General features: G+C 40.1%; 53 protein-coding genes (2 of these 53 only partly in view). 35 read left to right on the top strand and 18 right to left on the bottom strand.

What is annotated here, in order from left to right; genetic code table 11:
• Together BFP71_RS14600 and BFP71_RS14595 are read left to right on the top strand one after the other, a co-directional pair.
• On the top strand, positions 1 to 37 hold the final stretch of the coding sequence (locus BFP71_RS14600; RefSeq protein WP_069836184.1) for a hypothetical protein. 596 nt of this gene lie to the left of the window's left edge; only the last 37 of its 633 coding nucleotides appear in the window; the start codon falls outside the window, past its left edge; its stop codon occupies positions 35 to 37.
• 62 nt (positions 38 to 99) lie between these two features.
• Complete coding sequence (locus BFP71_RS14595) at positions 100 to 3,117, top strand: DNA polymerase III subunit alpha (protein WP_069836183.1); 3,018 nt, start codon at positions 100 to 102, stop codon at positions 3,115 to 3,117.
• Here BFP71_RS14595 and BFP71_RS14590 read toward each other — a convergent pair.
• From BFP71_RS14590 to BFP71_RS14580, 3 genes are all read right to left on the bottom strand, one after another.
• The gene (locus tag BFP71_RS14590; RefSeq protein WP_069836182.1) at positions 3,110 to 4,960 is read right to left on the bottom strand and encodes a glycoside hydrolase family 13 protein; all 1,851 of its coding nucleotides are present in this window, start codon (positions 4,958 to 4,960) and stop codon (positions 3,110 to 3,112) included. The genes BFP71_RS14595 and BFP71_RS14590 overlap by 8 nt on opposite strands.
• Before the next feature lie 89 nt (positions 4,961 to 5,049).
• Positions 5,050 to 6,042: a hypothetical protein gene (locus BFP71_RS14585; RefSeq protein ID WP_141719774.1), complete on the bottom strand. Its 993-nt coding sequence runs from the start codon at positions 6,040 to 6,042 to the stop codon at positions 5,050 to 5,052.
• Between the two features lie 57 nt (positions 6,043 to 6,099).
• Entirely contained in the window at positions 6,100 to 6,999 is a 900-nt protein-coding gene (locus BFP71_RS14580) for a TolB-like translocation protein (protein ID WP_069836180.1), read from the bottom strand.
• Between the two features lie 189 nt (positions 7,000 to 7,188).
• Here BFP71_RS14580 and BFP71_RS14575 point away from each other — a divergent pair, with 189 nt between their 5' ends.
• The 5 genes from BFP71_RS14575 (at position 7,189) to BFP71_RS14555 (ending at position 12,109) form a co-directional block, all read left to right on the top strand.
• Complete coding sequence (locus tag BFP71_RS14575; protein ID WP_069836179.1) at positions 7,189 to 8,541, top strand: M24 family metallopeptidase; 1,353 nt, start codon at positions 7,189 to 7,191, stop codon at positions 8,539 to 8,541.
• A gap of 73 nt (positions 8,542 to 8,614) precedes the next feature.
• Positions 8,615 to 10,495 carry a sensor histidine kinase gene (locus tag BFP71_RS14570; protein WP_069836178.1) on the top strand — a complete coding sequence of 627 codons (1,881 nt, stop codon included), beginning with the start codon at positions 8,615 to 8,617 and terminating at the stop codon, positions 10,493 to 10,495.
• Complete coding sequence (locus BFP71_RS14565; RefSeq protein WP_069836177.1) at positions 10,492 to 10,869, top strand: response regulator; 378 nt, start codon at positions 10,492 to 10,494, stop codon at positions 10,867 to 10,869. Before BFP71_RS14570 ends, BFP71_RS14565 begins: the two co-directional genes overlap by 4 nt.
• A gap of 59 nt (positions 10,870 to 10,928) precedes the next feature.
• The gene (locus BFP71_RS14560) at positions 10,929 to 11,513 is read left to right on the top strand and encodes a VTT domain-containing protein (protein WP_069836176.1); all 585 of its coding nucleotides are present in this window, start codon (positions 10,929 to 10,931) and stop codon (positions 11,511 to 11,513) included.
• Positions 11,514 to 11,557: 44 nt separating this feature from the next.
• A complete protein-coding gene (locus BFP71_RS14555; protein ID WP_069836175.1) occupies positions 11,558 to 12,109 on the top strand; it encodes a hypothetical protein in 552 nt (183 codons plus the stop codon).
• A 32-nt stretch (positions 12,110 to 12,141) separates the two neighbouring features.
• On the opposite strand, the gene BFP71_RS14550 is transcribed toward BFP71_RS14555, so the two are convergent.
• A complete protein-coding gene (locus BFP71_RS14550; RefSeq protein ID WP_069836174.1) occupies positions 12,142 to 13,203 on the bottom strand; it encodes a bestrophin family protein in 1,062 nt (353 codons plus the stop codon).
• Between the two features lie 70 nt (positions 13,204 to 13,273).
• Between BFP71_RS14550 and BFP71_RS14545 the strand changes: the two genes are divergently transcribed.
• Positions 13,274 to 14,185, top strand: a complete 912-nt coding sequence (locus tag BFP71_RS14545; protein WP_069836173.1) for a hydroxypyruvate isomerase family protein — start codon at positions 13,274 to 13,276, stop codon at positions 14,183 to 14,185.
• 70 nt (positions 14,186 to 14,255) lie between these two features.
• Complete coding sequence (locus BFP71_RS14540) at positions 14,256 to 14,807, top strand: CIA30 family protein (RefSeq protein ID WP_088125056.1); 552 nt, start codon at positions 14,256 to 14,258, stop codon at positions 14,805 to 14,807.
• 26 nt (positions 14,808 to 14,833) lie between these two features.
• Here the strand turns inward: BFP71_RS14540 and BFP71_RS14535 are convergent, their stop codons facing one another.
• Positions 14,834 to 15,841 (bottom strand): dienelactone hydrolase family protein, encoded by a 1,008-nt coding sequence (locus BFP71_RS14535; RefSeq protein WP_069836171.1) that lies wholly within the window; start codon positions 15,839 to 15,841, stop codon positions 14,834 to 14,836.
• A gap of 182 nt (positions 15,842 to 16,023) precedes the next feature.
• Between BFP71_RS14535 and BFP71_RS14530 the strand changes: the two genes are divergently transcribed.
• Positions 16,024 to 18,231 (top strand): DUF5916 domain-containing protein, encoded by a 2,208-nt coding sequence (locus tag BFP71_RS14530; RefSeq protein WP_069836170.1) that lies wholly within the window; start codon positions 16,024 to 16,026, stop codon positions 18,229 to 18,231.
• Between the two features lie 27 nt (positions 18,232 to 18,258).
• Here the strand turns inward: BFP71_RS14530 and BFP71_RS14525 are convergent, their stop codons facing one another.
• The 3 genes from BFP71_RS14525 to BFP71_RS14515 form a co-directional block, all read right to left on the bottom strand.
• A complete protein-coding gene (locus tag BFP71_RS14525; RefSeq protein ID WP_069836169.1) occupies positions 18,259 to 19,356 on the bottom strand; it encodes a carboxylate-amine ligase in 1,098 nt (365 codons plus the stop codon).
• Between the two features lie 83 nt (positions 19,357 to 19,439).
• The gene (locus BFP71_RS14520; RefSeq protein ID WP_245701851.1) at positions 19,440 to 20,396 is read right to left on the bottom strand and encodes a GNAT family N-acetyltransferase; all 957 of its coding nucleotides are present in this window, start codon (positions 20,394 to 20,396) and stop codon (positions 19,440 to 19,442) included.
• A 9-nt stretch (positions 20,397 to 20,405) separates the two neighbouring features.
• Positions 20,406 to 21,221, bottom strand: a complete 816-nt coding sequence (locus BFP71_RS14515) for a 1-acyl-sn-glycerol-3-phosphate acyltransferase (RefSeq protein ID WP_069836168.1) — start codon at positions 21,219 to 21,221, stop codon at positions 20,406 to 20,408.
• Between the two features lie 163 nt (positions 21,222 to 21,384).
• On the opposite strand from BFP71_RS14515, the gene BFP71_RS14510 reads away from it, so the two are divergent.
• Positions 21,385 to 22,698: a dipeptidase gene (locus tag BFP71_RS14510; protein ID WP_069836167.1), complete on the top strand. Its 1,314-nt coding sequence runs from the start codon at positions 21,385 to 21,387 to the stop codon at positions 22,696 to 22,698.
• A 336-nt stretch (positions 22,699 to 23,034) separates the two neighbouring features.
• Here the strand turns inward: BFP71_RS14510 and BFP71_RS14505 are convergent, their stop codons facing one another.
• Together BFP71_RS14505 and BFP71_RS14500 are read right to left on the bottom strand one after the other, a co-directional pair.
• Complete coding sequence (locus BFP71_RS14505; RefSeq protein ID WP_069837097.1) at positions 23,035 to 23,880, bottom strand: DUF2911 domain-containing protein; 846 nt, start codon at positions 23,878 to 23,880, stop codon at positions 23,035 to 23,037.
• A gap of 83 nt (positions 23,881 to 23,963) precedes the next feature.
• A complete protein-coding gene (locus BFP71_RS14500) occupies positions 23,964 to 24,512 on the bottom strand; it encodes a DUF2911 domain-containing protein (protein ID WP_069836166.1) in 549 nt (182 codons plus the stop codon).
• 67 nt (positions 24,513 to 24,579) lie between these two features.
• Here BFP71_RS14500 and BFP71_RS14495 point away from each other — a divergent pair, with 67 nt between their 5' ends.
• From BFP71_RS14495 to BFP71_RS14470, 6 genes are all read left to right on the top strand, one after another.
• Positions 24,580 to 25,176 carry a DNA-3-methyladenine glycosylase gene (locus BFP71_RS14495; RefSeq protein ID WP_069836165.1) on the top strand — a complete coding sequence of 199 codons (597 nt, stop codon included), beginning with the start codon at positions 24,580 to 24,582 and terminating at the stop codon, positions 25,174 to 25,176.
• An 88-nt stretch (positions 25,177 to 25,264) separates the two neighbouring features.
• Positions 25,265 to 26,584, top strand: coding sequence for an ATP-binding protein (locus tag BFP71_RS14490; protein WP_069836164.1), 1,320 nt, complete (start codon positions 25,265 to 25,267; stop codon positions 26,582 to 26,584).
• Positions 26,584 to 27,834: a tetratricopeptide repeat protein gene (locus BFP71_RS14485; protein ID WP_069836163.1), complete on the top strand. Its 1,251-nt coding sequence runs from the start codon at positions 26,584 to 26,586 to the stop codon at positions 27,832 to 27,834. The genes BFP71_RS14490 and BFP71_RS14485 overlap by 1 nt, the downstream gene beginning before the upstream one ends.
• 7 nt (positions 27,835 to 27,841) lie before the next feature.
• The gene (locus BFP71_RS14480) at positions 27,842 to 28,762 is read left to right on the top strand and encodes a 2-hydroxyacid dehydrogenase (protein WP_069836162.1); all 921 of its coding nucleotides are present in this window, start codon (positions 27,842 to 27,844) and stop codon (positions 28,760 to 28,762) included.
• A gap of 138 nt (positions 28,763 to 28,900) precedes the next feature.
• Positions 28,901 to 29,239 carry a PadR family transcriptional regulator gene (locus tag BFP71_RS14475; protein ID WP_069836161.1) on the top strand — a complete coding sequence of 113 codons (339 nt, stop codon included), beginning with the start codon at positions 28,901 to 28,903 and terminating at the stop codon, positions 29,237 to 29,239.
• The gene (locus tag BFP71_RS14470; protein ID WP_069836160.1) at positions 29,226 to 31,853 is read left to right on the top strand and encodes an ABC transporter permease; all 2,628 of its coding nucleotides are present in this window, start codon (positions 29,226 to 29,228) and stop codon (positions 31,851 to 31,853) included. The genes BFP71_RS14475 and BFP71_RS14470 overlap by 14 nt, the downstream gene beginning before the upstream one ends.
• A gap of 62 nt (positions 31,854 to 31,915) precedes the next feature.
• Here the strand turns inward: BFP71_RS14470 and BFP71_RS14465 are convergent, their stop codons facing one another.
• Together BFP71_RS14465 and BFP71_RS14460 are read right to left on the bottom strand one after the other, a co-directional pair.
• Complete coding sequence (locus BFP71_RS14465) at positions 31,916 to 32,503, bottom strand: hypothetical protein (protein WP_069836159.1); 588 nt, start codon at positions 32,501 to 32,503, stop codon at positions 31,916 to 31,918.
• A gap of 61 nt (positions 32,504 to 32,564) precedes the next feature.
• Positions 32,565 to 33,230: a tetratricopeptide repeat protein gene (locus BFP71_RS14460; RefSeq protein WP_069836158.1), complete on the bottom strand. Its 666-nt coding sequence runs from the start codon at positions 33,228 to 33,230 to the stop codon at positions 32,565 to 32,567.
• A 96-nt stretch (positions 33,231 to 33,326) separates the two neighbouring features.
• Here BFP71_RS14460 and holA point away from each other — a divergent pair, with 96 nt between their 5' ends.
• The 7 genes from holA to BFP71_RS14425 all read left to right on the top strand — a co-directional run bounded on the left by holA (position 33,327) and on the right by BFP71_RS14425 (position 42,287).
• A complete protein-coding gene (gene holA, locus BFP71_RS14455) occupies positions 33,327 to 34,349 on the top strand; it encodes a DNA polymerase III subunit delta (protein ID WP_069836157.1) in 1,023 nt (340 codons plus the stop codon).
• 73 nt (positions 34,350 to 34,422) lie between these two features.
• Positions 34,423 to 37,488 (top strand): tetratricopeptide repeat protein, encoded by a 3,066-nt coding sequence (locus BFP71_RS14450; protein WP_088125053.1) that lies wholly within the window; start codon positions 34,423 to 34,425, stop codon positions 37,486 to 37,488.
• On the top strand, positions 37,488 to 39,137 hold the full coding sequence (locus tag BFP71_RS14445; protein ID WP_141719773.1) for a TonB-dependent receptor: 1,650 nt from the start codon (positions 37,488 to 37,490) through the stop codon (positions 39,135 to 39,137). Before BFP71_RS14450 ends, BFP71_RS14445 begins: the two co-directional genes overlap by 1 nt.
• A 68-nt stretch (positions 39,138 to 39,205) precedes the next feature.
• A complete protein-coding gene (locus BFP71_RS14440; RefSeq protein ID WP_069836155.1) occupies positions 39,206 to 40,228 on the top strand; it encodes a hypothetical protein in 1,023 nt (340 codons plus the stop codon).
• A 1-nt stretch (position 40,229) separates the two neighbouring features.
• Positions 40,230 to 40,910 (top strand): MotA/TolQ/ExbB proton channel family protein, encoded by a 681-nt coding sequence (locus BFP71_RS14435; protein WP_069836154.1) that lies wholly within the window; start codon positions 40,230 to 40,232, stop codon positions 40,908 to 40,910.
• Positions 40,910 to 41,299, top strand: a complete 390-nt coding sequence (locus tag BFP71_RS14430) for an ExbD/TolR family protein (RefSeq protein WP_069836153.1) — start codon at positions 40,910 to 40,912, stop codon at positions 41,297 to 41,299. The genes BFP71_RS14435 and BFP71_RS14430 overlap by 1 nt, the downstream gene beginning before the upstream one ends.
• A 1-nt stretch (position 41,300) precedes the next feature.
• Positions 41,301 to 42,287, top strand: a complete 987-nt coding sequence (locus BFP71_RS14425) for a hypothetical protein (RefSeq protein WP_069836152.1) — start codon at positions 41,301 to 41,303, stop codon at positions 42,285 to 42,287.
• 5 nt (positions 42,288 to 42,292) lie between these two features.
• On the opposite strand, the gene BFP71_RS14420 is transcribed toward BFP71_RS14425, so the two are convergent.
• Positions 42,293 to 42,943, bottom strand: coding sequence for a head GIN domain-containing protein (locus BFP71_RS14420; protein WP_069836151.1), 651 nt, complete (start codon positions 42,941 to 42,943; stop codon positions 42,293 to 42,295).
• Between the two features lie 145 nt (positions 42,944 to 43,088).
• Between BFP71_RS14420 and BFP71_RS14415 the strand changes: the two genes are divergently transcribed.
• From BFP71_RS14415 to BFP71_RS14400, 4 genes are read left to right on the top strand one after another with little or no spacing between them, the layout of a single operon-like run.
• Positions 43,089 to 44,354, top strand: a complete 1,266-nt coding sequence (locus BFP71_RS14415) for a DUF2130 domain-containing protein (RefSeq protein ID WP_069836150.1) — start codon at positions 43,089 to 43,091, stop codon at positions 44,352 to 44,354.
• Positions 44,355 to 44,403: 49 nt separating this feature from the next.
• Positions 44,404 to 45,624 carry a bifunctional folylpolyglutamate synthase/dihydrofolate synthase gene (locus BFP71_RS14410; RefSeq protein ID WP_069836149.1) on the top strand — a complete coding sequence of 407 codons (1,221 nt, stop codon included), beginning with the start codon at positions 44,404 to 44,406 and terminating at the stop codon, positions 45,622 to 45,624.
• Between the two features lie 3 nt (positions 45,625 to 45,627).
• The gene (gene trmB / locus BFP71_RS14405) at positions 45,628 to 46,290 is read left to right on the top strand and encodes a tRNA (guanosine(46)-N7)-methyltransferase TrmB (RefSeq protein WP_069836148.1); all 663 of its coding nucleotides are present in this window, start codon (positions 45,628 to 45,630) and stop codon (positions 46,288 to 46,290) included.
• The gene (locus tag BFP71_RS14400) at positions 46,287 to 46,931 is read left to right on the top strand and encodes a phosphatase PAP2 family protein (protein ID WP_069836147.1); all 645 of its coding nucleotides are present in this window, start codon (positions 46,287 to 46,289) and stop codon (positions 46,929 to 46,931) included. Before trmB ends, BFP71_RS14400 begins: the two co-directional genes overlap by 4 nt.
• Before the next feature lie 2 nt (positions 46,932 to 46,933).
• Here BFP71_RS14400 and BFP71_RS14395 read toward each other — a convergent pair whose 3' ends face one another.
• Entirely contained in the window at positions 46,934 to 48,514 is a 1,581-nt protein-coding gene (locus BFP71_RS14395; protein ID WP_069836146.1) for an ArnT family glycosyltransferase, read from the bottom strand.
• A gap of 118 nt (positions 48,515 to 48,632) precedes the next feature.
• Here BFP71_RS14395 and BFP71_RS14390 point away from each other — a divergent pair, with 118 nt between their 5' ends.
• Both BFP71_RS14390 and BFP71_RS14385 read left to right on the top strand, forming a co-directional pair.
• The gene (locus tag BFP71_RS14390) at positions 48,633 to 49,574 is read left to right on the top strand and encodes a glycosyltransferase family 2 protein (RefSeq protein WP_069836145.1); all 942 of its coding nucleotides are present in this window, start codon (positions 48,633 to 48,635) and stop codon (positions 49,572 to 49,574) included.
• Positions 49,558 to 50,460 (top strand): lysylphosphatidylglycerol synthase transmembrane domain-containing protein, encoded by a 903-nt coding sequence (locus tag BFP71_RS14385; RefSeq protein ID WP_069836144.1) that lies wholly within the window; start codon positions 49,558 to 49,560, stop codon positions 50,458 to 50,460. The genes BFP71_RS14390 and BFP71_RS14385 overlap by 17 nt, the downstream gene beginning before the upstream one ends.
• Here the strand turns inward: BFP71_RS14385 and BFP71_RS14380 are convergent.
• From BFP71_RS14380 to BFP71_RS14370, 3 genes are all read right to left on the bottom strand, one after another.
• The gene (locus BFP71_RS14380; protein ID WP_069836143.1) at positions 50,423 to 50,812 is read right to left on the bottom strand and encodes a DoxX family protein; all 390 of its coding nucleotides are present in this window, start codon (positions 50,810 to 50,812) and stop codon (positions 50,423 to 50,425) included. The genes BFP71_RS14385 and BFP71_RS14380 overlap by 38 nt on opposite strands.
• Positions 50,813 to 50,825: 13 nt before the next feature.
• Positions 50,826 to 51,320, bottom strand: a complete 495-nt coding sequence (locus BFP71_RS14375; protein WP_069836142.1) for a phosphoglycerate mutase family protein — start codon at positions 51,318 to 51,320, stop codon at positions 50,826 to 50,828.
• A gap of 84 nt (positions 51,321 to 51,404) precedes the next feature.
• The gene (locus BFP71_RS14370; RefSeq protein ID WP_069836141.1) at positions 51,405 to 51,998 is read right to left on the bottom strand and encodes a beta/alpha barrel domain-containing protein; all 594 of its coding nucleotides are present in this window, start codon (positions 51,996 to 51,998) and stop codon (positions 51,405 to 51,407) included.
• Between the two features lie 229 nt (positions 51,999 to 52,227).
• On the opposite strand from BFP71_RS14370, the gene BFP71_RS14365 reads away from it, so the two are divergent.
• From BFP71_RS14365 to rpe, 3 genes are read left to right on the top strand one after another with little or no spacing between them, the layout of a single operon-like run.
• The gene (locus BFP71_RS14365; protein WP_069836140.1) at positions 52,228 to 52,968 is read left to right on the top strand and encodes a hypothetical protein; all 741 of its coding nucleotides are present in this window, start codon (positions 52,228 to 52,230) and stop codon (positions 52,966 to 52,968) included.
• On the top strand, positions 52,952 to 54,562 hold the full coding sequence (locus BFP71_RS14360; protein ID WP_088125052.1) for a S8 family serine peptidase: 1,611 nt from the start codon (positions 52,952 to 52,954) through the stop codon (positions 54,560 to 54,562). Before BFP71_RS14365 ends, BFP71_RS14360 begins: the two co-directional genes overlap by 17 nt.
• Before the next feature lie 32 nt (positions 54,563 to 54,594).
• A complete protein-coding gene (rpe, locus tag BFP71_RS14355; protein ID WP_069836138.1) occupies positions 54,595 to 55,248 on the top strand; it encodes a ribulose-phosphate 3-epimerase in 654 nt (217 codons plus the stop codon).
• Between the two features lie 470 nt (positions 55,249 to 55,718).
• Here rpe and BFP71_RS14350 read toward each other — a convergent pair whose 3' ends face one another.
• Positions 55,719 to 56,066 carry an arsenate reductase family protein gene (locus BFP71_RS14350; RefSeq protein WP_069836137.1) on the bottom strand — a complete coding sequence of 116 codons (348 nt, stop codon included), beginning with the start codon at positions 56,064 to 56,066 and terminating at the stop codon, positions 55,719 to 55,721.
• 191 nt (positions 56,067 to 56,257) lie between these two features.
• Between BFP71_RS14350 and BFP71_RS14345 the strand changes: the two genes are divergently transcribed.
• Positions 56,258 to 56,719 (top strand): DUF4168 domain-containing protein, encoded by a 462-nt coding sequence (locus BFP71_RS14345; RefSeq protein WP_069836136.1) that lies wholly within the window; start codon positions 56,258 to 56,260, stop codon positions 56,717 to 56,719.
• 107 nt (positions 56,720 to 56,826) lie between these two features.
• On the top strand, positions 56,827 to 57,671 hold the 5' portion of the coding sequence (locus tag BFP71_RS14340) for a hypothetical protein (RefSeq protein WP_069836135.1). 319 nt of this gene lie beyond the right edge of the window; only the first 845 of its 1,164 coding nucleotides appear in the window; the start codon lies at positions 56,827 to 56,829; its stop codon lies beyond the right edge, outside the window.

Raw genomic sequence — 57,671 nt, 5'->3', positions numbered from 1 at the left:
TCTTTTTGCTTGCTCTGAATCTGTCGAATCTAAGTAGAATATTATTTAACTAATAATATTAGTATTTTTGCTTCTGACTCTTGATGAGTTGGGAGCAAAATGTATCTAAATACTCACACATATTATAGCTTTAGGTATGGTACCTTCAATACCAAAGACTTATTGGGTGAACTCCAAAAAGCAGGGGTAGACCGTTTTGCTCTAACCGATATTAATGGTACACCTGCAGCCATTAACTTTGTCCGATTAGCACCAAAATATGGTATTAAACCGATTTTAGGTGTGGATTTCAGAAACGGAGCTGACCAACTGTTCGTTGGTATAGCCCAAAATAATGAAGGTTTTAAAGAGCTAAACGATTACCTGTCTCACTATCTGCATAGTGGTGAAAAGATACCTGAACGAGCTCCAGTTTTCAAAAACGCGTATGTAGTTTATCCTCTTAGTAAATATACTGGCTGGAAACTAAAAAAATTAGAATATATAGGGGTTCGGCCTAGAGATTTACCTCGTCTTATCTATCCGCCACATCAGATGGATAAGAAGAAACTAGTGATATTACAGACGGCTACTTTTAGGAGTAAAATAGACGAAAAATCTGGCGAACGCATTGTTCGGAAAAAGGATTTTAATGCCCATCGGCTTTTAAGAGCCTTCGATAATAACACACTCCTGAGTATGCTTCCAAAGTCTGAAGAGGGAAGCGCAAGTGATTTCATTTATCCACTAACTGAATTGCTTGATCTATATAAGGAACACTCTTACATGATCGATAATACTCGAAATCTGCTGTTGGACTGTAATATCCATTTCGATTTTGAAGGAGAGCACTTAAATAAAAACTTATCATCTTTTGGTAAAGACGCTGCAGCTGACCTAGCATTACTAGAAGAGCTTTGCGAGGAAGGCTTACCATATAGGTATAAAAATCCGACAGCGGATATCTTGAAGCGTATCAAAATGGAACTTGAAGTGATCAAGCAGCAAGGCTTTATGTCCTATTTTTTAATCAATTGGGATATTTGCCGTTATGCTCGAAACAAGGGTTACTTCTATGTTGGGCGTGGGAGTGGCGCAAACTCAGTCGTCGCTTATTTACTTAGAATTACCGATGTCGATCCAATTGAATTGGACCTTTATTTCGAACGCTTTATCAATTTATATCGACAGAATCCACCAGATTTCGATATTGATTTTTCTTGGCGAGACAGAGAGGATATTACCGATTATATTTTTAATCGGTACCCTAATGTGGCGCTCTTGGCTACTTACAGCACTTTTCAGTTTAAAGCTGTAGTCCGTGAATTAGGGAAGGTGCTGGGAATTCCTCCTCACGAGATAGACCATATCCAGCGGGCACCTTATAAAGAGCTAGACGACTTACATAAACTGGTTTTACGCTATGGAAAGTACATTGAGGGTTTTCCTAATCACCTGAGTATTCATGCCGGGGGGATTTTGATTTCAGAAAAGCCGATACATTACTACACGGCAACTGATCTTCCGCCTAAGGGTTTTCCAACCACGCATTTTGATATGATCATTGCTGAAGATGTAGGACTCTACAAGTTTGATATTCTAAGCCAGAGGGGATTGGGTAAGATTAAGGACAGTTTGATTGAAATTGAAAGAAATCATTCAAATGACCCTAAAATCGATATTCATGATATCGCAAGCTTAAAAAAAGACAAAAAGATTAAAGCAATGCTTCGTGAAGGAAAAGCGATCGGTTGTTTTTATGTAGAGTCGCCAGCCATGCGCATGTTGCTCAAAAAGCTTAGGGTGGAAGAATATTTAGGGCTAGTAGCAGCAAGTTCAGTGATTCGGCCAGGTGTAGCTAAATCAGGAATGATGCGGCAGTACATTCTTCGTTTTCGAGAACCCGATCGTAGAAACGAGGCACATCCCATCCTCCGAGACATTATGCCCGAAACTTATGGGGTAATGGTTTATCAGGAGGATGTGATCAAAGTAGCACACTACTTTGCTGGCCTCACTTTGGGTGAGGCAGATGTGCTTAGGCGTGGAATGTCTGGCAAATACCGATCGAGAGAAGAATTTCAAAAAGTACGGGACAAGTATTTTAAAAACTGTATCAAAAAGGGGCATAGCTTTGAACTTGCAGCTGAAGTTTGGCGTCAAATTGAAAGCTTTGCTGGTTATGCTTTTGCTAAGGGGCATTCCGCCTCTTATGCTGTGGAAAGCTATCAGAGTTTATACTTAAAAGCCTACTATCCATTAGAGTATATGGTGGCAACTATCAACAATGGTGGTGGTTTTTATCGAATGGAATTGTATGCTCATGAGGCTTTCATGCATGGGGCAGACATTCAAGCACCCTGTGTGAACCAAAGCGAATATCTCTGCACTATTTATGGCAGAACCATCTACCTAGGGCTAGCTTTTATAAGTGAATTAGAGAAAACGACTGCGGAAGAAATATTGAGAGAGCGTTGTGAAAATGGCGTTTTTATGAGTTTTGATAACTTTTTGAAACGAGTCAACATCTCCTTAGATCAATTGAGTTTGCTTATTAAAATAGGGAGCTTTCGTTTTACAGGTCAGTCAAAAAAAGCATTGCTTTGGGAAGCCCATTTTCAGTTGGGTAATCATAAAAAAACAAATCCAGTTCGCATGCTTTTCGACCCTGAAGTCAAGCGTTTTCAGCTTCCCGAACTAAGTTACGATATGCTGGAAGATGCCTTTGATCAGCAAGACCTACTTGGTTTTCCTTTGTGTAACCCTTTTGATTTGTTGAAAGAAGCACCACCAAGAAATATTTTGGTGCGAGAAATGGCAGCACACAAAAATAAGACTGTTCGGATGATTGGCTATTTGGTTCACATTAAGAACACAAACACATCAAACGGAAAGAAAATGCAGTTTGGTACTTGGATAGATAGGGAAGGACACTTTATAGATACAACCCATTTTCCCCCTGTAGCTGCTCAATACCCTTTTAGAGGAAAGGGGATTTACGAACTTGTAGGCAAACTGGTAGAAGAATTTGACTTCCTAAGTTTGGAAATGATCGCCATGCGTAAATTACCCTATGTGCATGACCCTCGATATGCCGAAGAACCTAGGCACGCACAAATGGGCGTAGCGTCTACTTAAACTGTAAGACCGTAGTTCGTTTAGCAGGTACTTGAAAGTCCTTTGAAATATCAATTGATGCACCGTTCATAACATCTTCAGCCGCAGAGAAGCCCCTAAGCATTTCGATGTGCTTTTTCCTGCTGATGGTCATTGGTTTATCATTCATATTCATGATCACCATTACACGTTCATTATCCGTATAGCGGAAATACACATAGACATTGTCAGTTGGCAAAAAGTGAAGCAGTTTTCCTTCATGAATGGCCTTGCTGCTTTTTCGCCAATTCGTAATCTTTTTGACATAGTCAAACATGTCATTTTCCGCAGCGGTTCTACCTTCTTTGGTGAAAACTGATCTTTCATCACCAGCCCAGCCACCAGGCATTTCGGCACGTTTCGCACCATCACCCCATTCTCCAGGACCTTGTTTGAAGGCAAGTTCGGTACCATAGTAAACCTGTGGTATTCCTCTGGTGGTGAGCAGGTAAGCATATGCCATTTTAAGATTATCAGGGTTTTCGCCTAGGGTAGAAAATATTCTACCAATATCATGATTGTCTAAGAAGATGACATTCTTCATCGGGTCAGAATAAAGCCTATCCTGACTTAAGGCATAATAAAGCTTCATGATACCGCTTTCCCAGCCAAAATCAGAGTTGAACGCATCTCTTACAGCAAAGTGAATTTGAAAATCCGTAACACTCGGGAGGTGAGAGTTGTAACCATCATCTTCTCCCGCTTTATCTTCTTGCCAATACGATTCTGAAGCCACATTTTCAACCCAAGATTCACCCACAATATTAAAGTTAGGGTAAGCCTCAATTACCTCTTTTGCCCAACGGGCCATGTATTCCTTATACGGATAAACATAAGTGTCCATACGAATTCCGTCAACACCACTATATTCTATCCACCACAAGGTGTTTTGAATCAAGTAGTCAGCCAAAACAGGATTTCGTTGATCTAAATCAGGCATTTCATTGACAAACCAACCCTTAATGAGTTTGTCCTCGTCATATTTAGAGGCATATGGATCAGAGGCCACCGAGCCTCGATAGGAAGTATTTCCGTAGACACTCTGATCGTGAACCCAATTTTTGAAAGGCAAATCTTTCATCCACCAATGCTGATCGCCAATATGATTATGAATCATATCCATAATGACTTTTAAACCCTTATCATGGCAGGCTTGCACAAAGGCGACAAATTCCTCATTACTTCCGAAACGCCTATCTACCTTATACATATCGGTAGCGGCATAGCCGTGATAACCTTTATACTCCGGTGTTTGGTCATTCTCGAAAACAGGAGTGAGCCACACCGCTGTCATTCCTAGTTCTTTAATGTAATCTAACTGTTCTTGAACACCTTTAAGGTCACCACCGTGTCGGCCACTTGGGTCATCTCTACGCGCAGGTTCAAGCATTCCCTCAATAGTGTCATTTTCTGGATTACCATTTGCAAAACGATCTGGCATTAGTAGATAGATGACATCTTCACTGCTGAAACCTAAATTTCGATTGCTATCAATTGACCTTTCTTTAAGCTCGTAGCTGATTTTTTTATGCTTTTTACCTTTTCTTAGGTCAATGTCAATTTTGCCTGGAGCTACATCTGGACTGATCGTGAGGTTGATAAAAAGATAATTCTCAGAATCACCGGCAAGCTGGTTAACAAGGGTAATACCAGGTGTATTCACAGATACTCTCCATAGCGCCAATTCTTCGCCATGAAGGCTAATTTGTAGTTTTTCAGTTGGCATTTTAGCGTACCAAAAAGGTGGCTCAACTTTTATGTCTTGTGCATGGACAAATAGTACACTAAAGGATAGGGCGAAGATTAAACTTAATGTTCTTTTCATTTTAATCAGGATCAGTTAGCAGATGGCTACAGAATAACAGCATCTAATATAATCTGTATTCTTGGATGTGCTTTAGCAAACGTTTGTTATCACTTGATAAGATAGTCAATGACTTTGTCTACAACTGAAGCTGCAATCCAAGTAAGTAGGGGAATGATAAGATAAAAAATGAACCGTGAAGCGGTCGGGATATTCACGGGGATCTCGAAAACACTTTGTATGATTTTCCGATAGTTAATAAGGTCGATAACATTGATGTTATCTAGGTTTTTATGAATTCTAGACTTTTTAAGTGCTTCTCTGTCTCCCTCAATAGCAGCATCTACCAGAATAAGTTCTTTGTGCTTGGCAATGCTTACTCTCTTGCGTATGCCTTTAAGCGGCGTTCTAATTAAGAAGAAAATAGATGGAATAATGATCGCGATTGCTGGGTTCTGAATGTCGATAATGCGTACACCTTGAACAAATAGAAGTGAATATGCACCGATGAATCCTAGGGTACTTGTAATACCAGATTTAGTCAAGGGCATGAATTTGTCCATGTTCAAAAGGTCAATGTCTATTTCGCGCGACATTTTATTCATCACCGTCATGTTTCGCATAAAGGTAGAGGTGGCGTGCGTAATGACTAACCACATTAACATTATCTCAAACCCAATTCCGAGCCTAGTAAAAGTAAAATCTCTAGTCCCGTTGATTATCCATTGAAATACATCTAAATAGGCATGGATGAACCCAATCAATAAAGCGACAATTGTTTCGATGGTGAGCTTTCGCTGGTTGCTCATTTCATACTTCCAGAATGATCTTCTTTCTTGGTCAAAATCGCCCGACGCCAGGAGCTTATCAAAGCTATTGACATGGCTGTTGTGAATCACTCGAGCCATAAAAATCATGTACCCAAAAGTGAAAATGAAGTACATATTTGTTTCTATGTACTGCCAAGTCATCGTCATGCCATCTAATTCAATAGATAGCCAAACCATGGAGGCGCAAAAGATTGAACAAATAATGCCTATTAAAAATGGGTGGACTTTACCAGCGGTTAACCGAAGAATTAATGCAGTATGCGGTTTTGACATATGCCTGAAAATAACAAATGATTTTGTTACCTCATAAACCAGTATGCCAGCGGTAAGCTATCGAAAATGGTCAATGTCGAAATTGACAATATAATGGTCAAATGTTGGCCTTAATCCATTACCAGAAAGACGATTGCTCGTAAAGATCAAATATTTACCATCTGTAGTCACGAAGGGACTAAACTCCTGCCAAGAAGAATTGATTTTAGAACCTAGTGATACGGCTTTAGACCAATTTCCGCTATCATTAAATGAAACGTAGAGGTCGGACTGTCCAATCGCTCCAGACCTATCGTAGGATGAAAAAATCAGAAATGTCTCATCTTGGTCGATGAAGAAATCACCTTCAAAGCTTTTGGAGTTGATACTAGTGGGCAATTTATTTGCCTTGTTGCGCCCTTCTAAAAGCACGTAGAGATCGGCATTGCCATTTGATTCATTAGTAATGTTAAAGTATAAATTGCCACTTTTACTCAAGATAGGGGCACCTTCGTGCCGACGTGTTGATGTTGCTTTTGAAAACAGTACAGGTTCAGACCATCCGCTCTCGCCGAGAAAAGATTCCCAGATATTGAAATCCTGTCTACCTCCATCTGGATGTGGAATAGAGGCTTGGAATATCATATGAGTTCCATCCTCGCTGACCCATGGGTGAGAGTAATTATAATCTTGATTGAAAGGAATCTTTTGCAATGGACCGAGACCATTGGCATGAACAGCTCTTTTCACAATAAATGACCTGCCGTTTTCTTGAATGGTATAGTAGAATTCTGTCTCATTTTTAGAGAACCAATTGTTCCAATGCAGACCGCCATCTGATAAGTCATCGGCAAACAAAAGATTGGGGACACCTTTTTGATGAACTGCATTTGCACGAAATGTCTGCCCGTGACAATTCAAATGAAGAAAAAAACTCACAAGTACAGTGACAAGTAAGCCCGGTGTGTTTGGTTGCATGTGTTGGTGAAACGCAATTGAGGCGCAAAGAATACACCTTGCTGAAAGATATTTTTCTTTTCTCCTTAAATGGTAAAAGGTGATTTTAAATGGTTATTCCACCCTTTTTTAGACTAAAAATTTATGAGATTTCCAACTCATTTGATGTTCGATGGCTTTTAATTATTTTCGAAAAATTAATCCTCTACTATGCGATATTTATTCACTCTTATTTGTCTTTTATGCCTTGTCAATATATCTGCTGCGCAGACTGTTAGTCCCAAGATCCTATCTATGAAAGATCGGGCAGCGGTAATTAATCGGCTTTTAGAGGACAAGGTCGAAAATTACTTACCTGCAATCATGTCTAGGGAAGGAATTGATATGTGGATTGTGATTTCGAGGGAGTATAATGAAGATCCCATTATTAAGACTTTGTTGCCTGCTGAATGGCTGGCAGCACGACGAAGAACGATTTTGGTGTTTTTTAATAAACCAGATGGTTCAGGAATCGAAACACTTGCTGTGGCACGTTACGACGTTGGCTCGACTTTCAAGAGTGCTTGGAACAAGGAGGAGCAACCTGATCAATGGAAGCGATTGGCGGAACTTGTAAGAGAGCGTAACCCAAAGAAGATCGGCATTAATAAATCAAAGTATTTTGGACTTACTGATGGTATTGTGTCCACTGATTTAGAGGAATTCACGGCTGCACTAGACAAAAAGGACATGCAAAAAATCACATCAGCAGAAAAGCTAGCGATCGGTTGGTTGGAAACCAGAACAGAGGCAGAGATGGCGATTTACCCACATATCACCAGAATTTCTCATGAGATAATACAAGAAGCCTTTTCAGATAAAGTGATTACTGCGGGAGTGACAACCACTGAGGATGTAGTTTGGTGGATGAGAGAGCGTGTTCGTGAATTGAAACTTCAAACTTGGTTTCACCCAACCATAGATGTTCAAAGAGCTGACCCGGAGAATTTTGATCACCTAAGAACATTTAGTAAGCGACCAGATAAGAATGTAATCTTACCAGGTGATCTATTACACTGTGATTTTGGTATAACCTATTTGAGGTTGAATACTGATCAACAACAACATGCTTATATACTCAAGCCAGGGGAAAAAGAAGTGCCAAGCTTTCTCGTCGAAGCTTTCAAAAACGGTAATAGACTTCAAGATATTTTTACAGGGAATTTTAAAGAAGGCAGAACTGGAAATGAAGTGCTGAAAATGAGTAGAGAAATGGCCATAAAAGAAGGAATTAAGCCCTCTATTTATACACACCCAATTGGCTACCACGGACATGCATCTGGAACTACTTTGGGCATGTGGGATTCTCAAGGAGGTGTACCAGTGACAGGAGATTATCCGCTGCACCTGAATACTGCTTACTCCATAGAGTTGAATGCCGCCACTTACATAAAAGAGTGGGATAAAGAGATTCGAATAATGCTGGAAGAGGAAGCATTTTTTGATAAGACGGGTGTTTGGTATATTGACGGGCGCCAGACGGAAATCATGACGATTCCTAGGGTACCTGCTAAGCAGAAATAGTTAGATTTCACCTATTACAAGATTCACATTGGTACATTTCAAGCGGTAATTGCTGCTTGTCAGTAAATAATAGATGAAGATCAGAATTGCACTTATCTTAATTTTTTCTATGTGCTTGAATTTGATTCAGGCACAGACTCCCAGTACGATCGATTTAAGCGATTGGGATGGTCTAGAGTTCTATAAACTGGATGGTAAATGGGACTTTTATTGGAATCAATTGATTACCAATAGAAGAGAAGCCACCCAAGCACCAGTTCAAGTTGAAGTTCCTCACGACTGGTCTAAAATTTCTATTGATGGTGAACAACTTCCTGATTTTGGATACGCTACTTACGCCGTACGTTTGATTATACCAAAGGATAAACCGCCCGCTGGTATGCTTATAACTCATGCATTTTCTGCGTACAATGTAATGGTCAATGATAGCCTAATTTATGAGTCGGGTGTAGTTGGAAAATCAAAGCAAGGGTATAAAGGATATCGCGAACCGAAAGTGGTTTCTTTTAGAGAATTCAAGACGGATACGCTAGATGTAGTCATTCAAGTCTCGAATTATCATCACACAAATGCAGGGCTTTATTATTCTTTAGAAGTTGGTGATGCGAATAGACTAATTAAGGTGCTCAGAACAAACCAAGGGCTAAGTCTATTTTTGGCCGGCGCGTTCTTTATTACAGGATTCATCCTTATTGCCTTTTCAGCCGCCTACAGACATTTGTCACTACCTGTACCATTTTATGCTTTGTTTTCATTGAGCATGATGTACCGACTTATAGGCACGGATTATTATCCATTGCATGCCATGCTGAACACTTTAAACTTTGACTTAGCGATATGTTTGGAGTATTTGAGCGGCTACGCAGCATCCCTATTCGGTGGTCTTTTTGTTTTTACGCTTTATCCTAACCAGACCAACGTATGGTTTAAACGTGTTTTCTTAGCGATTACTATTGCGAATATTATCCTTGTTCTCGTTACGCCATCAGTGTTTTTTACGAGTATACTTCGGTATTATCTAATTTTTATGATTTTGAGTGGAGGCGTCTTTTTATATACCGTGATTAAGGCTAAAATCGACAAAGAACCCACCTCAAGCTACCTTATTTCGGCATTTTTAGTGCTTGTATTATGGGTTGTAGTTCAAACTTTGGACTTCCTAAATATCTATGGTAATCATTTTGGGTTAAGGGTGGTCTTATTAACCATTGCCGTTATTCTAGCAAACTTGGCATTATTCAAAACTTTTGTAATGCGCATGGATATTCTAACAAAGTCCAGAGCTGAGATGGAATATCAGAAAAGTAGACAAACCATGCTCTCACTGATCTCTCATGAAATAAAAATGCCTGTTGCGACATTGCAGATGAATATGGAAATGATCAAGCGCTCAAGTGAACGACCAGAGAAATTTGCCAAGGTCAAGGACAAGATTGTAGACCTTTCTTTGAGTTCTGTCGAGTCGATCAAAAGAATGCTTCATGACTTTATTTATTTCATGACACTCAATCAAACTGCAAGTGATAAAATCGATTTTGAGGAGTTAGCACAATTTGTTGAAGAAAACTGGAACCTACAGGTATTCGCTCAAGCCGATCCAAACTTTGAATCGACGCGTTTCGCTACCGATAAGATGACGTTGAAGTATATAATGAATACGCTTATCGGAAATGCGCTCAAGTTTTCTAGGCAGAATGATGCCCCCGCCGAAATTCATTTAAACCAAAAGGGTAATGAATTGATTATAGAAGTAAGAGATTATGGAGTTGGGATTTCTGAAGAGCAGCTTCAGAGCCTAGGGACCAATCAATCGAAGGTTGATGAAAATCAAGAAATAACAGGAATGGGCTTCTATCTTGCCAAAGATTTGACGGAACGATTAGGGCATAAACTATGGATAACTTCCCGAGGGAGTGAAGGAACCAGTGTATTTATAAGCATGAAAAGTATATGATCAAGATACTGATAGTTGAAGATGATTTTGCAGTAAGAGATACACTGAAGGATTTCATAGAATTCATGTATGATGATGTTGAGGTAGAAGAAGCCAGCAACGGAAAAGCGGCTAATCAATTAATTGATCAAAATCGATATGATATCGTAATCACAGATCAAATGATGCCCGATATTCAAGGTTCTGATCTGATCGCCCGCAATAATGAAAAGCTAGAAAATGAAGGCACTTGGATATACGTGTATAGCGGCCAAATGGAGTCAGAACTCCGAGAAAAGCTAGCGCCATTCAAAAATGTAAAAGTCATTGATAAGTTTACCAATCCAATGTTTTTCAAGGAAATAATAGACTCCTATAAGGAACAGAACACTTAAGTCATTTTAAGTTTAGACTTGTGTTTTTTCTCATTACTTTACGGTAAGATTTAGCCTAAATGGATAATAGTAAACGCGAGTTTTATAGCTTCTTTTCTAAGAATATCATCAAAGGAGCTATCTATTTGATTGTCCTAATTGGTCTCCTAATACTTTTCAAAAGTTATTTCAAGAGTCAATATGATACCATTGAGCATGCTGTGTCAGATAGCTACTATTTAATGTTTTTCATCTTCCTGATCTCAGAAATATTTGTCGGAATATTGCCTCCTGAACTTTTTATGTTTTGGTCTTTGGATGACCCCTGGCATTACTACATCACTGCAGTTTCAACCATGACCTTGGTTTCGCTCTTCGCTGGCTGGTTAAATTATCGTTTAGGACGAGTTTTAGGTAAGAAGGAATTCTTCTTGAATATATTTCAAAAACGGCTGAAGCTTAAAAAATATCAGCAAAAATATGATCAGTACGGGAGTGGTTTGATTATCGTATCTGCACTAACTCCGCTGCCTTTTGCATTGATAAGTATGCTCACGGGTACGCTCATGTATCCACAAAAGAAGTATCTCCTTTTTGCCTCATTCCGTATCATTCGATTTGTCGTGTACGGGATAATTGTCTGGAATCTCGATGGTGTGATCTAATACTAAACTCAAAATTCTCCGTTCTACAGAAAAACCATTAGCGTATGGGAAATCGGAGAGTTGGGGTTTATAATGCTAAGTGGATAGCACTAATTTTTATGGGACTGCTGTCTTTATCAGCCTGTTCAACAGATGATGAAGCCGAACCAATTATGGTGGCTGAGGGAACCTTTCCTGGAGTAGATGAACGTCTTTGGCCATATTTTATTCGTTTTCAAGAACAAGGTGCATCACGCGGCCTTACCATCGACTTGGTAGCAGAAGGTATCACGGGAGTTATCGAAGTAATTGACGAAGAAAATATTGCAGGCACATGTAATTTTAATAGCCGAACCTCAAACCATGTTATGATCGATGCTGAGTTTTGGCAATTGGCGCCAGATCTATTTAAAGAGTTCATAGTATTTCATGAACTAGGGCATTGCTCATTATTCAGGGATCATCGAGAGGGTGCTGACCAGAATGGAAGATGTATTTCCATCATGAGAAGTGGCCTCGAGGAATGCAGAGATAACTACAATATTGTTACTAGAACAGATTACTTAGATGAGCTGTATGACACTCAATTTGCTCGAGATATTTTTAGTAATCGCTAACCTTAAAGTGAGCTACTTCACATTTGAGCCTTTTACATCTGTACATTATAAACCGCTGGGAGAGGTTCAGGAATTTTATCCTTAGGCTCATCCAACATTTCCCTCATATCAATCTCTATACCTCTAGCCATTGTTGTTATTGGTACATCATTGGCCGATCCTTCAAACGGGTTTTCACCAGCCGTACCGATTCTCTGCATTGTATTAAAAATCCATGATACTACAGCTGATACTGGTATAGCTACCCAGATAAAATAGCCACCGAAATCAGGGTAAGTTTCCATTAGCTCTTGACCCATTTTCCAGAACTCCGGAACAATTGCGAAGGGGAGTAGCATATTGAAAAGGTTTACAAAATCATAGCCTAAAGTGGCATATTGACGGGGGTAAGGGAAGTTCTTAATTCGTTCATTTTTACCCTGTAGATTGAAGAATTCTTTCAGTACATTTTCCATCTCTAGAAAAGCGAATTCCCAAATCAGACCAGCATCTTTTAAAGCTTTTATATGCTGAGACTGTAAAGTTTGGAGGGCATTAGCCTTATTCTTTTTAGACATTACATATTCTACCTCTTCCGGGCTAATTAATCTAGAAAGCTCTTCTTCCAGTGGGACTGTTAGTTCTTGCAGGTTAAGCATTTCGCTCCATTGCTTATTGGTTTTAGCTTTTTTAAACGTTTCCCAGGGTTTTTCTGCCCTCAAAGCATAACGAAGCGCACTCATCCAAGCAATTTGTCTATACACTAAAATTCGTCTTTCTTCCGCTAAATAGTCTTGGCTTTTTGGATCAGTTGTATGGGCATTATTAACCATATCTCGAACCATCATGGTCCAAGTACGAGAGGTGTTTACTATGCCTCCCCATATTTTTCGAGCTTCCCATAGTCGATCGTAAGCCGCATTGTTCTGGAAACTGATTAAGAAAGCAACCGCCGTACCGACCAGGGCTATAGGTGTCCAAGGCAATTGTAACCACCGTAAACCGACAACTTCATATAGCACCGTTACTATGGCAGCCATAAGCACGAAGAAAATGGTCTCTTTTCTCGTCCAAATGGCCATGTCTTTCTTTGAGTACTTCTTTTTTATATACATGAGGATGGGATTGTATCTTAAATATAATCAGCCCCAGAGATTTTGTATATTTCTATACCAAATCAGACGTATGAAAAGGAGAGATTTTTTAAATGTAAGCGCACTTAGTACTGGTGCAATTATGACAGGGGTCAACACAATTATTCCCAGTTACAAACCAAGGCATGAGTTTAACCTAAATTATGCACCCCATTTTGGGATGTTTAGAAAGTCAGCGCCTGGCGGAATCTTGAATGAAATTGATTTTATGGCGGAACAAGGCTTTAAATCCTTGGAAGACAATGACATGAAACAGCGACCTATTGCTGTGCAAGAGCAAATTGCTGATAAAATGAAGGGATATGGCATGACGATGGGGGTGTTCGTAGCCCATACCATTTTTTGGCAAGAACCTAATCTTGCTAGCGGAAAAAAGGACTGGCAAGATCAGTTCCTAAAAGAAATAAAAGAATCAGTCGATGTGGCAAAAAGGGTGAATGCCAGATGGATGACCGTTGTGCCTGGTCATTTAGATCTCAGAAAAGACATGGGGTATCAAACGGCCAATGTGGTGGACAGCCTAAGAAAAGCCTGTGAATTATTAGAACCTCATGGTTTGGTAATGGTCTTAGAACCTTTAAATCCACGTGATCATCCAGGTTTATTCCTGTCGAAGGCTGCTCAAGCTTATGAAATATGTAAGGCGGTCAATAGTCCATCTTGCAAAATCCTCTTCGATATTTACCATCAGCAGATAACTGAAGGCAACTTGATCCCTAACATAGATAACTGCTGGGACGAGATAGCCTACTTTCAAATTGGTGATAACCCTGGGCGTAAAGAGCCTACTTCTGGAGAAATAAACTACTTCAATGTGTTTAAATACATCCATGATAAGGGCTTCAAAGGAGTATTAGGAATGGAGCATGGTAATTCTCAAAGTGGCAAGAAAGGGGAAGAGGCTGTGATAGACGCGTATATCAGTTCAGATAGTTTTAAATAGATAGTTAAGACTTTCGAATTTCTCAGAACAATCTCAAGTACAATCTGTTAGAGCAGTCAAATACAGAGTTATGATTTCAACACTCTATTTACTGATTGCTTTATTAAGTCCACCTTCGGAAATGGTCTTTGATTTTGGTGAAAATAAAGATGGCTACAAGTGGGCCATTGTAAATGATGGAGTTATGGGTGGCCTTTCACGGGGCAAAGCTCAGCTGACAGATGATAGCATGATTTTCTCAGGCACGGTTTCGCTTGAAAATAATGGTGGATTCACTTCATTAAGAGCTCCCTATGCCAGATACGATCTTTCCCAATACGATCAAGTAGAAATCAAGTACAGAAGCAGTGGTTTAGACTGCGCACTGAATGTATACCAATACCAAAGGTTTTGGCTTCCAAATCATAAAATGCCAATACCATCTTCTAACGATGCATGGAAAACTATTACCGTCGATCTTTATGACTTAAAAGAATATCGAATGGGAAGAAGGACAGGGCGCACAATGTCTAAAGGAGCTGCGAAAAACACTATTCGTTTAGGCTTTATCACTGATTCTAAAAAGCCAGGAGCTTTTAAGCTAGAGATCGCTTATGTAAAGTTTTCGAAGAAGGCACTTTAGGACTGATTCAAAAGAGTTAGTCCTTTTTAATTAATTCCCAATTTCTCTTTCAAATAGATTAATGAACGAGTACGTGCTAGCGTACTTGCGCTACCATCAATACCAGAAGTCTTACTATCGAAACTGTGGTTTGCCCCTTCGTAACTATGAATAGTTGCAGTACCGCCACCATTATTTCCGACTGTTTCCAACATACAATTAGTATTAGGAGTGAGGCTATCCTCAGAAGCGATATGTATCATAAAGTCCGCATAGGTTTGGAAAATACTAGTTCCTGAGCAAGGGTTTCCGTAGTAGCTATTATGAAAAGAACCGGGGTAATACATAACACCCGCCTTAAATCCTCCGTCAGTCGGAAGTGAAGCCGGAGGCTTAATTTCATTGGTATAGAGGGTGCCACTGTAGGATTGTGACCACTCCCAATCAACAGGAATTACGCTCGTATCGAATAATGTACTTTGTATTGCTGTAGCGCCATGCGAAAAACCGAGAATAGCTACATTATCCGAAGTCACAATTGCAGAACCATCGGCACGGACAAGGCTTCTTAATACTTCGAGAGTTTTATAAGCGTCGTGATTTCTGACAAATGAAGCACTAATTTGAAACTGTAATGGTGGGTTTTTCCAATCACCAGCATTTTCGACTGTACCTCTTCTGTAATAGCTTCCAGGAAATGCTGATACAATACCTTCATTACCGAGTAAGGTTTTCCATTGTTCGTTTTGGTTTGAAAGTTCCCACTCCTCTACAGTATCATCTATGCCATCGTTATCAGTATCCGAATCTTCCCAATTGCCTCCAGAACCATGCATAACAACAGTTCCTGCTAGGTTAGTGGCCGCTGAAGGAATAGAAATGAAAATAGGGATTGAGATATTGTCAACAGAAGTAGCAAACAAAACAGTATCTCTTGTGTTTTCTGGAATGACAATTTTACCTGTGAGGTCAACTTGAGGGGCGCCTCCATCATCATCGCTTTTGCAGCTACTTAGAAATAGAACCATGCCCAAGGCAAGAAAAAATCGATTCATGGCAAGTGTTGGTTAGGTATGTAAAACTAAGAATTTTGAAAGTGACCAAACTATGACTTTATGATTGTTGGTAAATATATAGACTGTTGTCGGCTGTCGTTTAGGTTGCTGAAAGCGCTAGAAGACCTCTCCATTGATGTAAATAATCAAGATTCAATGAAAAGAAAATTTACTTTTGCGCCATGAGAATTTGGATATGTCTGTTTATGCTGATTCTAGGGCAGTTGGCTTTAGCACAGGGTATTGAGATTAAGAAAATTGATCAAAAAATAATCATTGACGGTAAAGTAGATGATTTGTGGTCTTATGCCGATTCAGCCTATAATTTTCAGCAGTACTTTCCGATGGACACGTCACTTGCTTATGCACAGTCGGTGGCTAAAATTCTTTACGATGATCAGTTCATTTATGTATTAGGGGTGATGCAAAACCCCGATGGCGAAAGAGGCTATATTACACCTTCGCTGAGAAGGGATTTCTTCGGAGATGCTAATGATTCTTTTTCCATCTTAATTGATGCTTTTCAAGACAATACGAATGCCTTTATTTTTGGTATTAATCCATTTGGAGTACGCCGAGAAGGTTTGATAGCTAATGGTGGAAGTGGAAGAAATGCATTTAGCCTAGACTGGGATAATAAATGGAGAGGTGAAGCCCGCCAAGAAAATGGATACTGGATTGCTGAAATGGCGATTCCGCTTAAAACGTTGAGGTTTTCCGAGGGCCAATCGGAATGGAATGTCAATTTTTATCGCGTTGATAGCGAATACGCAGAACGATCGACTTGGGCACCCATTTCGAGGAATTTTTCCATTGTTAACCTAGCTACTTTGAGAGAAATGAAATGGGATGAACCGACTAAAAAGCCAGGTTCGAATATCTCTTTCATTCCATATGTCGCTTCTGGAATAAGTAAAGACTTTCAGAACGATCAGCCTTCTGAAACTAATTTTGATGCTGGATTTGATTTAAAATATGCCGTTACGCCCGGCTTGAATTTAGATTTGACTGTAAACCCTGACTTTTCACAGGTGGAAGTAGATCGGCAAGTGACTAACCTGGATCGATTCGAAATCTTTTTCCCCGAACGGAGACAATTCTTCCTAGAAAATGCCGATCTGTTTGCCAATTATGGTAACCGTGGGTCCAGACCATTTTTCTCCAGAAGGATAGGTGTTGCCAGAGATGAAACGACAGGTCAAAATATTCAGAACCCTATTCCTGTGGGTACGCGGTTGAGCGGTAAAATCAATAATAACTTACGACTGGGTTTTTTATCTATGCAAGCTGGGAGAGAAGATGCCGCGAGTCTTCCATCTTACAACTATTCGGTGCTTTCACTGCAACAAAAAGTATTCGCACGGTCTAATATTTCCTTTCTTTTCGTCAATAAACAGACTTTTGAAAATGAGGCTGACTATGACACCGATCTTTATGCGCGCTGGAATAGGACAGTAGGCGTAGACTACAATTTGGCTTCTGCCGATAACCGCTGGAACGGTAAAGTGTTCTTTCATAAGTCGATAGAGGAAGTGCAGCCCGACCAATCGTTTTCAACTGGGTTTGAACTCAGTTTTGGCGTGCCCAAGTGGTCTTGGGATATCTCAGCGCAATCAGTAGGAGAGAATTATAATCCAGAAGTGGGTTTTGTACGCCGCAGGGATATCAGACAGTTGACCAATACAGTTCGCTACTCGTTTTTCCCAAAGTCGGGAGGGATTCAGCGACATGGACCGGGGTTTGATTTTGACATGGTGGGCAACAAGGAATTCGGATTTCTGGATTGGGACATGAATATCCTGTATGATATTAACTGGCGTAGTTCTGCCAGGTTTAGTGCTAGATTAAGATGGCAGTATACCTTCCTTTTCAACGGTTTTGACCCCAGTGGTACGGGTGGACTCGCGCTACCCAGTGGAGAAGGCTATCATAATAACTTGATCATAGCCAGCTACAATTCAGACCAGCGTAAGCTCATTAATTTTAGGGTCAGTACGAGGTCTGGTGAGTATTTCAATGGAACCAGAATCAATTTTGAAGGGAGCCTGAACTTTAGGTATCAACCTATGGGGTTCACGAGTATTAACTTTGCCTACAATCGTATAAGGCTTCCCGACCCTTATAACGACGCAAATCTTTTCTTGATCGGCCCTCGATTCGACTTTACCTTCACAAAGAAGCTATTTTGGACCACTTTCGTTCAATACAATACCCAAATTGACAATTTGAATATAAATTCTAGGCTCCAATGGCGATTTGCACCAGTATCGGATTTCTTCCTAGTCTATACAGATAATTATTTAGCCACAAACGATGAAGGCTTCATTAATATTGGCCCATCTAAATCTAGGGCCTTAGTTTTTAAGTTGACCTATTGGTTGAATTTTTAGTAGAAGAATTCTTCAAAGAGGTCTACATCACTCCGTGCCAAACATGGTTTCCTTGATGATGTAGTCTACCACTTCGTTAAAATCTTGGGTGTCTTCGTATACTTTTAATTGACGGTCGGCACCTGTACCTTTTTCAAGAATCTCATAGGTTCTTTCTACTTCTTTGCGTGAGCCTAATTCATCTACGACATCCTCTATAAAATCTAGTAACTCATGAATAAGTATCCGCGTATTAATCTCGCTTTCCTTTCCGAAATCAATCAACTTTCCGTCGAGGCCATATCGACTCGCTCGCCATTTATTTTCGTTGACTAAGTCTCTTTTGTAAGTGGCAAAATTTAGATTTTGAGTCCTGAGCTTGAATAACTTATAGGACAATGCTTGAATAAGTGCTGCAATAGTGATGGTCTCATCGATAGTTAGTGGAATATCACATATTCTAACCTCTAGTGTTGGGAAAAATGGATGAACTCGTATGTCCCACCAAATCTTTTTGGCATTATCTATACACCTTGTTTTAATGAGAAGGTTCACATAGTTCTCATACTCTGATATGCTTTCGAAAAGTGGTGGAATTCCTGTTCTAGGAAACTTGTCGAAGATTTTAGAACGAAAAGATTTGAATCCAGTATTTCTTCCTTCCCAAAATGGAGAATTGGTCGATAGGGCATAAATATGAGGTAAAAAATATCTGATTTGGTTGACTATGTGCAGTGCCATAGATTTATCCTCAATCCCCACATGGACATGCAGCCCAAAAATCAGATTAGATCGGGCCGTATCCTGAAGTTCATTAATAATGGCGTGGTACCGAGGGTTTGGCGTAATGAGTTGCTTTTTCCATTCTGAAAAAGGGTGAGTTCCGGCGGCGCCAATCCTGAAACCCAAATCTTTGGCTATCTCACACATGGTCTTCCGCAGGTAAGTAACCTGTTCACGTGCATCTTGAATATCAGTACAAATATTAGTGCCAACTTCGACAACCGCCTGATGCATTTCTGCCTTCACTTGGTCTTCCATATGACGATGAGCTGCCTCTACAATTTTTTGTTCGTGGGATACTAATTCTCTGGTCTCAGGGTCTATGACCATGTATTCCTCTTCGATACCTAAAGTAAAATCCATAATTCAAGATTGATGCTAATGATAAACTAAGATAAAAAGGTTTATCAGTAATCAAATGAATATGGCTTGATGGGATGGAGGCTTTATTTGGCTGGCTTAGTATAGCCTGTACAATGCCGATCGATCACATTTTGGTGAATATCCTTTATAGTAACTAAAAGGCCAGTCTCTTCAACATCACCAAATTCTGGGTTATGTGCAGTGCCAAAAGTCATCATAGAGGATGATAGGTTCATGTAGATGTTAATTAAAGGAGGGATCCACTCGCCCCGATCTTTTAGGAGACGCTGTAATACTCTGAAGGCTTCTTCAAAAGGCATGTCAGTAGGAAAATTCTCCTTAAACAGTTCATCAGAATAGCCTGAGAAGAGTTCTGGTTTGGGTTGTGAAAGCTGGTGTACATCTGGGAAATAATGGGCAAGGAAAGCCAAAAGAATGTCTCTAGCTTCTTGGTTATAATTAGTGTACATGGTCACTTTGCCAAAGAAATAGTGCATTTCATCGGCATAATATACAATCAGGGCACCTAGGCCATCCCAAATGTTTGCTAAAGCGAAAAGCCCTTTCCTAGGATTCACCGATGGCTGATAGCTTGGCTGAACCCAAGATCGACCTAACTCAATTGCATAGGGTAGAAAGTCCTTCTTCATCCGATCTGAAAAATCGAAATAGTGGGCCGTAGAAAGTTCGAAGGAGTCTGTCTCAGCATTATACGCTCTATCACCAGTGATAAAACGGTAGCCACCAATGATTTCCTTATCCTCCGGGCTCCAAACAATGAGTTGCTCGTAGCATCTTTCCTTGGTATCATAATTATCGATGTCGATTGCCTCACCAGTTCCTCCGCCTGCATCCCGAAAGGCCACTTCTCTCAATCGGCCAATTTCCCGCATAGTGTTCGGCGAGTTGTGATGATTGATGATATATATCTCGTTGCCACCTTTATTGGTATTTCTTATAAAACGATCAGCATTGAGTTCTTGCTCAATAAGCGATCTTTCTACCGGTGGAACAATGGCTTGCACAATACTTTCTTTCATTCGGTTGACTTAAGCTTCTCTAAGCTTGTATACTTCCTCTTTTGTCCATTGAGCCCATTCCATATCCGATTTAGTACTATCGAATGTTTCCGCTGGAATTGGTTTCCCAATGGTGATTTTCATTTTGGTGTCTTGTTGTTTATAAAACTCGTCGGCCAAGTAGAACATTTCTATGTTTACTTTTATACCAAGTGCTTTTCTAAAATTGGCTAACCTGTAAAAGCGATCGGTTAGTTTCCCTTCAATATACACTGGAACGACGGGTTTTTGATATTTTTTAGCTTTTGTAATGAACGTTTTTTTCCAAACTAAGTCCTTGATTATACCTTTTTCCCTTCTACTCACCAAACCTGCTGGAAAAATAAAAGTAGCGTAATCAGAAGCAAACTGCTGATCGACCCTTTGAAGCGAGGCCGCAGCGTTTTTACCAACTTTATTAACACCAATAAAACTATCCTTGAGGTTGCGCACACTGAGCAAAAGGTCGTTTACAATAAACTTGATATCTGGCCTGATCTCTTTTAGGGAGGTGATAATAGCGAGTGCATCGAAGCCGCCTAAAGGATGGTTACTAGCGAAAATAATTCCCTCTGGAGGTCTAGGCACGTTTTCAATGCCAGTAATGTCTAGTGTGACATTGAACTTTTCCATTACCGCTTTACAGAACTCATAGGAGTCGGCCTCTTGATGATTGGCCATAAATTCATTGATGTCATCTTGATGAACGATTCGTTCGATATAACGAATGACAAAGCCAGGAAGCCATTTGAGCAGGGTAGGATTTTTATCACCAATTAGCTTTCTAACATTAACGAATTTTTCCATTTAGCGCATCCAGATCAGTTGGCAAGTATAACTGCATTTCTTAGAGAAATCAACCGTTTTTGATTTTCTATTTTAAGCAGGTTTTACTACCACTAAACAGAAACTTAGTTGTGCTTTGGTTGCTTCGTTCTAAATTTAAGTTTTCAACAGACTAACCAAAACGATGAAAAAACTGAGTTACTTTTTAGGAATAACTTTATTCCTGTTTACCGCTTGCCAACCTCAAGAAAAGTCCGTCAACGATATGACAGAAGAGGAACTGGTTGAGTATGCCAGAGGTATTCATGATCGGGTGATTACGCTTGATACCCATGATGATATTAATACCAACAACTTCACCGAAGACAATAACTACACTAAAAAACTGCCCACTCAGGTAAATCTGCCAAACATGATAGAAGGTGGCTTAGACGTTGCCTGGTTTATTGTCTATACTGGTCAGGGAGAGTTAACTGACGAAGGTTTTGACAAGGCTTATGCCAATGCAGATGATAAGTTTAAAGCCATCCATAGGCTTGCAGAAGAAATAGCCCCAGACCAGATTGAAATAGCCTTAACTTCTGATGATGTGAGAAGAATAGCTGCTTCAGGTAAAAAGGTGGCCATGATAGGGATCGAAAATGGGTACCCTGTTGGAAAGGATATTTCTAGAGTTAAAGAGTTTTATGAACGTGGTGCACGGTACATGTCTTTGGCGCATAACGGTCACAGTCAGTTGAGTGATTCTAATACAGGGGAAAGAGATAGCGTATGGCTTCATAATGGTTTGAGTGAACTAGGAAAAGAAGTTATCAGGGAGATGAATAAATGGGGTATTATGATTGATCTATCCCATCCTTCAAAAGTGGCCAATATGCAAATGATGGAAATGTCGAAGGCGCCAGTGATTGCTTCACATTCTTCCGCAAGAGCCTTGAATAACGTAAGCCGAAACCTAGATGATGAGCAACTGATGATGTTGAAAGAAAATGGAGGCGTAGTGCAAACAGTGGCTTTTAAAAGCTATTTAAACTCTGAAAAAAATACGGCGAACAGAAAGAAGTCAAGCGAAATCATTGCTCAAATTGCTGAAGAAGAGGGTTTTGAAATTAAGCCTGGTAGTTTATATCGCGCAATGAGTCGAAATGAAAGAACAGCCTATTTCGATGCTTATAATGCATTTCAAGAAAAACATAAAGATAGAATTGATTCGCTGATTAATAGCGTTGCGCCTCCAGTCGATGTAGCTGATTTTGTAGATCATATCGATTATTTGGTGAATAAGATCGGAATTGAGCATGTTGGTATTAGTTCAGATTTCGATGGTGGTGGTGGAGTAGAAGGGTGGTCAGATGCCTCTGAGACCTTTAATGTTACACTAGAACTAGTAAGAAGAGGTTACTCTGAAAAAGAAATCGGTATGATTTGGAGCGGTAATTTACTTCGCGTTTTAGACGAGGTTCAAGCGGTAGCTCAAGAGATACAGGAAGGAGAATAAATTATACTTTTGAATAAGTAAAAAAGGGAAGTTGAGCTTCCCTTTTTTTGTGTCCAAAGTTTGATTGTTAAAGGTTTGTGCCCGTTATTTGTAATCAGTCTAAATAAAAACAAAGATTGATGAATATAATTGAAGAGCAGCTTTTTGACCAACCGAACCCTTTCCAAAAAGAGGATTCACCGATCAGTTCTATGATCGTTCAAGAAGGATGTTGTTTCAAAAAATGCTGTAAGAAGTATAAGAAGAAGCACAAGAAAATGTGCAAGAGTTGCCCGAAACGATAATATAGGGAATAAAAAAAGGGGCAAAAGCCCCTTCAATAATGTTTCGCCACTGTTATTTCAAATCGGCAATTAGCTTTTCGTTTAATCTAACATAATCAGGGTTACCACCCGCCTTAGCCAAGGTTATAGATTCTTTAGCCGCAGCCATTGCATCCTTTTTCATACCCATTCTGGCCAAAAGTTTAGCTTTTAAGTGAACCACCCAATACTGCTTTTCAGGACTAGCATCTAATGCCTTATTCACCCAGTTTAAAGCAAGTTTAGAATCCCTTTCCGTCTCATAATAATACCCAGCAGCTTGAAAATATACACCTGGATTTTCTGGTGTAGCATCAATTACTTGCGCTTGAATATCCGCCATCACGCTAGCATCAACATCACTTTCAATCGAGAACATCGCTTTAGTGTGTTCCCATTTCATATTCAGATTAGCTGAATTCATTGTGAAATCAGAAAAGCTCATCGTGAAAGTCTCGTAGTGACTACTTGGGTGTTTAACAGGTACATCAAACCTCAAAAGGTCATCTTTGGCATTATAACCGAGCGATCCCCACCAAGTAAGATTTTTGCTTAAGATAATAGTGGCAGTTTCTTCTGTAAACATGGTGTAAAGTGCATAATCACCAGCTGGAACAGCATTTCCGTTCAATTTTACATCTGCACTAAATGATATTTTAGTCGATGCGTTTGCACCGGTTCTCCATACTTCATTATATGGGATTAGGTTCCCGGCAACCTCACGACCTTTAGCACTAGGTCTGGAATAAACCACTTTAACTTCAGCTAAACCAACCGTTCCTTTTAATTCAAAAGTAGGGCTTGGTGGTGGCATTTTAATTTGGGCAAAAGCACTAACGGTGAGCATTAATGCGATCATGGTAGAATATGTCTTTCTCATAGCGTCTTTAATTTTCAAGCTAAAGATATAAAAAAAGCCTCCATCCAACGGAAAGAAGCTTTTAACAATGTTTGTCTTGTCTGTTAATTTTTTACTACAATCGGAAACTTCACTGATATATTACCCCAAGCCAACTCTAAATTGGCCTTGTCTTTAGAATTCTTGTCAAAATCAGTCAAGTCAATTCTAAAAGTTTCCACAGCATCTTTAGATTCAGTTGCTTTAGCAGAAAACCTCAATACATCTTTCGAATTATCATAAGAGGTTCCCCATTTATCAGTATGGCCACTAATGACAATAGTCCATTCAGATTTTCCTGGAATCGTCCATAGAGAATAGTTACCTGCCTTCAAAGCTTGACCACCGATGGTCACATCTTTATCGAAACTAATGAGCGTATTTCTATCGGCACCAGTTCTCCAAGTTCCGCCTTTGTTTAAGCCATTTACCAACTTATTGGCATCCCTTCCATCAAGACTTGGTCTGCTGTAAGAGATCTGCATCGTCGTATTTCCAATTTTTTGTTCAACCTTCGCCAGTGGGCTGGCTGCTGGTCCACGTTGCGCTAAGGCTACGTTTGTCGTTAATCCTAGGATTAAAAGTGAGGCTAATGTTAAAAAAGTCTTTTTCATTTTCTTCTTGGTTATTGTTTGCCACTTAAACTCTACTTTAATAAAAAGGGTTGCTTACTTTATACAAATGAAACTTACTAGAGACTTTTATGAAAGGCCAAATGTCGTGGAAATTGCCAAAGATGTACTCGGTAAGACTTTACATACAAAGATAAATGGGGTATATACCGCCGCGATCGTTACGGAAGTAGAAGCATACGCGGGAAGAAACGATAAAGCTTGTCATGCCAATAATGGTCTCAGGAGTAAACGTACGGAAGTGATGTACGGTCAAGGTGGGTTTAGCTACGTTTACCTATGCTATGGCATTCATCACCTTTTTAACATCGTTACCAACAAAAAAGATTTTGCAGACGCTATTCTCATTAGAGGTGTAGAGCCCTTAATAGGATTAGAAGCAATGCAATTACGTCGTAATATGACCAAAGCTAATCCACGGCTCAGTTCAGGTCCAGGTATTCTTAGCCAGGCGCTCGGTATTCGTACCAAAGATCACTATGGACTTGATCTGTTAGGTGATACGATTTGGTTGTCAGATGGGCGAGAAATTACAAATCATGAAATCGGCACTTCACCGAGAATTGGTGTCGATTACGCTGGTGAAGATGCCCTGAAACCATGGCGTTTTTATATCAAAGACAACCGATGGTTAAGTAAAAGGTAAACTTTATTTCAATTTTTAGTTGAGCGGATCGTTAGTTCATTGCTTTTGCAATATATTCGAAGAGTTCGATTTAATGTAGCGAAGGAATATGGCCTCAGACCAACTAAAATCATTGCTTTTAGCTTTAGAAGCATCCCCTGAAAATGTCCAACTAAGAAAGTTAGTGGCCCAGCAGGCTGTCAAAGAAAACGAATGGTTGGCTGTTGAGGGCCAAGCTAAAGTACTGCTCCAGATCGATCCAACAGATATAGAAGCCAAATACTTGTTGGCCAAAGCCTATTTTCACAATGAAGCCTTTTCAACGGCCATCATAGTATTAGAGGAGTTGTTGGATATTAGACCAGATCAACTCGACTATTTGCAATTGTATTGTCAAACCTTGTTAAAAGATGGCAGTACTGGGCAAGCACGCGATACTTATCAGCGAATCTTATTAATCGATCCGAACTTCAAAAATGAAGCCTTCGATGCTGAATTTCGGGTGAGCAGCTCACCTTCTAATTTTGAGCCAATCGAACAAGACTTTGCCGAGCGCACTTTGGGCATGCAGAGACCGTCGACCAACTTTTCACATGTCGGTGGTATGGAAGTGGTCAAAAAAGAGATTGATTTAAAGATTATTAAGCCATTTCTACATCCCGAACTCTACAAAGCTTATGGTAAGAAAGCTGGCGGCGGGATTCTGCTTTATGGACCACCGGGCTGCGGTAAAACTCATATTGCCAGGGCCACCGCTGGAGAGGTAAATGCGAATTTCTTGACGATCGGCATAAACGATATTCTTGATGCTTGGCTGGGAAACAGTGAACGAAACCTACACCAGATTTTCGAGATTGCGCGTAAAAATGCCCCTTGTGTTCTCTTCATTGACGAAGTCGATGCTCTCGGTGCAAATAGAAGTGAGATGAAGGGGTCGGCAGGTAGAAATGTCATTAATCAGTTTCTTTCGGAATTGGATGGGGTAGATGTAGATAATGAAGGTGTTTTGATTCTGGCTGCTACAAATTCTCCTTGGCATATGGATCCTGCATTCAAACGACCTGGTCGGTTTGATCGAATGATATTCGTCTCTCCGCCAGATCAAGAGGCTCGTAAATCTATTTTCGAGATTATGCTGGCCGAAAAGCCAACAGGAAAAATTGATATGGATAAACTGGCGAAGAAAACACCCGAGTTTTCAGGCGCTGATATTCAATCAATGATTGACATAAGCATAGAGGGAAAACTAGAATTAGCCTTTAAAACAGGCGTACCACAACCAATTGAAACGAGTGACCTACTCAATGCAGGCAAAAAGATGGTGGCTTCAACCAAGGAATGGTTTACAAAAGCTAGAAATTACGCCATTTATGCCAATGATTCAGGCTTGTATGACGATGTGTTGAAATACTTGAAGATCAAAAAGTAGTGGCAAGTTTAGATAGAGCAGAATTACTGATCAATCAAGGTAAGATTGATCTGGCAGTAGAACAGTTAAAGGGCGTTTTACTAGAAGATCCAGACAATGCCTATGCGTTGACCTACCTAGCCTTGTGCAAACTGAGGCTGAACGATGCGAATGATGCCATTCATACGGCTAAGATGGCTTTAGCCTCAAATCCTGAAATTGATTTCGCGCTGTATGTAATTTCTGCGGCACACCTAAAACTAGAAAATTTCAATAAGTCGGAAAACGCCATAAAAAAGGCGATTGAAATCAATCCAAATAGTGCAGATTATTATGGTTTACAAGCACAATTAAAGCTGATATCCAAAGATTTTAAGGTGGCCATAGAACTGGCACAAAAAGGACTTCAGATTGATGCAGAGCATCTTTTCTGCCGGAATATGTTGTCCACCGCACAACTGAAGTCAGGGGATAAGGAAGCTTCTTTTCAGACCATTCATCGAGCACTAGAAATGGATCCTGAAAACCCACTATCGCATGCCAATTATGGTTGGGCTGAATTAGAAAAAGGAAGCCACAAAAAGGCTCTAGGACACTTTAAGGAAGCCCTAAAGTACGATCCTCACGATGAATACGCGCGTTCGGGTATGCTAGAGGCACTAAAGGCCAAGTACGTTTTATATCGGCTTTTCTTACGGTACTATTTCTTTATGGCCAACTTAAAGCCAGGCACTCAGTGGGCGCTCATTATAGGGATAGTAATGATCAACCGAATTCTGCGAAATGGTGCAGAAAGCATAGGCGAATATGGCTTTTTACTAAGTTATGTGAGTTATGGCCTCATCTTCTTTATGGTTTCTACATGGGTAATAGAACCCGTCTTCAACTTTTTTATGCGGCTAAATACCTACTCGAAATATCTTTTGACACCAGAGGAATCAAAAACCGCTCTTTTTGTGGGTTTCTGTTTCAGTATTTTTGTGGTATCGATCATCGGTTGGGCTATTACCCAATCCGACGGTTTTGTGGCCGGTATGCTTGTGGGCTATAGTCTGATACTTCCTGTTGGTAGGCTGAATATGGCTAGAGCGAGTTGGGTAAACTGGTTGCTCATTCTATATAGTTCCGTATCTGCCACGGTCGGAGGTCTTTTCATCTATGCTTCTTTCGTAAGTGAGGCAGGCATTGAAAACAGTGTATTAGTCATTTATATCGGACTAATTGTAGCCTTTTCATGGCTCTGGAATTTTGTAGCATCGGCTAATAAATAATATTAACATGGAAATTTTAATCTCATCGTCCGTTTGGGACCCTAAACCTTGGGTGTCAGGGTTATCGAAATCAGAAAATGTCTCCAAAATTCATGTTTGGCCCACCAATGATGACCTAAGCAACGTTGAAGTTCTTTTTGTTTGGAAGCCATTAGACAATGGAGTTATAGATAAGTTGCCAAAGTTGAAATGGATTAGCTCACTTGGTGCCGGAGTAGATCACCTGATGCATGATCCCCAAATTCCATCTAATATCCCGATCACTAGAATAGTAGATCCATTTTTAGCCCAAGACATGACAAATTATGTGATTATGGGCCTTATGATGCATCAAAGGTCTATGCGTACGCACATGCAAAATCAGCGTGAATTGATTTGGGATAGAATAACTTATAAGCCATTAAAAGTTGGTGTTATGGGTTTGGGTGCTTTAGGGAAGGATTTAGCCGAAAAACTAGTGGTTTTAGGCTTTGATGTATATGGATTTAGTCGAAGCGAGAAAGTAATAGAGGGTGTGAAATGCTTTGATGAATCTGGCCTGAATGAATTCTTGAAAGAAACCGAAGTACTCGTAAACCTTTTACCTGTCACACCCAAAACAGAGAATATCTTAAATGCCGATGTTTTTAATCAAATGCCAGATGGCGCCTATCTTATCAATGTAGCAAGAGGCAACCATTTAGTAGAGAAGGATCTGATAGCCGCTTTAGATTCTAATAAGCTATCTGGAGCACTTTTAGACGTCTTTAAAGAAGAACCGCTACCAACACAAAACCCCTTATGGCTACATGAAAAGGTGTCTATCACGCCACACGTAGCGAGTGTAACTACTCCAGATTCGGCCATTAAGTTGCTGTTAAACAACTTGTTGCGCCTCAAAAAGAAGGAGGCTCTACTTCATCAAGTAGATTTAGAAAGAGGATACTGATTTAGGCTAATCTGGTTCAATACGATAATCTACCAGTTGAGTCATCTAATATTCCAGTTCGATTCATCGGCACCTCATTTCATTTGCAATAGTGAAACATATGAATTTCATTTACTAAAGTGAAATAAATAAAAAACTATGCAGCGAATTAATATAGGGGAGTTCGAAGAACTGGTTTTGCTTGTCGTGGCCATCCTCCATGACAACGCCTATGGCATCAGCGTGATGGAAGAAATAGAGCGACAAACTCATCGCAAAATTAACATTAGTGCTGTCCATTCTGCATTAGATCGGTTAGAAGGAAAGGGATTTTTGAACTCTAGCGTAGGAGGTGCTACGAAAGCTAGAGGCGGAAGACGGAAGCGCTATTTTAAGATCACAGTGGCTGGTCAAAAGTCTCTGGACTACATCAAAGCACAACGAAATAGTCTTCACGATCAAATTCCTAAACTGAGCTTGGAATATGTCTCCATTTGATCACGAACCGCCTCAATGGGCACTCAAGTTCTTACGGTTTTATTGTAAACCACGAGCACTTGAGATCATTGAAGGCGACGCATATGAGCTCTTTTACAAAAGAATTGAGAACGAAGGATTAAAGACGGCCCGAAAGCGATTCTCGTGGGATGTACTGAAGTTCTTTCGCTTAAGATATATCAAAGGTCTAGAAGACATTGAAACTCTAAACAACATAATTATGGTCAAAAACTACATCAAAATCTCATTCAGAAGCCTGGTCAAGCAGCGCTTCTACAGTCTAATCAATATCGGAGGATTGGCAATAGGTTTAGCCGCATGCTTACTGATCGCCATGTACGTGAGTCACGAGCTAAGCTATGACAAGTATCATGACGGTGCCGATAGAATATATAGACTCAACGGAAATTCACCCGCAAGACTAGCGATTCAGTCAAAAACTGACATCCCAGAAATTGAAGAGACTTTAAGGATTCAAGGGCCTTTTGACCAAACTTTTAAGGTAGGAGACAAAGTATTCAAAGAAACCAATGGTTTTAATGCGGATTCTACCTTTCATAAGATCTTCACCGTCGATTTTATAGAAGGAAACCCAGAAGAGGCACTTACGGAGCCAAATGCCATGGTGCTAAGCCAAACCCTTGCTAATAAACTTTTTGGATATGAATCGGCAGTAGGGAAAACAATCCAAGTAGATGGTGAAAATACATTGGTCACAGGGGTAGTAGCAGACCCTCCGCAAAACACGCATTGGAAATACAACTTCATAAATTCTTACCCCAAAGAAAGCTGGGTGCTAGTCGGAAATTGGACGGCAAATAACTTCAAAACTTACGCGAAGATTGAAAAGGGTAGTGAGCCTGAAGTCGTTCAAGAAAAGCTAAAAGAACTGGCAGCCGAGTATCAAGGACCACTTATCGCTAAATATTCTGGACACGCCAGTTACGAGGATTACCTCGCAAGCGGCGGAAGAGAACGAAATTTTGGAATGATTCCTATGACAGCTATTCATTTAGAATACCCAGACTTTTCGTTCGGATCAGGAGGGGATATCAACAATGTTTATGTCTTTTCGGCGATAGCCATATTTATCTTAATCATCGCTTGTATCAATTTTATGAACCTTTCTACAGCCAGGTCGGCTATGCGGTCAAAAGAGGTTGGTATGCGAAAAGTACTTGGCTCTCGAAGACGTCAATTGATTAATCAATTTTTAGTAGAGTCTATGATGGTCAGCTTGTTTTCGATGGTTCTAGCACTGGGCTTATCAGCATTGCTGTTAAATGGTTTCAATCTGTTGGCCAATAGAACATTCAACTTTCAGGACCTTTTCGATGGTGTCGTATTATTGCAATTATTCGGGTTAGTATTGATCGTAGGCCTTTTAGCAGGTTCTTATCCAGCATTTGTTTTGTCAAATTTTAAGCCTGTGAAAGCACTCAAAGGTGATGCAACACAAGGTGGAAAAGGCAGCGCTATTTTAAGAAAAGGTTTGGTTGCCTTCCAGTTTGCTATTTCTATCTTCTTGATAGTGAGTACAACCGTCGTTTTTCAGCAATTAAAATTCCTATCCAATCAGAAATTAGGATTTGATGCCTCCCAAGTGATGGTGGTCAAAAATGCCAATTCATTAGATCAGAAAAGAGAGACTTTTAAGACGAGGCTCGCTCAGTTTCCTTCAGTGGAAAATGTTTCTATGAGCAATAGCTACATCTCTGGTGGCATGTCTGACTGGACTTACCAAACCATGGAAGACAACCCACGGTCATACGGTTTTATCAACTTGTTCGTCACCGATACCTATTTAGAAACTATGGGTTTGAACTTGACGGAGGGGAGAAACTTTACCAATCAGTTGGTTACAGATACCGCAAATGTATTGATCAATGAGGCTGCAAAAAGATGGCTAGGTGGAGATAAAGTCATCGGGCAAAAGTTGACGCGAGGTGATGGAGAAGATTACACTGTTATTGGAGTGGTCAATGACTTCAATTTTGAGTCCTTGAAAAGGGATGTCGAACCAATGATCCTGCGTATGATGGGGAAGGATGGACGCTTAGAAGAAGATTGGTATTCGGCCAACTACATTTCGATCAGAATAAGCGATAACTACCTAGAAACCGTCGGCAGAGTGGAAGATCTTTGGAAAGAAACAGTCAGCGATGAGCCATTTGAATACATTTTCCTAGATGAATCTTTTAACGCACTCTATGAAAATGAGCAACGCTTTGGAAAGCTCTTTTCAGCCTCATCTGGTCTTGCCATTATTATCGCCTGTCTTGGGTTATTTGCTTTGGCTGCATTTACACTTGAGCGCAGGTACAAAGAAATAGCGGTTAGAAAAGTTCTAGGCGCCTCGGTGAAAAGTATCACCTTAATGATCTTAAAAAGCTTCACCCAACTAGTAGTACTGGGAGCTATTGTTGCCATACCAGTCGGCTATATGGTGATGCAGGATTGGCTTCAAGAATTCGCATATCAAATAAGCTTAAACAATCCATTAATTTGGGTGATACCTGCTCTGTTTGTAGCCATTATTGCTTGGCTAACGGTGAGCTTTCAATCGGTTAGAACAGCCACAGCTAATCCGATAAAAGCACTAAGAAGCGAATAAGAAAAGTATTCTATAAAAGTAAAAGGCCTCATTTCTGAGTGAAGTGAGGCCTTTTTAATTGCTTAATTACCTTTCATCGGTGGTGTGATCATAATGTGTGCCCTGTACAAACCTGGGAACATGACCCAAGGGTGACCGGCACCATTTGGTTTTTCTGGTAAACCAGTAGTTTCACCCGTCGCTAAGGGTGTATAAATGACATAGCGATATTCGCCACCCTCTACTTTTTCCGTTTCGGGATTGTATCGGGCATCTGGGCCACGATAAATCTGAAGCGTAGAACCATAGCCAGGCTTCTGAAGTGTTCCATTCATCATTTCCTTTTCACGAATAGCGAAAATTTCACCCCGCGACTTACCTTCGGCTCTAAGAGCACGGCCTCTCGCCATAAAAGGCTCAACATCTTTGGGGTAGCACACAATTTCAAAACCTTCTTTATTGGGATCATCAGACCGGACTACAAAGTTGTTCGTACCTTCTCTTAAGGTTACAAAATTGCCGTCTTTGTCGAATCCATAAACGTGAGCACCAGCTCTCGCAGATTCAGGAGCTGCCCACAAGGCGGACTTAATCTGGTCTTCTTTTTTGACTTGGGCCAATAACCCAGAACTAAGCATTAATGCTGAAAACAGGAGTGTGAGTTTCTTCATTTGACTAGAATTTTCATGAATATACACAAGCCTAAAGACTTGTCATATGCTTGTATACATCTTACTTTTTACCCTTAAATAAATTGACGGTGAACTTTCCGAAGTCTTTAAGCCCATCTTTGGTCAATAACGTTTTAAAAACATCAGCTTTTGTGGTAGGTGAGGCGCTAGTTTCTACTTTTGGCGTAGGTTTTAGCTCTTCTTTCACATCAGGCTTATAACCCACTAAGTCATTTGATTTATCGAAACTCTTTTTTGCCTTTTCTGCATAACCAAGCTTTTCTTCGACGAGACCTTTATTATTCAAGGCAATGGCATCTTCAGGATCGAGTGCAATCGCTCTTTCGTAATCTTCAATCGCCCCTTCGAGATCACCAATTCTGTCTTTGAAAAAAGCTCTTGACGAATATCGATATGGATTTTCTTGATCTAGCGACAATGCTTTTTCAAATTGTATTGCAGCAAGGTCATTCTTATTATTCAGGTGTAGGGAAACAGCATAATCACCTATAAAAGAGGCATTTATAGGGTTTATATCAACCAGCTGTTTAAAGTCTTCCAACGACTTCTCCATTTCATCAACTTTAGAATAAGCCCTCGCCCTGTTATAGAGTGCCTCTATTTGATTTGGATTTTGTACCAAAGCACGCGTGAACAACTCAATTCCTTTCTCAAATTCGTTTTTCCGGCAAGCTTCTACACCTTTTTCTACCAACGCTTCTGACATATAAATCAATTTTAATTCAAATATAAACAGCTCATAAAAGTCTTAGTTCATTCTAAAGAAAAATAGAATCGAGTAACTATATTTGACTTCAAGTCTATGAGCCATCATCCAGATCAGGTATTGAGTGATTTGAAGGCCGGAAAGTACGCACCGGTTTACTTCCTTCAAGGGGAAGAATCCTTCTACATCGACCAAATTTCAGATTTTATTGAGGAAAATTGCCTTCCAGAAGCCGAAAGGGGTTTCAACCAAACGATAATGTATGGCAAGGACGCCAACATGAGCCAGATCATCACAAATGCGAGACGTTTTCCGATGATGGCCGAGCGTCAATTGGTCATTGTAAAAGAAGCCAAGGAAATACCAGACCTAAACAAAGAGGAAGGACAGAAATTGCTAATGGATTATCTGGATAATCCTGTGCCCTCAACTGTTCTGGTTTTTGCCCATAAACACAAAAAAGTAGATGGACGAAAGCCACTTTCAAAAGCCTTGAGCAAAAAGGCGCTCTTGGTGACCACTACCAAATTAAGGGATTATGAGCTGCCAGGGTGGATTGAAGGCTATGTCAAATCTAAAGGATTAAGCATCAATTACCCTTCCGTACAAATGTTGGCCGAGTACATCGGCACCAATCTAGAGCGGCTGAGTAACGAAATAGGTAAGGTGGCCATTAACCTAAAAGAAGGGGAGCAGATTACGGAAGATCACATCCAGAAGTATGTCGGTATCAATAAAGATTACAATGTATTTGAGTTGCAAAAGGCCATTTCTAGCAGGGATGTGGTGAAGGCTAACCGAATAGTAAACTACTTTTCGGCAAATATCAGGGCGCATTCCATTATCCCAATGATCGCTTTATTGTACTCCTATTACACCAAGCTGCTTTTGGTGCATAGTGCCAAAGATAAATCCGATAGTGGTTTGGCAAGAGCCATTGGTGTACCGCCTTTTGTGGTTAAAGAATATAAAATGGCTGCATCACATTATGCCTTACCGAAAGTAATGCAAAATGTTAGCCACCTGAGAGAAGCTGATTTAAGGTCAAAAGGTGTGAATTCAGGGGCCATAAAAGAGGAAGAGGTATTAAAGGAATTAGTTTTTAAATTGATGCATTGAGGAATCAGTCGACTAGCTGACAATAATCAATGCCAAAAAGAGTTTAGAGTAAAAGTGAGCAAAATATAAATTGATGAGGAAGATAATTTTTTTATTCAGCATCTCTTTCCTTGCTCTCGGGTCATTATCAGCTCAAAGTACGCTACATCAAAACAACGAAAACCAATACTATCGTTTTGGCCTAGAATTGTTTGATAAGCAAAAGTTTAGCGCGGCACGAGAACAATTCGAAAGATACATAGCCGTAGGAACGGACGAGATTAAAAAGGCAGATTCAGAGTACTACGTTGCCTACTGCGCGCTAAACCTTAATAATCCTGATGGCACACAACTTATTTCAGATTTTGTAGCCAAGCGCCCAAATCACCCCAAAGCCTCAAAAGCCTATTATAACCTTGGAGTCAATGCCTTTGAATCGAAAGACTTTGCTACAGCCAATAAATACCTAAAACTGGCTAATACGAGTGTTCTGGATAACAATGAGCGATCTGAGACGAACTTCAAGATTGCTTATTCCGCGTTTAGCTTAAATAAAAAAGCAGAAGCAATTGAATACTTTGATTTAGCGAAACAGCAGGATAGCCCTTACTACGCTGATGCAAACTATTATGCAGGCTTTTTGGCTTATTTAGATGCCAATTATGATAAAGTTTTAGTGGATCTCAAGCGTGCCGAAGCAAGCCCTAAATATCAGTTTCGCGTGCCGATCATGATCACAAGTGCTTATTTCAAGCAAAAACGGTATGGCGAAGTTTTGGCCTATGCCGGTAAATTCAAAGATATAGCAACCGAAAGCCGTCGGATGGACTATCTCTACCAGATCTATCAAATGGCAGGGGAGTCTGCCTATTCACAAGAACGATATGAAGAAGCCATAGAGTTTTATGGGCTCTATCGCCAAATCGCTGGGAAGAGTATCACCGAAGAAACACTTTATAGAATCGCATACTCCAACTTTGTATTGGGCAATGCCGAACCAGCGATAGAAGACTTTAAAAGAGTAGGGCTGAAAGAAGATACATTGGCGCAACTCGCCTCATATTACTTGGGTCAATTGTATGTAGAAAAAGAGAACTATCTCTTCGCGATCGCGGCATTTGATAAAGCGAGTAAGTTGCCTTTCGATGAAAAGATTCAGGAAGAGTCGTCCTTCAATTATGCCAAGGTAAATTTCGAAGCCAAGAAATATTCAATCGCCATAGGAGCGTTAGATAGGTTCATCAAAAAATACCCTACATCCTCTTATGTGCCAGAAGCAAATAATCTACTTTCCGAAGCCTTCTTAAATACTAATGACTTTTTAAGGGCTATTACATTTATAGAACGAATTGAAAACAAGACAGATAGAGTCAAAGAGGCTTATCAAAAAGTGACTTTCTACAAAGGCACAGAGTATTTCAATACGGCAAAATATAAGACAGCCATACAGCTCTTCGATAAGTCTTTGAAATTTAGAGTTGATAAAGATTTGGAAGCTGGGGCGCTTTTCTGGAAAGCTGAAGCACAAGCCACATCTCGAAGTTATGCCCAAGCGATCAGTTCCTACCAAAAGGTAATTGATACGCGAAATAGAAATTCAGAATACTATTTAAAGGCAAATTATGGAATGGGTTATGCCTACTATAATACGCAGGATTATGCCAGGGCTAGAGTTTATCTCAAGCGATACGTCGATGCCCTTCAAAACAAAAAAGACAGATTAAACTACGACGATGCCATTCTAAGGCTTGCAGATTGTTACTATGTAGATAAAGCTTATGCTACAGCCATTTCCTATTATCAAAGAGCGATAGATAACAATAATCCTAATGTAGACTATGCTTACTTTCAGAAAGGCGTAGTTCGCGATTTTCAGAACAAAAGTGACGAGGCGATTCAAGCATTGGATATTGTGATCAATCGATTCAGTCAATCCAGGTATTTTGATGATGCTGTTTACAAGAAATCCCAAATTCAATTGGAGGCAAACGAATTTAGAGCCTCAATAATCGGGTTTACGAGAGTGATCGAAAGATTAAGCCAAAGCCCATTTATTCCATATGCCTATGAAAGTCGTGCTTTGGCCTATTTCAATTTAAATGAATTGGACAAGGCAGAGGAAGATTACAAAACCATTTTGAATAAGTATGTGACCAGCAAGGTGGCCAATAGCGCCTTACTTGGACTTCAAAACACTTTAAAACTGAATAATAAGGTTTTAGAGTTTGATCAATACCTGACCAAATATAGAAGTGCCAATCCAGATAACGAATCCTTAGAAACGATCGAATTAGAAGCAGCTAAAAACAAGTATTTCAGTGGAGAATACAGTGCTGCCATTGGCGCTTTTGCAGACTATGAAAAAAGCTATGCGGAAAGTCCTTTACGTCACCAAGCAAAGTTTTTTAGAGCCGAAAGTCATTACCGTTTGTCTGAAAACGACAAAGCATTGACCATTTATTACGAGTTAGACAGAGAATCAGAAATCGCTGATATGGATGTGGTTTTCCAAAGAATAGGAGAGTTGCAGATCAAGGCGGGCGATTTCCAAGAGGCCGCTAATTACTACTCCAAACTGGAGGGGATTGCCAGAAGTAAGAGACAAGAAAACGATGCTTGGGTAGGCTTACTAGATGCTTACTTTAAGCTTGGCGATTACACAAAGATGCGTGTGTATGCCAATAACATTCTAACCAAAGGAAGTATATCTCAAGACGCTACGAATAGGGCTCAACTCTATTTAGCCAAATCGGCTTACAGCGAAGGTGATTTTGACGAAGCGATCGACCAGTTATTATCTACAATCAATGCAGCGAAAGATCAATATGGTGCAGAGGCTCAATATCTGCTCGGGAAGATATTCTTCCAACAAAAGCAATATCAGCAGTCATTAAACACACTATTCGAGTTCAGTGAAAACTTTGGTGAATATGACGAATGGCTGGGTAAAGCCTTTTTGTTAGTCGCCGACAACTACATTGCCTTAGACGAATTATTCCAGGCGAAAGGAACTGTTAACTCAATTATTGAAAATTCAACTGTAGAGAGTGTTTTAGCAGAAGCCAAAACCAAGCTAGCCGAAATAGAAAAGCTAGAAGCCGCGTTAGCGGAAAAAGAAGCATCTCAAGACACAACACAAAATAAGGGAGGGAACCAATAATGAAAAGGTCATTATCAATACTATTACTTTTTTCCCTTGTGGCTGTTCAAGGTTTTGCACAGGGAACAGGTAGACTAGAGGAAGAAGCGGAAATTGTTATTCGAAAGGATAGAAAAATAGTTCTTCCGCCTGCGATTAGAAACTTTGAAAAAATACCTCAACTACCCGTTAGTGGCACGACTACTAAGCAGAGCTATCTTTTTAAGAAGTTCAATTATAGTTTAAACCCTTTGGAGCCTTTCTTCCAAACAGCGAACTACCGATCTAGCAAACCAGCGACAGATTTTACGTCCAACTACGTGAAAGCTGGTTATGGGAACTTTGGAACACCTTATTTCGAAGGCTATTTAGGCTCGCCTAAGAGCGAAGACTACGTTTTCAACCTTTATGTAAGGCATTTATCTTCGAGGCGCGGCCCTGTGTTCGATGAGAATTCGGGTAATGGGAAAACAGAAGCTTCGGTTGGCGGTAAATTTTTCAATGGTTTAAATACTATTTCGGGAAGCTTGAATTATACGCAGCAAAAGGTTCACTTTTTCGGATATAACCCTGTCTTAGACCTTAGCAGTGATGCAATCGAACAAAAGTTCAGTCGCTTTTCGGCAAATGTGGCGGTAGAAAAGACAGAAAGAGATCAGGACTTGAACTATAGCTTCGAGACTGATTGGGTGTTTTTTAGAGATGATCTAGAGGCGAAAGAGAATAAATTCAACTTTGATGTTACCGCTGATTACAAATTATCAGAAAATATAAAGGTTTCTATGAAGGCATTAGCCATTCTATCGAAACGGCAAGATGAAGCGATTGATGTGAATCGTAATTTCCTGAATTTACAACCTAGAATCACTTATGCTGGCAATGGATTTTCTCTAGCTGGAGGGATTAATTTTGCTGGTGACAATGATTCTGGAAATGGTATGTCGGTTTATCCGGTAGTTGAAGGAAGTTTTAGTGTAAATACTGGATTAAGAGTCTACGCAGGTTATGAGGGAACGGTGACTATGAATACACTAGAATCTTCCATAGCACAGAATCCTTTCTTACAAGCAGCTTTCGACTTAAGGAATACTGAGAAGGAGAGCGATATTTACGGTGGTGTAGAACTAGACCTTTCAAAAGGTTTAAGGCTGAACGCAGGAGCCTCATTAGCGTCATTGAATAATCTCCAGCTCATTACAAATGCTGCCTCTGACTCGTCTAGGTTTGAGATTCTTTATGATCAAGGACCAACGGATAGGTTAAACATATTTTCAGAGATCAATTATGAGCAAGAAGGGCAAGTTCGATCTTCGTTACGTTTTGATTTCTATAATTATGAATTGACATCTACCTCACCGAATTTGGCCGAAGCGTGGCACTTACCCACTTTCAAAACAGCCTTTCATAATACGTTCTTCCCGCTAGAGAATTTGTCAGTCACGGCCGATGTATACTATTTGGGTGGGCTAAAAGCTTTAAATGGAGAAACAGGCGAGGCCTTTGATTTGGATGATATTCTAGACTTAAATTTGGGCGGCCGATATCAACTAAATCAACAATTTGGTGTATTTTTGAAACTAAATAACCTATTCGGCACTAACTACCAACGATACCTGAATTACCCATCACGCGGTATTCAATTTTTAGGCGGTATATCCGTTTCATTCTAGTTTTCTTGGTCAGGTGCGCATCATATATTTTAGTAAATTATAAACTGATTCATCAACCTGAATAACTAATGGCCGCAAAAAAGAATACGGACCCTTCTGAAAACGACGAAACTCCCAAAAGCGGAACTACAAAATCATCAGCAAAGAAAAAGACCACGACACCAAAGAAACCTGCTAGCAAAAAACCAGTTGCTAAAAAGGCTGAACCAGCTTTAGATGATGATTTTGGTCTAGATGATATTGCGCTAGATCCTATTGATGATGTTATAGAGATTGAAGAGATAAAACCTGTATCTCCCAAGCCAACACCAAAGAAAGCGGCACCCAAAAAACCAGTAGCGAAGAAGACTGCGGCAAAACCTAAGACACAACCAAAGGCTAAGGCCGAAACAAAGCCTAAGGCAGTAGCTAAACCTAAAGCAACGCCTAAACCAAAGGCAACAGCTAAGCCTAAACCTGAAACTAAGAAAGCTTCAGCACCTAAAACGGAACAAAAACCACCTGTTAAAGCAGTGCCATTACCAGATGCTGCACCTAAAAAGGTAGAAGAGAAGCCTGTGGCGGCTGTTAAAACAGAAGCGACTATAGTCAATAAGCCAGTTGAAAAACCGAAAACAGAAGAAAAGAAGAACAACAATACAGGCATCTTCGTCATTCTTTTCCTGATTCTGGCAGCTGTAGCAGTTTACTTTTTGGTCTTTGATAAAAGCGAAGAACCTACAAAAGAGCCTCCTGTTCAAAAAGAAATAAAGCAAACGCCAGTAGAAGAGAAACCCGTTCCAGAACCTGAGCCTGAACCAGAGGTAAAGTCAGTTCAGCAGGTTGAAACTAAGCCTGAAATAGTAACAATTTCTGCCCCCGATGGACGTTTCTATGTTGTTATTGGTAGTTTCTTCGACGACGATCTTGCATTAGATGAAGCTAATAAAATTGTGGCTTCTGGAATTAACGCATACATGATTGAACCTTCAGGTGATTTCACTTTACACAGGGTGGGAGTAGCAGTAAGCGATAGCCGCGCTAAAGCCTTTGAAGAAAGAGGAACACTAGTAGAAGAATACGGTCAAAATATCTGGGTATTGAAATATTAAAATGGTGATTTTACAACAACTAAATGGTGCTGACACCACAGGAGTGGCAGCAGATGGAGAAGGAACATTGTTTTTCTTTGAGCTAATTCTCAAAGGAGGATTTTGGTTAATTCCAATCTTAGCACTCTCAATAGTAGCGATTTATATCTTTTTCGAAAGACTAAGAAACCTAAACAGAGCCGCTAAAACTCCTTTTGAATTCATGGATAAAATCAAGGATTTAGTCGGTAATGGAGATGTTAACGGAGCAAAACTTTTGTGCTCTCAAACAGATTCACCGATCGCTAAGATGATTGAGAAAGGAATCCACCGAATTGGAAGTCCACTCAAGACAATAGAAGCCTCCATAGAAAACGTCGGTAAAATCGAGGTTTATAAATTAGAAAAGAACCTTTCATTATTAGCAACTACAGCTGGTGCTGCACCAATGATAGGTTTCCTTGGAACTGTATCTGGTATGATTCAGGCATTCATATCCATTGCGCAAGAAGAAGGCTCAGTAAGCCCTAAACTCTTGTCTACAGGTATTTATGAGGCTATGATCACGACAGCCGCAGGATTGGTCGTTGGAATTATTGCTTACTTAGGCTACAACTACTTAGTATCTAAAGTGCAGAAGGCTATCCATTACATGGAATATACTTCGATCGATTTTATTGATTTACTTCAAGAGCCACAATAATGGATATTAAATCAAAACATAAAGTAGATTCTGCATTTAGTATGTCATCCATGACGGATATCGTATTTCTTTTGCTGATATTTTTTATGCTGACTTCATCATTCATTACACCATCGGGTCTTGTGGTTAACTTGCCTTCAGCTGCTTCTTCATCTATCGTTTTACAAAAGAATAGTTTGACGATTACGGCAGATTTAAAGTATAGATTGAATCAAAAAGACATCACACCAGAGAGCTTCGAGTCGGAGTTAGCCCGTTTAGTAAATGGGGAAGAAGGTACTCTAAGTCTAAACATTGATCAGGCAGTACCCGTAGGACATATGGCAAGGGTTGGTGGAATTGCCGCTAAACTAAAGCAGAAGACCATATTGGTAACAAAACCTGAATAGCATGTCTGAACAGGAGAAAAAGGATAAAAGATTTAGTATCATCATGACTTCGGCGATTCACGCTTTAGTCATTTTGTTATTGATTGTTTTGGTGGCTTGGAGCCCGCCAGATCCGCCTACTCCTGAGTATGGTATAGAACTAAACTTTGGTTTTGAAGAAGAAGGTAGCGGCGATGTAGAAAAAGAGACAGAAGCCATAGCCGAAGAATCTGAAGAAGTAACACCACCAGATGCCGAAGTGGAATCTGAAGAGGTAGAAGTCGAAACACAGGAGGAAACTGATCCAGTTGAACCTGAGCCAGAAGTTCAGGAAGAAGTACTCCCAGATCCTGTAAAAACCGAAGAAATTCAAGAAGAAACACCTCCAGTTACACAAGAAGAGGCGGTGGAAAAACCCGTAATAACACCCGATGAAAGCGAGGTTAAAGTAGAAAAGAAAAAAGAAGAGGTTGTCGAGGAGAAAAAGGAAGAAGTCACTCCGCCTAAGAAAGTTGAAGAGGAGAAAAAAGAAGAAGTAAAGCCACAACCCAAACCAAAACCAAAGCCAACACTAGACTCAAGAGCCTTGATGAGTGGTAAAAAAACCAATACTGATTCTAAGAAGCCTACATCAAATAATCAGGGACAATACCCTAACAAAAAGGGTAATCAAGGTGATCCGGATGGTAATAAAGCAACTAGCGGAACTAATCCAGGAGGCGAAGATATTGGTGTAAGTTATAGCTTGGATGGATGGAAATGGGAACGTCCACCGACCGAGAAAGATGATTCACAAATTGATGGAATTATCAAGTTTGCCATAGATGTAGACGATCGCGGAAAGGTTTTAAACGTTTCTGTTGTACCCGGTACCACCATTAGTGATAACACAATCGTAGAGTTTTATAAGAAACAGGTACTTAAGCTTAGTTTTAGACAAACCGATACCTCTAAAGCACCTGCTCCAATATCCAAAGGTGAAGTGACCTTTGTCATAAAGACGAACTAGTCGATTTAGTTATCATTTACTAGAGAACCAGCACCAGAAATATCAGACCTGATTTCTGGATTGCCTTTATATCTGACTTTTGCAGCTCCTGAGATATTTACATCCAGCAACTCGTTGGCCATTACTCGCGCTTCACCTGCTCCAGATATATATACATTAACATCCTGAGCCATTAAGTCATACCCCCTAAAACTACTTGCACCAGAAAGGTGCAGGGTTAGGTTTTCTAATAGTCCACACAAATTTGTAGAGGTCGCACCGCTTAAATGTACTTCCAAGTCGTCAAGTTCAAGACATGATTCAGTATTGAGTTTAGCAGCACCACTCAAGCGAAATTCCTCGAAATCTGGAGCCGTAATATATATATCGAGTTGATCGAGGTTACGAATACTACCTTTAATTTCTAACTCCAAAACACCGTTGACAACCTTCGATTCTATGTGGTCCAGAACATTACTATGGGTAACAATTGAAAGTTGCTGATCCTGGCCTTGGGAAACGATAATATTTCCAGGCAACGATGAGTTAATTGAAGTAAATGTGGCAACAGTACGATCTTCAGTAATAATAGGTCCACTGGCATTGATATTGACTTCATCGCAGCTACTAGCGAGTAAACAGATCGCTAACAAGTAAATTAGATTTTTGAGTTTCATGATTTTGAGTTTTAAAAAATTGACACTTCAACTATCTGACGACCACCAAAACATAAACACGTATGAACCCACTGTTTTTTTAACAAGCATGCTACCTTTATATTGGATGAATTATTAACACCCGATTTCATTAATTACCCCAGAAATGGCGAATCAAACCAACATAAACTGCCCTAATTGTGGAACAACTATAGATGTTCAAGATATTCTTGCGCACCAGTTAGAAGATAAGTATAAGGAGCAGTTCAGGCAGCAATTACAAGCTGAGAAAAACAAGTTTGCAAGTGAATTTGAGACGCTGAACAAGGAAAAAGCTGCTTTCGAAGAAAAGAAGAAGCAAGAAAACGAACTGTTCAAAGAACGTTTGGAGAAACAATTGCGCGAAGAGCGAAGAGGCATTGAAGAGAAATTGAAGATTAAAATTGCTGAAGAGCAGTCTGATCAGTTTCAGACCTTACAGAAAGAGCTCAATGAGAAGTCGGAGCAAATCAAAGAATTAAACAGAACTAAGGCTGAAATTGAAAAGCTCAAAAGAGAAAAAGGTGAGCTAAAAGAGGCGGCTGAGGCAGAAGCCCAAAAAAGGCTTAATGAAACGCTTCAGGGAGAAAAGGAGAAAATCAGAAAAGCGGAAGAAGAACGAAATGAGCTTCGATTTAAGGAAATGCAGAAGCAATTGGAAGATCAAAAACGCCTGACTGAAGAGATGAAGCGCAAGCAAGAGCAGGGTTCTATGCAGCTGCAAGGAGAGGTTCAGGAATTAGCGATCGAGGAGTGGTTGGCCAATCAATTTCCGTTAGACAGTATTCAAGAAATAAAGAAAGGTGCCCGAGGCGGCGATTGTATTCAAGTAGTGAATACACGAAGCGCTCAAAACTGTGGTACAATTTACTATGAAAGTAAGCGTACAAAAGACTTTCAACCAAGTTGGATTGAAAAGTTCAAAGCCGATATAAGAGAAAAGGGAGCTGACATTGGCGTGCTAGTCACGGAGGTAATGCCATCAGATATGGATAGAATGGGGCTCAAAGATGGCATATGGATTTGTAACTATGATGAGTTCAAAGGGCTTTGTGCTGTCCTAAGAGATCAAATAATACAGGTTAATGTTGCTGTTGGTTCTCAAGAAAATAAAGGCGATAAAATGCATATGCTCTACGATTTCCTGACGAGTAGTACGTTTAGAATGCAAGTTGAAGCCATTGTGGAAGGCTTTACCTCTATGAAAAATGCGCTAGACAGTGAAAAGAGAGCGATGGCGCGAATCTGGAAAGAGCGAGAGAAACAGATCGATAAAGTCGTAACCAATACGATCGATATGTATGGATCTGTAAAGGGAATTGCTGGAAATGCAGTTCAGTCAGTGAAATCCTTGGAGCTCGACGAAGGAGATTATCCTGAGGAAATATCCTAAGACAAGCTTAACAATCCAGTAATTTCATTACATCTATTATCTTCGCTCCATGAATTACAAGGAGACTCAAGAGTTTCTATTTAGTGCATTACCGATGTACCAGCGCATTGGAAAAGAGGCGTTTAAAAAGGACCTATCCAACACTTTGGCGTTATGCAAAGCCCTTGGTAATCCGCACTTAAAATTCAAAAGCGTTCATGTTGCAGGTACAAATGGCAAAGGAAGCTCTGCACATATGCTTTCTGCTGTTTTGCAACAAGCGGGATTCAAAGTAGGACTCTATACTTCTCCACATCTCAAAAGTTTTACTGAACGCATTAGAATCAATGGTAAAGCCATTCCAGAAGAAGGTGTGGTAGATTTTGTCCAACAAAATAAAGCGGCTATCGATCGGATTCAGCCATCATTTTTTGAAATAACCGTTGTGATGGCATTTGATTATTTCGCCCGAGAAGAAGTAGATATTGCGGTTATAGAAGTAGGTCTTGGCGGAAGACTTGACTCGACCAATGTAATCACGCCTGAAGTTTCTTTGATCACCAATATTGGGTTTGATCATATGGAAATGTTGGGAGATACCTTGCCAAAGATTGCGGGCGAAAAAGCTGGTATTATAAAACCAGAAGTCCCTGTTGTTATCGGCGAAAAACAAACCGAAACCAGCCCAGTTTTCGAACAGAAAGCAAAAGAGATAAATTCAAAGCTGTGGTATGGCGATCACCATCAAAAGTTACCACAAACTGATCTGATGGGGGACTATCAGAAAAACAACATTCCTGGGGTACTGAAAACCGTTGAAGTTTTGAGGGAATTGGGATGGAAAGTGAGGGGTGAAGATATCACGGTCGGACTAAACCAAGTAGTAAGTCTAACTGGACTAAAAGGTCGATGGCAAACACTTAGCAAATACCCTTTAACTATCTGTGATACAGGGCATAATAAAGAAGGGTTTCAGCAAGTACTTGATCAGATTGCGAGACTTAAAAAACCACAGGTTTACATGGTTTTAGGTTTTGTGAACGATAAGAACATCAAGGATTTGATGGCATTAATTCCAAACGAGTATCAATTAACATTCTGCCAAGCGAATATCCCGAGAGCTATGCCCCTTGATCGGATTAAGGAAATCGCACTCGATCTTCAGATTCAGGCGGATTATGTGAGCGATGTAAATGAGGCTATCGATAAAGTGCGGGTGAATGCTAAACCGGATGACTTAGTTTTTGTGGGAGGTAGTACATTTGTGGTGGCCGAAATAGAAGGATTGTAAAGAATGCCAAGAGGTAAGAAAAAGCGTTTTCAAGAGAATAAAGAACTACCTAATATCATTCAAGAAGGTAGCGATAACTTCAATCATGTAAAGGGACAGTGGGCGCAGCACTACTTTAAAAATGACTACCCCATTACGGTAGAAATGGGGTGTGGCAAGGGTGAGTATACAGTGGGCTTAGCCAGATATTTTAAAGAGAGGAACTTTGTTGGTGTCGATATTAAGGGAGATAGACTTTGGGTAGGTAGTAAACTCTCAGTAAAAGAGAAGCTAGAAAATGTCGCGTTTTTAAGGACTTTGATTCATCATATTAATGACTTTTTTGAAACTGATGAAGTCGATAATATCTGGATTACTTTCCCTGATCCGCGCCCAAGAGACAGAGATGAAAAGAGGCGTTTAACTTCACCTCGATTTTTAGAACACTACAAAGACATATTAAAACCTAACGGTCAGGTTTTCTTTAAAACTGATAATACGGGCTTATTCGAATACACCTTAGAAGTTTTAAAGGAAAGAACCGATATTCTCGATTTGGCCTATACTTTTGATTTGTATCAATCGGAATATCTAGATGATCACTACGGAATTAAGACGAATTTCGAGCAGAAATACCTTGATTTGGGAGAACCAATTAAATACTTGAAATTCAGATTTAAACCATGAATTCAGATCCAATATTCGGCGCTAAAGTGAATTGGCTTACAACGATCTATTTTGTTGTATTTGGGGTGATATTGGTACTCACCAGCCACGGAGATATCGTTTTGTGGTTCAATGATCGGCACTCACCAGTTTTAGATACATTCTTTAAGTATTGGACATACCTTGGTGATGGTGCTTTATTGGGCGTATTGGGCCTTGTTTTGCTTTTGACAAACTACTACCGATTGCTAATGTTCTTAATTGCAGTAGCGCTACAGACTGTATTTGTCCATATTTTTAAACAGTGGTTATCGGCTGGAGAGCCAAGACCAAAAACCTTCTTTGCGGATCAAATTGATACATTAAATTTTGTGGAAGGGGTGACTGTCAGAGGCTATGATAGCTTCCCATCTGGCCATACAGCTTCAGGTTTTACCTTATTCTTCTTTCTAGTACTACTGGTTAAAAATGTAGCTTTAAGAATAACCCTCTTTTTTACGGCTGTACTAGTTGGACTATCAAGAGTATACTTGCTACAGCATTTTGCAAGAGATATCTACGTAGGTAGTCTTTTTGGGGTGTTGTCCGTTTTACTGGCTTACAGATTTTTTTACAAACAATCGCAGAACGAAAAGCTCCAAAAAGGATTGATAAAATCTTAAGATCATTGAGTTCGATCCCAGCGCATAATCAAAGTCGTAGGATTCTCAAACATGTCTCTAGCCTCTGATTGGTACATAAGCCCAGGAATTTGAGATAATTCTTCCTGATAACTCGTTCTTGAAATCACATATCCTTTTTCATATTGGCGCATGGCTGATTCAATATCCTCGACGTTTACATAGCGAGGAACTACTCGTTCTAACTCGAAAATAAAAGCTGCATTTACACGCTGATATGAAATGAAATGCGCACTTCGATCAAGTTCAGGGATTAACTTACGAACAGGATTCTGTGCATCTACCTGAGGGAAAATTACAGAGAAGAATAAAATGGTCATGACAAGCCATGCAGCAGTATTGACTCTTATCACTGAAAGGATATCTTTTTTGGCAAAAGCGAAATACAAAATCAAGATACCTGCTACAGAAAGCAAGGCGAAGTAGTAACTAAGGTCGGTTAGGCTAAAAATGGTTTTGTCTTGCGCTATCCCGAAGTAAATACCTACAGGAAAACCGATCAGCAGTACACAATAGCTAATTAGGCCAATCCGATTACCTAAAGATTTTAACCAACTATTATCCAACCGGCTAACATAAACACCGACTAAAACCGCTAAAACAGGATATGCCGGCACTGTGTAGTTGGGAAGTTTAGTGCTGGATGAAGCAAAAAAGATAACGATAAATGCTACAGCCAATCCGCAATACAGTAAAGCCTCGTTTTGTCTGTTTCGCCAAGTATGCTTTAATGATTGAAATACGAATGGCAGATAAGTCAACATGCCGAGTACAAAAACATAGGCCAAAGTGATTACAAAAAGTCCCTCATGGCCTTCCATGGCTTCTGAATAGCGGGAGATATTATGCTTAAAAAAGAAGTCCTCTGTCCAAAGACCATCAGTCGCTTTGTGCACTTGGTAGTACCAAGGAGCCGCTACTAATACAGACAGCACGATCCCGCCAAAAGGTTGAAGCCTCCAAATCGTTTTCCATTTTAAATCCTTATTGAAAATCAGGAAGAGTAAAGCCGCAGCACCGGGCAACGCGACTGCAATCGGTCCTTTGGTCAAAAGTCCACAGCCTATGGCGAAATAATAGGATAGTAACTGCCATTTGCTGTTGGTTTTATAAGCTTCGAAAAAAGAGAAAAATGCCCATGTAATAAAGAAGACCAGATAAGGATCGGGTACGGACATATGAAATTGAAAATTGAAATGAAGCGAGGCAATGAGCACCAAACTGGCGTTGATAGCTGCTTTTTCATTAAAGTTTTTACGAACAAACAGAAACGTAATTAGAATGGTCAAAACGCCCATTAGCGAAGAAAAGAATCGAGCACCAAAGGCATTTACCCCAAACAAACTATAGCCAGCCGACATAAAGTAATAGTGGAGCGATGGCTTGTCAGTACGTAACTCACCGTTATAATAGGGCACTACATATTCTCCCGAAGCGTACATAGCACGCGCCGCTTCTGCATTTTTTGCTTCGTCTAATGCATAAACATCCAGCCCACCAATATTGGCGTAGGAAACAGCGATAGCTAGGGCTATGGTTATGGCTAGGGGAAGATGCTTACTCATAAAGTGGCAAAGCTAAACAATTGTCTGTTATTCGTTGCGAAAGGCTCGGTAGGAAGTATAAAAAACCTTTTAGGTATTTGAATAAGAACTCATTTACTTTGCATTTCAAATTTAGAGTATGAAGCTATCGGTTGTAGTTACCGTTTACAACGAGGAAGATAACGTAATTCCACTTTGCCAAAAGGAATATGAGGCACTTGAAGGAATAGATTACGAGTTAATATTGGTAGACGATGGATCGACAGATAAAACTGTAGAAAACGCCAAGTCGATCGCCAACGAGCGTACAAAAGTGCTCATCTTCAATAAGAATTATGGACAAAGTACAGCCATGTCGGCAGGAATAGCCGAGGCAAGTGGTGAGTACATAGTGACCATGGATGGTGACCTCCAAAATGACCCAGCTGATATTCCTAAAATGATGGAGAAGCTGGAAACCTCTGGAATGGATGTAGTGGCTGGCGTGAGAGCCAATCGAAAAGATGGTTTCGTGCTTCGCAAATTCCCTAGTAAAATCGCCAACTGGATCATAAGAAATACCACCGATGTAAGGCTGACGGATTATGGCTGCTCTTTAAGAATTTATAAAAGTGATATAGCCAAGAATTTAGGCCTCTATGGCGAATTACATCGATTTATCCCTGTTTTAGCCAAACTACAAGGTGCTAAAATGACAGAGGTAGATGTAAATCACCATGCACGAATCCATGGCGAATCTAAATACGGTATCAATAGAACCTTTAAGGTTATGGCTGACCTTATTCTGATGATTTTCTTTCAGAAATACTTCAGAAGACCGATGCACCTATTTGGTGGGCTAGGGATTATCACTTTCGCCTTGGGCTTTATGATCGATTTATACCTGGTGATATACAAATTTGTCACAGGTGCGGATATTTGGGGTAGACCACTATTGCTCCTTGGTAGTATCATGATCTTAGCCGGAATTCAGTTCATTACGGTCGGCATTATCGCTGAACTTATGATGAGAACGTACTTTGAATCTCAGAATAAGACAGTCTATCGTCTGAAAGAAACCTACATTGGACAAGCGCGTTAAGAAAGGGCTTAAACTTACGCTTCAAATTGCGATTGCCGCATTTGCCGTTTACTATGTAATTGGTGAAATAGATGTAGATGAATTAAAGACCAGTTTATTACAAGCCGATATCGGTTGGTTAATTTTGGCGTTCTTAGCGTTCAATGCTTCAAAGATTCTCAGTGCCATTAGATTAAATCATTTCTTCAAAGCCATTGAAATAAAGCTCAGTGAGATTTATAATCTGAAGCTTTATTATCTGGGGATGTTGTACAACCAATTTCTACCCGGAGGTATTGGTGGCGATGGATATAAAGTCTATTTATTGAATAAGCTTTATAAAAAGCCAGTGAAGCAATTAGTGGCTGCGACGCTTTTAGACAGAATTAGTGGGGTAGTAGCGCTCGGCTTTCTAGGCTGCGGACTCGGACTACTTGGTACTGCATATGATGCCCTAGAAGGGTTTGGCTTCTTACTTTGGGTAGGGTTAATTCTGGCTTTTCCAGCCTATTATATCATGGTTCATTATGTTTTTCCTACTTACAAGAAAGTGAGTCATATTACCAATATACAGGCGATTGGTGTACAAGCTTTACAAGTATTGTGCGCTTATCTAATCTTGAAATCACTTGGTGTGGAGACTGGGTTTATAGATTACTTTACCTTATTTCTTTTGTCTTCAGTTCTGGCGGCTTTACCCATCTCTTTGCCGGGTGGCTTTGGCGTAAGAGAATTAACAATGACCATAGGCTATCAGGTGTTTTTGCTCAGTGAACCAGCCTCTATCGCTTTAGCATCACTATTTTTCCTGATAACTTTAGTAAGCTCCCTGATCGGGACAGTCTATTTGAAGATAGGAAAGACAGAGGCTATTTCCGATGCCACCATGCCCAAGCAATCAGAATAGGGTGAATGACTAAAAGTCTAACCCAAGCAACCCATGCGGGTACACATAAGCCTTCATGAACGCATCCTCCTAATTCGATAAAGTAAACATGCGCTGGTAGAAAAGCGATCAACATGGCGATGATTAGCATCGCTGAAAGCTTTCGGGTAGGCTTGAATAACAATCCAAGGGCCAAAAGAATTTCAGCCAATCCACTGATTACATTAATGGCTTTTGTCCAAGGCAAATAATCAGGTATCAGAGGATAATAAAACTCTGGACTAATAAAATGATTGGCGCCAGCAAACATGTAAAAACCTACGATTAAGAGTAATGAAGCAAATTTAAGACGTTCTAGTTTTTTGACCTTCATTACCTATATATCGCTAATAAGAAAGTACAGTGGCAGTACCTTTTCCAATTTCCGTCACGCTTACAATAAAGATTTTAGAGTAATCGCTCTCTGATAATTGTTTGAACTGATCTTTACCAATTAGAGCGTTTACCACATTGGGAGTAGTATTTGAGTGACCAGAAATAACGATCGTTTTACCTCGGTGCTCTTTCATAATATCTTCCAAAAAAGCGGCACTTCGTGGGTCGTAAGTGTTAATCGTTAGACCCTTTGCTTCAGCAATCGGCTGGACAGTGCTTTTAGTTCTTTTGTATGGCGAAGAATAAAGAGCAGCAATATCAGCCTCCCTTAACATTTCCTTTAAGGCCTGAGCCCTTTTCACACCTTCTTCAGATAAGTTTGGATCTCTTGGATCATCATTAGATTTTTCAGCATGACGAATCAGGATAAAAGTGGTTACCTCATTTTGTGCAACTAACTGAGCAGAACAAACAAGAAGAAGACTAAAAAGTATAATACGTTTCATAGGAGTAACTTTGACACATAAGTTAATAGGTCAAACAGCAAGATACGCGAAAGAGGACATTTTTTTTAAGAGCGGTTTTGTCGACTATCCCGCCAAGTCGTCAATTTCTAATTCCTCAAGGATATCAGCCAATTCGTCGAAATCTTTGTAACCAGGTCTAATTTCATCACCACCGGTAAGAGAGATTCCCTTCGCATTTAGGCTTTCAACAAATTCAATAACATTTTCAGCCTGAAAGCCTTCTGAAACGACAAAAGGAAAGGAGGCCTCCTTTAAGGCATCTGAATTTACAGTGGAGTTATTGATTATTATATAATCCAAGCCTTGGTTGGATAGATCCCAGGCTTTTACGGCTTCATCAATAGAGGTGGCATTGTAAACAACAGCAAGCCCTGTTGATAGTGCTACCTCAATCTGATCGAGATGACTGATTTGAACCGATTTAATCCCGTAATCTTTGATGGCATTGGCGACATCTGTAGCTGGATCATTAATTTCACCGACAAATTCAACACCAGACAACCAATCTGTCATTTCCTTAAACTTTGTAGGGTCCGTATAATTCTGATGGTCGGGTTCAATGTTGAATCCCAACTCATTCACTTCCATTCCGGCACAATATCTTGCATCACTCAGGTTGTTGATGCCACTTACAACTACAAACGTTCTTAAGGCCATATTTTAAACTTGCTCTAAATTCAGGGCAAAAATAACAGATTTTAAAAGCAATTGTCATCAGAATTTCAAGATGGAACCATTTAAAAATGATGTTCCCAAATCACATCAAATAATTAGGGTCTTTGCTAAGACACTTGTAGTTCATTCAAGAAGATTGGTGGTATTAGATGCGAAGAATAGTCGTTTAACGTTATCCAATCATTGACCAAACCTGTTAATTTTACGTCAAATGCGTTTGAAATTCGAATACCTGTTCTTATTGCTCATTTTGGTCACTTTTTCATGTGTATCAAATGATGACGCACCAGCTGAAGAACCGCTTGATCCAGATCTAGGTAAATCATATTTCTTTCTTGAACCTGATAAATTTCGTGAATACGAAGTTTATGAAATTCGGTATTCGGCTGTAGAAATCAGCGATACCCTAGAGTATCAGTTACGTGAAGAAGTGAGTGATTCTTTCGTTTCTAATGGTATTGAATCCAGATTGATCCGTCGACTGACTAGGAATACAAGTAACGATCCTTGGTCGTTGGATTCCCTTTGGACAGCTAGAGTAGAAGAGGGCATGGCAGTGTCGGTTGAGAACAATTTACCATTGGTGAAAATGGTTTTTCCAGTAGATACTTCTCGAAGGTGGGACAGAAACTTACTCAACGGTCGCGATGCCTTAACCCAACGATATTTGACCTTTAATGAACCCTTTACCCAAGGAATTAATACTTTTTTGAGAGCAACCGAGATACAGGTAAGTGATGACAATGATGAAAACCCCAGTGGCCTTGCCATTACGTTTAGGGATGAGAGAACGGAGGTTTACGCCGATAGCATTGGACTAGTTCGTAAAGAGTACCGGCAACTGAAATTTTGCTCAGTTGGTCCTTGCGCCAATCAAGAAATTGTGCAGTCGGGTCGGTACTACAGAGAGGTATTAACCGCACATGGTAGCTTAAATGAAGAGGGGAACTAGACTAATCATATGCCTTTTATTCCTAAGTACATGTCTTAAAGGACAAGACCAGTATATGGTCTTTTTTACCGATAAAGCCAATACAAATTATTCCACAAATAGACCATTAGAATTCCTCTCCCAAAGAGCTATTGATAGGCGTTTAAAGCACAATGCCGCGATCACTTCGCAAGATTTCCCTGTAAACTCAAGCTATGTCGATCAAGTAGGAGCATTAGGCATTGAAACTTATTATACTTCTCGGTGGATGAATGCTTTGCTTGTCCAGATGGAAGCCGTAGATGTGAACAACGTCATGAGTTTACCATTTGTAGAAAGTGTAGAATTCGTATCGCCTGCAGCCATACTTTCTCCGCCGGGGGAAATAGAGCAAACCGATGATTCACCATTACCGCCACCACGAGTGGAGACCCTCCAATATCAAATGTTGGGCATAGATCAAATGCACACCGAAGGCTATATGGGTAGTGATGTGTTTGTAGCCATTTTCGATTCAGGATTCAATAACTACGATAACAATCCTGCCTTTGCTCATATTCTAGCTGAAAATCGCTTTATCCATACCTTTAACTATGTCGATAATAGTATTGATGTAGGTAATCGGTTTGATCATGGATTGAACGTGCTGTCCGTTTTGGGTGCAGACGGTGAAATGATCGGTGCCGTACCGAAGGCCAGTTTCATGCTGGCAGTAACCGAAAATGAAGTAAGTGAATACCGAATAGAGGAGTACAACTGGCTGTTTGCGGCAGAAGCGGCGGATAGCATCGGTGTAGATATCATTAACACTTCTTTGGGCTATAGTGAATTTGATGATGCCAGTATGGACTATACGGTTAGTCAAATGGATGGCCAAACGGCCGTGATTACTCGCGCAGCGAATATAGCAGCGAGCAAAGGTATACTTCTAGTAAATAGCTCGGGAAATCAGCGAAATAGCCCTTGGGGAACCATTACCGCCCCAGCAGACAGTGAAAATGTACTAGCAGTAGGAGCTATTAATAGTATTGGTGTACTGGCTGGCTTTAGTAGTTCTGGACTAGGAGGGGGCGGCACCACAAAACCAGATGTAGTAGCACTGGGGGTGAATGTTGAAGTGACTAACCCGCAAGGCTTTTTAACAGTCGCTAATGGCACGTCTTTTTCATCACCATTAGTAGCTGGCTTGGCCACGGGGTTAATTGAAGCATTCCCTGAGAAAACGAACATCCAGCTTATGGATATTTTACGAGAATCTGGAGATAGGGCTAAAAACCCAGATGACGACTATGGTTTTGGTATTCCGCTTTTCGAAAGAGCCGTAAAAATTGCTGACGAGTCACTTATTCCGATAGAAGAGGGGATTATCGCTTATCCCAACCCCACTGACCTTCCTTACTTTACACTAAGTTTTGGAGAACCCTTTATTGGAGAAGAGGTCGGCATAGAAATCTATAATAGCGAAGGCGCTAAAGTTGAAGTTTATCGAATTGTACCAAGTCTTTTCAACAACAAACAAGAAATTGACCTATCAAGCATTAGACCTGGTCTTTTAGTGCTTAGGCTAACATCTAGTCTTGGCGTCATCACTAAAAAGATCATTAAGCGAGGCTAAGTTTATTGGTCATTATTGATTTATATTTGATCATGAGTTCTCCCATTATAGCCCCTTCAGTTCTAGCTGCAGATTTTGCTAACCTTCAACAAGACGTTGAAATGTTAAATGAAAGTCAGGCAGATTGGATTCATGTTGACATCATGGATGGCGTGTTTGTGCCTAATATCTCATTTGGAATTCCTGTTTGCGATGCTATTAATCAGCATGCGAAAAAACCACTTGATGTACATTTAATGATCCAAAAGCCGGAACAATACCTCAAGGCTTTTAGAGACGTTGGCGCAGCGAATATTACGGTTCATTATGAGGCTACCGATCATTTGCATAGAGCGCTACAAGAGATTAAAGCACTCGATTGTAGAGCAGGCGTGGCGATCAACCCACATACGAACGTTCAATTACTGGAAGATACTATAGCCGATATAGACTTGGTTTGTATCATGTCTGTGAATCCTGGATTTGGTGGTCAGAAGTTTATCGAGAATACCTACAAAAAAGTAAGACAGCTAAAGGAGATTATTGCTGAAAATGATGCCAATACGCTAATAGAAATCGACGGTGGCGTTAATATTCGCAATGCACCATTGCTGATGGAGGCAGGGGCGGATATATTGGTTGCTGGGAGCTTTGTCTTCAAGTCTGTTGATCCACAAATGACTATTGAAGAGCTCAAGAACATTTAACGAGTTTCTGTTTTAAAAGAGACCTTTCGTTTCACTCAAGGTGACGAAAGACCATCGTCATCCTGAGCATAGCGAAGGATCTCTTAAATATTTGTCTTCGTGCTTTAAGCCGTGTGATCGGATTGACTATTGTTAGATTACCCTTAAGCAAGATGCTTCATTAATGCCACATGCCGTTTATACAGACCTTTCGTTTCACTCAAGGTGACGAAACACGTGAGTAGCCGAAAACACTATCGTCATCCTGAGCATAGCCAAGGATCTCATGATGATTGTCTTAGTGCATTGAGCCTATCGATCGGATTGACTCTAACTGGATTAGCCGTGGGCAGGCTGCCTTGTTTAGGAAAACTTGCACTAGATACAGACCTTTCGTTTCACTCAAGGTGACGAAAGACTATCGTCATCCTGAGCGCAGCGAAGGATCTCTTGAATAATTCCTTAGTACTTTAAGCCAAGTGAAGAATCTCCTAATTCAAAGTTTCCTGTAATTGGGCAACAACTTTTTTGCTGTTACCAATAAAGATTTGATCGTCGATTATAAAAACAGGACGCTTTAGAAAAGTATACTCCTCCAAAATCAACGCCTTGAATTGAGGCTCGTCTAATGACTTTTCATGTAATCCGTTGGCACGATATTTTCTAGCCACCTTACTGAACAAACTTTCATAGGAACCCGAAAGTGCATGCATTTGCTCGATCTGTTCGCTAGTGATGGCTTCTGTTTTGATGTCTTGTTTTTCGAAACCATCAAGATTCAAGCTACTCATTATTCTTTTGCAGGTATCGCAGGTGGAGAGGTAGTAAACTTTGCGCATGATTGAATTTTATTTGTCAAATATTGGACACTTGCCTAAAATTATTGCCTTTAAGGGAAATTTGACAAATTTTCGCTTGTATGTTTTCGACAATTCCTTTGTTTTGTATCGCTGTAATAAGCAACTAAACTACAAACTATCTGAAGAGAAGGATTGACTACCCTTTCTTTTAACTAAAATTTAAAATTGAAATGAGAAGATTAACGAATACCGTATTAATGACCATGTTGATGTCAATGATGGCTTTTAGTACAGTAAGTGCGCAGGATTTCACAGACCAAGAGGTAAAAGATTACGCTATTATTCTTATGGCCCAGAAGTCTATCACAGAAAAAATTAGCCCGCTAGTGAATGGTTACATTGCACAGCAAGAGGGTATCGATGGTAAAAGATATGACGCTTTAGACAAAGCTGCTAAAGGCGATGTTTCTAAATTACCAGCTGATGCCTCAGACCTAGAAAAAGGATTCTATGGTCAAATGCAAAAGCTTGTGAAAGCAAGAACTAAAGCAGCTGGTACAGTAGTAAGTAACCTCGCGAAGTATTCTTTAGGTGCTAAGCAGTACAATGCCATTAAGAAAGCTTACAAAAGCGACAGTGCATTAAAAGCAAGAGTAGACGGTATGATGTCGTCAATGTCAACAGAACCTTAATCAACCTTAATATATTCTAAAACGAAAGAGACTGCTTTTAGCAGTCTTTTTTTATGCCTTCTATAATAATTGCTTTAGTTTACCATTAATTAAGAAACAATAGTCATTTGCTTAAACAGCGCGCCTTATTCCTTATCATCCCTCTTCTGCTTTGTTCGGCGTTTCAAACCGAGGCCCAGTTATTCAAAAGAAAAAATAAGAAGGCCAATGTTGACGGATTTGTCTTAGAGGTGGCTCCAGATCCAGAAAAGGAAAAAAGGAAAGCTGAAAGAAAACTGGTTAACCCAATCAGAAAAGCGCTCAATAAATTCAACTTTAGTATAGAAAAGGGCTTTGGTTATTTTACATACCGAAATCCACTGACCGATGTATCTGTCATACGCGACCCAAGAGGCGATCAACTCTACGCTGTGCCATTGGGTGAAGAAGAGGGCAATACGAGCCCTTTAAATGCCTACGACAATTGGTTCAACCGGATATCACCAATCGGTATCGAGCGAATTGATGATGACAGCCACATTGTTAGAACAGATACGGTCGATTTATCCTACACCAACAATGGTAGCATTAATCCATTGACCTTTAGGTTATCCTTCAGTATTAAGAAACTGGATAAGAAGAATTCGGAGCTCACGAAGGACAAAGTATATACTGACGAAGATTTAGTAAGAATAGGAGGTGGTATAAGCTTTGGAGCAATAAACTTCCGAAACAGTGTTTCCACCCAAGAAGTATCGTCAGAACTCAGAAGCTTTACCCTGCCGAGAACTAAGTTGAGTACCACTAAAATCTTTGGCTCGCTCACCTATAATTTCTACACGCTAGGGGACTATTCTATTTTGGCCGATGTAATGGGCGGTGTATGGAAAATTAAGAGTAGCCATGCCGATAATGATCTGATTACTTATGACCCATTTTTCAATGTGGGAATAATGTTCCAGCAAAAATTCTC

The sequence above is a fragment of the Roseivirga misakiensis genome (assembly GCF_001747105.1).
In the GTDB taxonomy this organism is placed as follows: domain Bacteria; phylum Bacteroidota; class Bacteroidia; order Cytophagales; family Cyclobacteriaceae; genus Roseivirga; species Roseivirga misakiensis.
This window is presented reverse-complemented; position numbering and strand designations above follow the sequence as displayed.

Bases quoted from the DNA above. Each gene is read 5' to 3' on its own strand.
- BFP71_RS14595 (WP_069836183.1), top strand. From the start codon at position 100: ATGTATCTAAATACTCACACATATTATAGCTTTAGGTATGGTACCTTC.
- BFP71_RS14590 (WP_069836182.1), bottom strand. From the start codon at position 4,960: ATGAAAAGAACATTAAGTTTAATCTTCGCCCTATCCTTTAGTGTACTA.
- BFP71_RS14585 (WP_141719774.1), bottom strand. From the start codon at position 6,042: ATGTCAAAACCGCATACTGCATTAATTCTTCGGTTAACCGCTGGTAAA.
- BFP71_RS14580 (WP_069836180.1), bottom strand. From the start codon at position 6,999: ATGCAACCAAACACACCGGGCTTACTTGTCACTGTACTTGTGAGTTTT.
- BFP71_RS14575 (WP_069836179.1), top strand. From the start codon at position 7,189: ATGCGATATTTATTCACTCTTATTTGTCTTTTATGCCTTGTCAATATA.
- BFP71_RS14570 (WP_069836178.1), top strand. From the start codon at position 8,615: ATGAAGATCAGAATTGCACTTATCTTAATTTTTTCTATGTGCTTGAAT.
- BFP71_RS14565 (WP_069836177.1), top strand. From the start codon at position 10,492: ATGATCAAGATACTGATAGTTGAAGATGATTTTGCAGTAAGAGATACA.
- BFP71_RS14560 (WP_069836176.1), top strand. From the start codon at position 10,929: ATGGATAATAGTAAACGCGAGTTTTATAGCTTCTTTTCTAAGAATATC.
- BFP71_RS14555 (WP_069836175.1), top strand. From the start codon at position 11,558: ATGGGAAATCGGAGAGTTGGGGTTTATAATGCTAAGTGGATAGCACTA.
- BFP71_RS14550 (WP_069836174.1), bottom strand. From the start codon at position 13,203: ATGTATATAAAAAAGAAGTACTCAAAGAAAGACATGGCCATTTGGACG.
- BFP71_RS14545 (WP_069836173.1), top strand. From the start codon at position 13,274: ATGAAAAGGAGAGATTTTTTAAATGTAAGCGCACTTAGTACTGGTGCA.
- BFP71_RS14540 (WP_088125056.1), top strand. From the start codon at position 14,256: ATGATTTCAACACTCTATTTACTGATTGCTTTATTAAGTCCACCTTCG.
- BFP71_RS14535 (WP_069836171.1), bottom strand. From the start codon at position 15,841: ATGAATCGATTTTTTCTTGCCTTGGGCATGGTTCTATTTCTAAGTAGC.
- BFP71_RS14530 (WP_069836170.1), top strand. From the start codon at position 16,024: ATGAGAATTTGGATATGTCTGTTTATGCTGATTCTAGGGCAGTTGGCT.
- BFP71_RS14525 (WP_069836169.1), bottom strand. From the start codon at position 19,356: ATGGATTTTACTTTAGGTATCGAAGAGGAATACATGGTCATAGACCCT.
- BFP71_RS14520 (WP_245701851.1), bottom strand. From the start codon at position 20,396: ATGAAAGAAAGTATTGTGCAAGCCATTGTTCCACCGGTAGAAAGATCG.
- BFP71_RS14515 (WP_069836168.1), bottom strand. From the start codon at position 21,221: ATGGAAAAATTCGTTAATGTTAGAAAGCTAATTGGTGATAAAAATCCT.
- BFP71_RS14510 (WP_069836167.1), top strand. From the start codon at position 21,385: ATGAAAAAACTGAGTTACTTTTTAGGAATAACTTTATTCCTGTTTACC.
- BFP71_RS14505 (WP_069837097.1), bottom strand. From the start codon at position 23,880: ATGAGAAAGACATATTCTACCATGATCGCATTAATGCTCACCGTTAGT.
- BFP71_RS14500 (WP_069836166.1), bottom strand. From the start codon at position 24,512: ATGAAAAAGACTTTTTTAACATTAGCCTCACTTTTAATCCTAGGATTA.
- BFP71_RS14495 (WP_069836165.1), top strand. From the start codon at position 24,580: ATGAAACTTACTAGAGACTTTTATGAAAGGCCAAATGTCGTGGAAATT.
- BFP71_RS14490 (WP_069836164.1), top strand. From the start codon at position 25,265: ATGGCCTCAGACCAACTAAAATCATTGCTTTTAGCTTTAGAAGCATCC.
- BFP71_RS14480 (WP_069836162.1), top strand. From the start codon at position 27,842: ATGGAAATTTTAATCTCATCGTCCGTTTGGGACCCTAAACCTTGGGTG.
- BFP71_RS14475 (WP_069836161.1), top strand. From the start codon at position 28,901: ATGCAGCGAATTAATATAGGGGAGTTCGAAGAACTGGTTTTGCTTGTC.
- BFP71_RS14470 (WP_069836160.1), top strand. From the start codon at position 29,226: ATGTCTCCATTTGATCACGAACCGCCTCAATGGGCACTCAAGTTCTTA.
- BFP71_RS14465 (WP_069836159.1), bottom strand. From the start codon at position 32,503: ATGAAGAAACTCACACTCCTGTTTTCAGCATTAATGCTTAGTTCTGGG.
- BFP71_RS14460 (WP_069836158.1), bottom strand. From the start codon at position 33,230: ATGTCAGAAGCGTTGGTAGAAAAAGGTGTAGAAGCTTGCCGGAAAAAC.
- holA (WP_069836157.1), top strand. From the start codon at position 33,327: ATGAGCCATCATCCAGATCAGGTATTGAGTGATTTGAAGGCCGGAAAG.
- BFP71_RS14450 (WP_088125053.1), top strand. From the start codon at position 34,423: ATGAGGAAGATAATTTTTTTATTCAGCATCTCTTTCCTTGCTCTCGGG.
- BFP71_RS14445 (WP_141719773.1), top strand. From the start codon at position 37,488: ATGAAAAGGTCATTATCAATACTATTACTTTTTTCCCTTGTGGCTGTT.
- BFP71_RS14440 (WP_069836155.1), top strand. From the start codon at position 39,206: ATGGCCGCAAAAAAGAATACGGACCCTTCTGAAAACGACGAAACTCCC.
- BFP71_RS14435 (WP_069836154.1), top strand. From the start codon at position 40,230: ATGGTGATTTTACAACAACTAAATGGTGCTGACACCACAGGAGTGGCA.
- BFP71_RS14430 (WP_069836153.1), top strand. From the start codon at position 40,910: ATGGATATTAAATCAAAACATAAAGTAGATTCTGCATTTAGTATGTCA.
- BFP71_RS14425 (WP_069836152.1), top strand. From the start codon at position 41,301: ATGTCTGAACAGGAGAAAAAGGATAAAAGATTTAGTATCATCATGACT.
- BFP71_RS14420 (WP_069836151.1), bottom strand. From the start codon at position 42,943: ATGAAACTCAAAAATCTAATTTACTTGTTAGCGATCTGTTTACTCGCT.
- BFP71_RS14415 (WP_069836150.1), top strand. From the start codon at position 43,089: ATGGCGAATCAAACCAACATAAACTGCCCTAATTGTGGAACAACTATA.
- BFP71_RS14410 (WP_069836149.1), top strand. From the start codon at position 44,404: ATGAATTACAAGGAGACTCAAGAGTTTCTATTTAGTGCATTACCGATG.
- trmB (WP_069836148.1), top strand. From the start codon at position 45,628: ATGCCAAGAGGTAAGAAAAAGCGTTTTCAAGAGAATAAAGAACTACCT.
- BFP71_RS14400 (WP_069836147.1), top strand. From the start codon at position 46,287: ATGAATTCAGATCCAATATTCGGCGCTAAAGTGAATTGGCTTACAACG.
- BFP71_RS14395 (WP_069836146.1), bottom strand. From the start codon at position 48,514: ATGAGTAAGCATCTTCCCCTAGCCATAACCATAGCCCTAGCTATCGCT.
- BFP71_RS14390 (WP_069836145.1), top strand. From the start codon at position 48,633: ATGAAGCTATCGGTTGTAGTTACCGTTTACAACGAGGAAGATAACGTA.
- BFP71_RS14380 (WP_069836143.1), bottom strand. From the start codon at position 50,812: ATGAAGGTCAAAAAACTAGAACGTCTTAAATTTGCTTCATTACTCTTA.
- BFP71_RS14375 (WP_069836142.1), bottom strand. From the start codon at position 51,320: ATGAAACGTATTATACTTTTTAGTCTTCTTCTTGTTTGTTCTGCTCAG.
- BFP71_RS14370 (WP_069836141.1), bottom strand. From the start codon at position 51,998: ATGGCCTTAAGAACGTTTGTAGTTGTAAGTGGCATCAACAACCTGAGT.
- BFP71_RS14365 (WP_069836140.1), top strand. From the start codon at position 52,228: ATGCGTTTGAAATTCGAATACCTGTTCTTATTGCTCATTTTGGTCACT.
- BFP71_RS14360 (WP_088125052.1), top strand. From the start codon at position 52,952: ATGAAGAGGGGAACTAGACTAATCATATGCCTTTTATTCCTAAGTACA.
- rpe (WP_069836138.1), top strand. From the start codon at position 54,595: ATGAGTTCTCCCATTATAGCCCCTTCAGTTCTAGCTGCAGATTTTGCT.
- BFP71_RS14350 (WP_069836137.1), bottom strand. From the start codon at position 56,066: ATGCGCAAAGTTTACTACCTCTCCACCTGCGATACCTGCAAAAGAATA.
- BFP71_RS14345 (WP_069836136.1), top strand. From the start codon at position 56,258: ATGAGAAGATTAACGAATACCGTATTAATGACCATGTTGATGTCAATG.